Genomic DNA, 53,169 nt, shown 5'->3' on the forward strand with positions numbered 1-53,169 from the left:
CGCCTACGACTTCGCGGACGCGTTCGTGCTCGACACCGACGACGGCACCGACCTCGCGCGCCCCGTGGTGCGGACGGACACGCGGATGGACGACGACGCGGACGCTCGACGGGTCGCGGACGCCGTCCGGGACGCGCTGGAGGTGGCGTAGTGTTCGAGCCACGGGTCGCGCTCGCGAGCCTGAGCGGCGACGCGGACGCCGCGTGGGCGCGCGACGCGAGCGAGTACGCGGGCCTCGCGCTCCTCGGCGGCCTCGCGCTGGACGACGCGACCCGCGCGGCCGCCCGCGAGATGGTTGCCGACCGCGACAGAACCGAGTTCCTCCCCGACGACCCCATCGACTTCCTCGCGAGCGAACTCGACCGCGTCGCGGACGCTCCCATCCGACCCGGGTTCAACGTCCGGACGACGACGCTCGCCCCGCTCCGCGCCGCCGCCCGCGAGTGCGCCGCGCGCGACGCCGTCCTCGAAGTGAACGCGCACTGCCGCCAGTCCGAGATGTGCGCCGCCGGTGCGGGCGAAACCCTCCTCCGGGACGCCGACCGCCTCGCCGCGCAGGTGGCGGCCGCGAGCGACGCGGGCGCGACCGTCTCGGTGAAGGTTCGCGCCGAGGTCGAGGGCGTCGATCTGCCCGCGCTCTCCCGGGAACTCGACGCGGCGGGCGCGGACTGCCTGCACGTGGACGCGATGGACTCAGAGTCCGTGATTCGGGACGTACGCGAGTGCTTCGACGGATTCCTGGTGGCGAACAACGGCGTGCGCGGCCGCGAGACCGCCCGCGAGTACCTCGACTACGGCGCGGACGCGGTGTCGGTGGGGCGGCCGAGCGACAACCCGCGCGTCCTCGCGCGCGTCCGCGACGCCATAGGGGAGTGGTTCGATGCGTAGCCACGCCGCGAACGCCGAACTCGCGCTCCTGCTCGAAGTCGCGGGCACGCCGAAACCCGGGAACGTCGACCGCCACCGCGACTTCCCGGACTTGCGGTTCGAGCACTTCCTCGCGGGCGCGGTCGGCGCGCGCCCCGGCCTCGACGACGCCGAATCCGGCGCGCCCGTGGGTGAGGCGTTCGAGCGCGCGGTCGCGGGGATGAGCGAGCAGTCGGGCGGGAACACCCAGTTCGGCTGTCTGCTCCTCCTCGTCCCGCTCGTCCGCGCCGCGGCCGAGCGCGGCCTCACCCCCGAGTCCGTCACGCACGTCGTCGAGGACACCACGGTCGCGGACGCCGCCGGGTTCTACCGCGCGTTCGACCACGTCGCGGTGGCCGTCCCCGACCTCCCCGACGACGCGGACGCGCTCGACGTGCGCCGGGGGAGCGACGCCGTCCCCGAACTCGAAGCCCGCGGCCTCACACTCTACGACGTCATGGCGGAGAGCGCGCCCGCGGACGGGAACGCGGTCGAGTGGGTCGGGGGGTTCGAGCGGACGTTCGCCGCCGCCGACCGCATCGAGGCCGGCGCGGGGTCGATACTCGACCGCGCCGCCGACGCCTTCCTCTATCTGCTCGCGGACGAACCGGACTCGCTCGTCGCCGGCCAGCACGGCCGCGAGGTCGCGCGCGAGGTGTCGAGTCGGGCGAGCGAACTGCTCGACGCGCCGGACGCGGACGTCGCCGCGTTCGCGGACGACCTCGTGGCGCGCGACATCAACCCCGGAACGACCGCCGACGTCACGAGCGCCGCGCTGTTCGTCGCGCTCGAACGCGGGGTGGCGGTGTGAGCGACTGGCCCGCCGACCTCCGCGGCGTCACCGAGACCGTCGTGACGACGCTCGGTCCGAACGAGCGGTGGAACGCCGCCGCCCTGGGCGTGCACGCGCCGCGGAGCGACGCGGACAGCGACGCTCCCGCGACGGCGACGACATGGGGGCGGACGCGGACGCGCGGGAACTTCGAACGCCGCGGGGCGGGCTACGTGCAGTTCACGACCGACCCCGTGGTGTTCGTGGAGGCGGCGCTCTCGATTCAGGAGACCGACGACCCCGTGCTGGACGCGGCGGACGCCTGGGCGCGCGTCACGGTCGAGCGCCTGGAGTCGGGGAACTCGGGGGGGACGGAGTGGGTGGAGTGGGCGTTGCGGCCGGTCGAAACGGGCGTGGTTCGGGAGTCGGTGGCGACGACGAACCGCGGGTACTACGCGGTCGTGGAGGCGACGGTGGCGGCGTCCCGGCTGGACGTGCCGGCCTACGACGCGGCGGTGCTCCGGGAGCGCCTCGACTACTTCGCGGACGTGGTCGAACGCTGTGGCGGCGAGCGCGAGCGCGAGGCGATGGCGCTCGTCGCCGAGTACAGCGCGTACGAGAACGAATCCTTTTAACGCTCGGCGGAACAAACCCCCGGTATGGCCATCAAGCCCGACTACGTCAAGAAGACGGGGAACATCCTCATGGAGCGATACCCCGACGCGTTCAGCCGCGAGGACTTCGAGCACAACAAGGACGCCGTCGTGGAACTGACGAACATCGAGTCGAAGGAAGTCCGCAACCGCATCGCGGGCTACATCACGCACAAGCGACAGTAGTTTTCCCCGCAACCGAAGCGCTTTGAACGGCCTCCCGACTAAGGGAGGGTATGGTAAACGTAGGCGTACTCGGAGCGACTGGTGCCGTCGGACAGCGATTCATCCAGTTGCTCTCCGAGCACGACGAGTTCGAGCTGACGACCGTCACCGCGAGCCCCGAGTCCGCGGGCGACACGTACCGGGAGGCGGCGAAGTGGCGGGTGGACACGCCGATTCCCGAGGACGTGGCGACCCTCGAAGTCCGGGAGACCGACCCGGACGCGATTCCGGACGACGTCGACCTCCTCTTCTCCTCGCTCCCGTCGTCGGTCGCGGAACGCGTCGAACACGGCTTCTGTGAGGCGGGCTACGTGGTGTCCTCGAACTCCTCGAACGAGCGCACCGCGGACGACGTGCCGCTCGTCATCCCCGAAGTGAACGCCGACCACCTCGACCTCATCGAGGTGCAGCGCGACGAGCGCGGCTGGGACGGCGCGCTCGTGAAGAACCCGAACTGCTCCACCATCACGATGGTGCCGACGCTCGCGGCGCTGGACGCGTTCGGCCTCGACACGGTGCACGTCGCCACCCTCCAGGCGGTGTCCGGCGCGGGCTACTCGGGCGTCACGTCGATGGAAATCCTCGACAACGTCCTCCCCCACATCGGCGGCGAGGAGTCGAAGATGGAGTCCGAGTCCCGGAAGCTCCTCGGCGAGTTCACGGGCGCGGAAGTGGACTGGCACGACGTGGACGTCTCCGCGTCCTGCAACCGCGTCCCCACGCTCGACGGCCACCTGGAGAACGTCTGGGCGGAACTCGACGACGACCCGACCGTCGAAGCGGTCGTGGACGCCTTCGAGGACGCGGCCTCCCAGGACTTGCCGAGCGCGCCCGACCCCCTGATTCACGTGTTCGAGGAGCCCGACCGGCCGCAGCCGCGTCTCGACCGGATGCTCGGCGGCGGGATGGCGGTCGCGGCGGGCGGCGTCCAGCAGACGGAGAGCGGGATTCAGTACAACACGCTCGCGCACAACACCATCCGCGGCGCGGCGGGTGCGAGCGTGCTGAACGGCGAACTGCTCGCGCGCGACGGCTGGCTCTAGTCCACGCGGTTCTTCAGTTCTTCACCGGCGTCGAGACGCCGGACGTTCTCCGCGAGGATGTCCGCGAGCCGCGTCCAGTGCTGTGGCGTGTGGCCGGCGTTGTGCGGCGTGACGAGGCAGTTGTCGAGCGTCCAGAGCACGTGGTCGGGCGGGAGCGGTTCGGGGTCGGTCACGTCGAGCGCCGCCCCGCGAATGCTCTCGCCGCGGAGCGCGTCCACGAGCGCGTCCGTCTCCACGACGCCGCCGCGCGCGACGTTCACCAGGACGGCGTCGGGTTCGAGCGTCTCGAACGCCGCCGCGTCCACGAGGCCCGCCGTGGTCTCGGTGAGCGGGCACGCGAGCACGACGTAGTCGCTTCGCGCGAACGCGTCGTGCACGTCCGCGGGGTCGAACCCGACGACTTCGTCCGTCGGCCCGCCCTTCTCGGGCGTGTACCGGACGCCGATTGTGTGCGCGCCGAACCCGCGGAGGCGCTGTTCGACCTCGGTGCCGATAGCGCCCAGTCCGACGATGGTGACGGTCGCGTCCGTGAGTTCGCCGTGGGCCTTGTAGTGCCGCCACTCGCCGCGCTCGGACTGCCGGAAGCCCTGCTGGAGATTCCGCGCGAACGTCAACAGATAGCCCAGGACTTGCTCGGCGATGCCGGGCGCGTGGATGCCCGCGCCGTTCGTCACCGCGACGCCGCGCTCGCGCAGGGCGTCCATCGGAAGGTGGTTGTAGCCCGCGTACGCGCACGCGAACAACTCGATGTCGCGGGCGGCGTCAAGCAGGTCGGTGTCGATGCCGGTTCCGGTCACTATCTCGGCGTCCGCGACCGCCTCGCGTTCCGCCCGCGGGGTCGCCGCGTACCGGATCTCGTGGTCGGGGAGTCGCGCTTCGAGGGCGTCCGCGTACTTGCGCGACGACAGGCCGTGGGTGTCCGCGCGCAACACCGCTATCGTGGGTTCGGTCACGTCTCAGTCTCCACCCGCGACCGCCTAATCCGTTTCCGTCGCGGCGTCGCGTCCGCGTTCGCCGGTTTGCCAAGGGTTTTTGGCGGGCATCGGCAATCTCGGGGTATGAGCGACGATGCGAGCCTGTCCTGTCACGCGAAACTCGCCCGCGTGGTGCTCGCGAACCGCGGCCCCCTCTCCCCGAGCGAGATTGCGGACGAAGCCCGCATCTCCGAGGCGGACGCCGCCACCGCGATGGACGAACTCGTCGAGGCCGGGCGCGCCGAGTGCGTCTGCGGCGTCTGCGAGACCCGCGAACAGGTGTACGCGCTCCTCGAAGAAGCGAAGGCGTAGCCCTCTTAGCCACGCCCGCCCTATCCCGGGTGCGCGCCGTTTGTCCCCACCCGAGCCAGCCTACCAGGGTGCGATGACGACTGGAGAACCCCGGCGTGCAAAACACCTGTCGCGCAAGCGACCGCGGAACGGTTTCGGGGCCGGCGAGTACGGCTCCGGGGTAGCGTCCATCGCTCGCCCGCCACGAGGGTTTCCCGGCCGACGCGGCACGCCGCCTCGGGATGACGCCGGTCGTTAGTGTTGCGGGCGACATTCTACGCGAGAGCGACGGGCTTCTCAGTCGGCCGTCGCGTTTTTGATACCCGTCACCAGTCGATACGTGACGTTCTGTTGCGTCCCGGAGACGCCGGCGAACCCGAACGTGTAGTCGCCGCGGGCCGGGTCGTCGTGGAGCGAGAAGGACGTCCCGTTCTCGGTCGCGGTCACGTAGACTGCGTCGCCGGGTTCGAGGCGGGCGTTCGTGGTGACGGTGCCCGCCACGTCACCGGCGCGCGCCGAGGGATTAGAGCCCCAGACGGGGTCGGTGGACGCGCCGACGCGGAGCGTCGTGTTCGCCGGGAGCGCACCGCCGCCGGTGTTCCGGAGTTCGACCGCGTGGCCGTCCGCGACTATCGACAGCGAGAGGTGCGGAACGTCCCCGACCCAGGACGGCGGCCCGCTCCACTCCGCGTCGGCGTCGAGCGCTATCGAGTGCTCGGTGCGCACCGTCTCGCCGTCGGAGTTCACGGTCGTCGCGGCGTCGATGTCGTGGACGACGCCGTCGGGGGTGACGAGCACCGTTCCCTCGTAGGCGTCGTACAGTCCGTTAGCGGGCGACGGCTCGTCGGCGGTGAACTGGACGAACGTCCGGCCGCCGCGTTCGACGGTTCCGTTGACGCTGTAGTTCCCGCCGGCGAGGAGCAGATGGAGCGCGGACCGTGGTTCGAACACGTCGTCGTTCGTCCACGCGCGAGTATTGGTGAATGAGTCCTGCACGACGCTGTAGAACGTCTCTTCGTCCGCGGTGACCCGCACGTACTCGCGCGCGTCCGTCCCGTAGAACGCCTCGGTGACGCGCTCGCCGTCGGCGGTGCGCTCGAACGTGCTGTAGTACGGCGTCCGGTTCGCGCCGCGCGCGTAGCTCCGAACGACGGTCTCGTCCGCGTTCGTCCACCGCTGCGTGAGCACCGTCGGTTCGTTTGCCGTCGCGGCGGCGTGCGCGTCGAGGAGGACGGAGACGTTCACGAGCGTCCCGTTCGCCGCGACCCCCGGCGGGTACTGCTCCGCGCTGACGTTCCCTGTCGTTCCGGTCGTCGCGGCGCTGGTCGTCGGTGCGGTCGTCTCGGTGACGCTGGTGGGCGTCCCGCCGCTACAGCCGGCGGTGACGAGGAGGAGGGCGACGCAGCCGACGAGGGCCGCGCGTCGTATCGGAGACCTCATATTATTGACCTGGTTCGCGCTGCTCTAAAAGTCTCGTGGGTAGCGCGCGTCGGAACGGCTACGGGGCCGTCCGTCGAACGCCCTGTATGAACGGGTGGCGGACGCGGTGAGCGCGGGCGTTGAGCGGCCGCTGGGTCGGGTGTACGACGCGGCGTACGCGGGCGTGCCGAACTGGGACATCGGGCGGCCGCAGCGGCCGTTCGTTCGACTGGTGGAGTCTGGCGTCCTCGACTCCGCGATGTTCCACGTGCTCGGCGACCGCGAGCGCGACGCGTTCGTCCGGGAACTCGACGCCGTCTTCGAATCTGATGGTCTCTACTGCGTGCTCGGCGACCGCCGGCAGGACGACCGCGACGTGTACGGCGTGAGCGTCCCGGAACTCCGCGAGCGCTTCCCCGCCGAACGCTGGGAGTTCGTCCACGCGGAGGAGGCCGCGTTCGAGCGGCGGTGGGGCGCGACGCCCGCCGTGTTCGCGGTGCTGCGGCGGCGGTGAGGCGAACGGTTTTCACGTCTCGCGGCCCTCGATTCAGGTATGACTCTCGACCCGGAGCGCGTCGCCGAGCTCGGCCCCGAGCGACGCCGCGCGCTCTTCGAACGCGACGCGGGCGTGGAGGCGGTTCGCGGGGACGTTCGCGATATCCTCTCGCGGGTTCGCGCGGAGGGCGACGCGGCGCTCCGCGAGTTCGCGCGCGAGTTCGACGACACCGACGTGGGGAACCTCGACGTGACCGACGCGGCCGAGCGCGCGTACGACGACCTCGACGACGACACCCGGCAGGCCATCGACGACGCCGTCGAGAACGTCCGCGAGTTCCACGAGGCCCAGGTTCCCGATGACTGGCGCGAGGCGTTCGACGGCCGCGAACTCGGCCGGCGGTTCCGCCCCATCGAGCGCGCTGGCGTCTACGTCCCCGGCGGCGCGGCGGCCTACCCGTCGTCGGCCATCATGGGCGTCGTGCCGGCGAAGGTGGCGGGCGTGGAGCAGGTGGCGGTGGCGACGCCGCCCGCGGACGAGATGAACCCGGTGACGCTCGCGGCGATTCACGCGGCGGGCGCGGACACCGTGTACGCGGTCGGGGGCGCGCAGGCCGTCGGCGCGCTCGCGTACGGCACGGAGACCGTCAACTCCGTCCAGCTCGTCGTCGGTCCCGGAAATAAGTGGGTGACCGCGGCGAAGGCCGAGGTTCGGGGCGAGGTCGAAATCGACTTCCTCGCCGGACCGAGCGAGGTTCTGGTGCTCGCGGACGACACCGCCGACCCGGCGCTGGTCGCGGCGGACGCGCTCGCGCAGGCCGAACACGACCCGAACGCGTCCGTCGTCGTCGTCACGGACGACGAAGCAACCGCGGACGCCGTCTGCGGGGAAATCGACGCCCGCCTCGGCGAGCGCGAGCGCGCGGACATCATCGAGGAGTGCTTGCAGGGCGATGCGAGCGGCGTGTTCGTCGCGCGCTCGCAGAGCGAGGCCGTGCTGTTCGCGGAGGAGTACGCGGCCGAACACCTCTCGATTCAGGCCGCCGACGACGAGGACATCCTCGACCGCATCACGAACGCGGGAAGCGTCTTCCTCGGGCCGTACACGCCCGTCGCGGCCGGCGACTACGCCACCGGCACGAACCACGTCCTCCCGACGAACGGTCGGGCGAAGGTCACCGGCGGCCTCAGCGTGGACACGTTCCTCCGCGCGACCACCGTCCAGCGCCTCGACCGCGACTCCCTCGGCGACATCCGGGACACCGTGACGACGCTCGCGAACGCCGAAGGCCTCGAAGGCCACGCCGCCAGCGTGGACGCCCGGTTCCGCGACGAGTAGTCGGGTTCGACGGCGAACTTATATTTCCGAACCTACTCTCGCTAGCTATGTTCGTCGGCCACGAGATGCTCGCGTTCGCCCTCGTCGCCCTCGCGGCCCTCCGACTCGGCCGCTCGCGACCGGAGGCGCTCGCGCTCGGCGTCGCCGCGGGCGCGTTCGCCGCCGTCCCCGACGTGGACATGGTGTACGCGCCCGCCGGCCTGCTCGGCCTCGACTCCGCGGGCGCGTTCGCCGCCGCGAACGCCTTCTGGGGCGCGTCCACCGTCGTCCATCGCGCGATGACGCACTCGCTCGTCCTCGCCGTCCCCGCCGCCCTCGGGTTCGCGCTCGCCGCCCACGACGCTCGAAACAGGTGGCTCGCCGCGCCCGTCCTGCTCGCGCTCGTCGGCGTCGCCGCCGTCGCGAGCGGGCTGCTCGGCGCGTTCGTCATGACCGTGTACGTCGCCGCGGGCGCGCTCGTCGCCGTGTTCGCCGCGCGCCGTCTCGCCCTCGGCCCGCGGGAGGTCGCGGCGGTCGCGCTCGCCGGCCTCGTCACGCATCCGTTCGGCGACCTGTTCACGGGCGACGCCCCGGCGTTCTTCTACCCGTTCTCGAACCTCGTGTTCGACGGCCGGGTCGCGCTCGCCGCCGACCCCACCCTCCACCTGCTCGGCGCGTTCGGCGTCGAACTCGCCGCCATCTGGCTCGGCGTCCTCACTTACCTCCATCTCACCGAGCGCTCGCCGTGGCGACACCTGAACGTCCGCGCGGCGGGCGGCGCGGCGTACGCGCTCGCCGCGTTCGTCATCGCGCCGCCGACCCTCGACACTTCCTACCAGTTCGTGTTCAGCGTGCTCGCCGTCGGGTTCGTCGGCGTCGTCCCCGACTGGAAGCGCCGCCTTCCCTCGCCGCCGACCGCCGCCGTCACGGGCTTGGCCGCGGTCACCGTGGCGGGACTCGCGTACGCCGTCGCGTACGTCGCCGCCTGACCCCCAAAGTTTGGTAACCGGGGGACTCCAAGCACGCGTGATGAGTCAGTCGGGACAACTGGAGTCGTTCCTCGAAGACCGAGAGCTGAACGCCGCGCTCGCCTGGATACTGGTCGGGTTCGTCGCGCTCGTCGCCGTGGAGAGCGCGCTCGACCGCGACTGGGTGTGGGTCGGCGTCACGCTCGTCATCACCGCGCTCGCCGTCGTCCCGCCCCTCGCCTACCGAAACCCCCGCGTGATGTTGCCGTGGGAGGTGCTCGCGCTCGCCGTCGTCCCCGACCTCGCGCGCGCCCTCCTCTACACGCCGTTCGTCGTCGACCTCGCGACCTACCTCTCCGTCGCGGCGCTCGCGCTCGTCGTCGCCGTCGAACTCGACGTGTTCACCGCCGTCCGGATGACCGAGTGGTTCGCCGTGCTGTTCGTCGTGCTCTCCACGCTCGCCACCGCGGGCGTGCTCGCCGTCGGCCAGTGGCTCTCGGACGTGTTCTTCGGCACGCACTTCCTCTACACCGAATCCCCCGAGATTCCCGCGCAGGTCGCGAACGGCGGCGCGGCTGACACCCTGCTCTGGCTGTCGGACGTGTTCGTCGGCACCACCTTCACCGGGCCGACCGCGCTCTCCGTCCCGCCCGCCGTCGAACAGGCCGCGCTGGACGCCCTGATGTGGGACTTCGTCGCCGCCACCGTCGTCGGCATCCTCGCCGGCGTCGTGTTCGAGCGGTACTTCCGGCGGCGCGCGAACGCCCACCTCCGCCTCCCCGAGGGCGTCGAAGAAACGCTCGACATCGAGGAGGCGGGCGAATGAAACTCCGGGACGCCCTCGGCGTGAGCGAGACGACCCAGCGCCGAATCACGCGCGCGATGCAGCTCTCCCTCGTCGGCATCGTCTTCGTCGGCGTCGACCGCGGGAACCCCGGGATCGTCGTGAACGGCGCGGTCGCGCTCGGCGTGACGTACGTCCCCGCGCTCCTGGAGCGAGACTACAACCTCCCGATGGACTCCGGGCTCGTCCTCTGGATGACGCTCGCCGCGTTCCTGCACGCGGTCGGCACGCTCGGCCCCTACCGGAACGTCGCGTGGTGGGATCACGTCACGCACGCGCTCTCCTCGTCGCTCGTCGCCGGCGCGGGCTACGCGTTCACGCGCGCCGTGGACGAACACAGCGACGACATCGAGTTCCCGCCCCGTTTCTCGTTCGCGCTCATCCTCCTCGTCGTCCTCGCGTTCGGCGTGCTCTGGGAAGTCCTGGAGTTCGCGCTCAGTCAGGCGGGGAACGCGCTCGGACAGGGCGGTTCCGTCCTCACCCAGTACGGCCTCGAAGACACCATCAAAGACCTCGTGTACAACACGCTCGGCGGCGTCATCGTCGCCATCTGGGGAACCGCGTACCTCGCGGACGTGGCGAGCGCGGTTCGCGAACGCTACCTCAGCGGCGGATAGTTTTTTCCGGCTCTCCCGCCCACCTCCGCGTATGGTGTACAAGAAAATCACCCTCATCGGGCGGAGCGAGGAGAGTTTCGAAGCCGCAGTGGACAACGCAATCGACCGCGCCGAGGAGACCCTCGACAACGTCTCCTGGGTGGAGGTCGTCGAGCAGGGCGTCGAAGTCGGGAGCGTCGAGAATCGAGAGTACCAGGCGGAAGTCGAAGTCGCGTTCGCGCTCGACTAAGTTCGGAAGGACTCGCCGCAGCCGCATTCGGCTTCGACGTTCGGGTTCTCGACGTGGAAGCCCGCGGCCTGCAGGCCGTTCTCGTAGTCGAGTTCGCTTCCCTCGATGTACTTCAGGCTACTCGGATCGACGAACACGCGAAGCCCGTGGTGCTCGGTGATGGTGTCGTCGCCCTCGGGTTCGTCGTCGAACCGCATCCCGTAGGAGAGGCCCGCACAGCCGCCCTGCTGGACGAACAGGCGGAGTCCAGCGATGTCCGTGTCGAGGCCTTCGCTTTCGAGGAGGTTGATGGCCTGCGAGGCCGCTTCCTCGGTGACCGTGACCGGCGCGCCGTCGCCGCCGGACTCGGCAGTCGTACTCATACTCGTTCTTTCTTCGGCCAGCGGAATAAGGATGCCGCCCCCAGCAGTCTACTCGGTGTCGTGCTCGCTCGCGCGCTTCGTCCACTTCTTCTCGATTTCGGCGTTCGCGCGCACGACGGTGTCGCCGTCCACGCTGATTCGGGTCTTCCGGAGTTCTATCTCCTCGACGGTGCCGGTGGTGTCGCCGGCGGTGACGGTGTCGCCGGGGTTGAAGTCGGGGTCGCGGAGGAGGTAGATGCCCGCGACGGCGTCCGCTATCATTCCGGAGAGCGCGTACGACACGCCGAGCGCGAGGAAGCCGGAGGCGGTGCCGAGCGCGGCGGCGATGTCGTTCAGGCCGACGATGGCGAGGAAACCGAGGACGACGCCGAACCAGAGGAAGACGGCGATGACGGTCCAGCAGAACGTGACGTACAGCGGCTGGTCGTCGAACACCCGGCGGAGGAAGGCCTTCACGACGTATCCGACGAGCTGGACGAGAACCGCGGCGAGCACGAGGAAGACGACGCCGGACGCGACCTTCGGGAGCGCGCCGACGACGCCGTCGAGGAACTCGGAGACAGTCTGTTCGATGATGCCCATACGGGGCGTTGCGACGGCGGGCGAATAAAACGCGGCGGCCGCCACACCCCGAACCACTCGACACGATACCAAGTCGCTAAGGGGGAGGGTGGTAGAACGGCTATACAGTGGATAGTACATGAGTGACGCCGACACAGTCGTCGAACGCTTGCGTCGCGAGTTCGGTGACGCGCTCCGCTCCGTGACGCGGTACGACGCGGACGGCTACGAAGACCTCTACGTTCGCGAGGACGTGGAATCAGGGTACGCGGACGACCGGATGGAACGAATCGCGGAGGAGACGCGGATGGAGGCGTTACAGAGCACGTACCTCCGCGACCTCTTCCAGCCCGTGCACGGCGACTTCGAGTGCACCGCCCGGTTCTTCGAGGACGGCATCGAACTGAACTACACGGTCTCCGAGACCCGGGGGTTCGCGGTCGGCCTCGACCGGCACGCCGGGGACGCGGACTCGGTCGCCGACCGCGTCGAGCGCGCGCTCGACGACCCCTCGTAGCCGCCGTCGCCGGAACGTGAACGCTTTTAGACGCGCTGTCGGTACGCGGACGTATGGAAAACCCACCCGGGGTCGGCGAACTGACGCCGCCCGACCGCACCCTGCTGGGGCCGGGGCCGAGCCCCGTCCACCCGCGCGTGTTGCGGGCGATGAGCACGCCGCTCGTCGGCCACCTCGACCCCGCGTTCGTGGACATCATGGACGAGACCCAAGACCTCCTCCGGTACGCCTTTCGCACCGAGAACGAGTGGACGCTCCCCGTCTCCGGAACGGGGAGCGCCGCGATGGAGGCCGCAATCGGCAACCTCGTCGAACCCGGCGAGACGATGCTCGTCCCGACGAACGGCTACTTCGGCGGGCGGATGGCGGAGATGGCGCGGCGCGCGGGCGGCGAGGTCGTGCACGTGGACGCGCCGTGGGGCGAACCGCTCGACCCCGCGGACGTGCAGGACGCGTTCGACGCCCACCAGCCCGACGTGTTCGGGTTCGTGCACGCCGAAACCTCCACGGGCGTCCGCCAACCACAGGTGCCGGAACTCACCCGTATCGCGCACAGCCACGACGCGCTCGTCGTCGCGGACACGGTCACGTCGCTCGGCGGCGTCGAACTCCGCGTGGACGACTGGAACATCGACGCCGCGTACGCCGGCCCCCAGAAGTGCCTGTCGTGTCCGCCCGGCGCGAGCCCGCTCACGCTCAACGACGACGCGATGGACAAAGTCCTCTCCCGAGACACCCCGTCGCGCTCGTGGTACCTCGACCTCTCCCTCCTCGAAGGCTACTGGGGCGACGAACGCGCCTACCACCACACCGCGCCCGTCACGAACGTGTACGCGCTCCGCGAAGCCCTCCGCCTCGTCGCCGAGGAAGGTATCGAGGAGCGCTGGGCGCGCCACCGCCGCGTCGCCGGCGCGCTCAAATCCGGCGTCGAAGCGATGGGTCTCGAACTCGAACCCGACGACGACTACTGGCTCCCCAGCCTGAACGCCGTCCGCGTCCCCGACGGCGTCACCGACACGGGCGTCATCGACTATCTCCGCGACCACTACGACCTCGAAATCGCCGGCGGACTCGGCGACCTCGATGGCGAAATATTCAGAATCGGCTGTATGGGACACGGCGCGCGCGAAAAGAACGTCGCGTTCCTCCTCACCGCGCTCGCCGACGCCCTCGACAGCCTCGGCGCGGACGTCGACCCCGCGGGCGGCATCGACGCGGCCCGCGACTCACTCTGAGGGCGCTCGCGCGACCTCGTACTCGCCGTCCTCCTCGACGCCGATAACCGCGTAGTCGTAGTCGGGTGCGGCTCGGTCGAGCAGGTCTCCGAGGTCGGGAACGTAGTCTTTCCACGTCACGAAACAACGCATCCGGTCGCCCGACGGCGTGTCTACGTCGTCCGTGACCGCGAGCACCTCGACCTCCTTCCAATCCCGGGCCGCGGTGAACGTCGCGCCGTCGCCCGCGACGCTGTACCCGAGGTCGGCGAAGATCGACTTGGCTTCCTCAGACGGTGGGCCGATGTGTGACACCATCTACCACATCCTACAGGGGCGGGTGTGATAAGCTTTGCCGCCCCACCTTTTTGGAGACGAGGCGCGGAGCGCCTCGTCTCGAAAAACCTGGAGGGAAAAAGACCGCACCGCTACCGCGAGACGCTACCCTGCCGCCTTCTCGTGAACGAGCGAACAGGCGGCCGGAGGCCGCCGAACGGACGAGCGGCGCAGCCGTGAGTCGAACGAGGGGGAGCCAGGCGCGTGAGCGAAGTCGTGGACTTCACTCATGCGCCGCATCCCATTCGTCGGGTTTGCGGAGGTTGCCGCAGTCGTTGCACTGGATGCGGCCCATGGAGTCCATGGCGTTGTCGAGGGTTTCGCAGTTGAGGCAGTACCAGCCGTACTTCCGGGTTCTGTCACGGTCGCGGTAGACGGCGAGGAAGGGCGCTTTCTCGCCGCGTTCGCCCTCGTCCTCGGCGACGTAGAGCGTTTCGCCGTCTCCGTTCGTAATGACACGCTCGGTCATACTGTGTTTTCAGTCAGCGGAGGCTTCATCCTTCTGCTTACCTCCTATATCTATACACGAAGCTAATGAAAAGATATGTGTAGTATAATCAATTAAATTGGGAACATGAATCGGAGAAACCTGATTCAGAAGGTCGGAGCCGGTGCGATCACTCTTGCAGCATCAACACAGTAGCTCGCCATGGAACGGAACGTAATGCTGATCGCCACAGTCCTCACCGCCCTCGTTGTCGGGGGTGTCGTTGGTGCGTTTGTGGCTCCGCAGCCTGCTCCGTCCGCGGACAGCGTGTCGCCGCCGTCGGACGGATTGGTCGTAAGCTCTACTGGACAGTATTGTCTCGGTAACACGTCGGAATACGATGGGTGGCTGTACACTACCGCGGACGAACGCGGATACGATGTCTCATTCAACGTAACTGTCGTGCATGGGACGGAAACGTCCTTGAACTGGAGCGTCGATTCGATGCCGAACGACGAGTACGTAATCAACCTCCGCACGCAGTCGGCATCCCCCGAGACATCTGGTAGTGCCGAACCGGATTGCACTGTCGGAACAACTGTGGTCGGAACGACGAAGATCCCCGCAAACTACACGACTGTTCGCGTAGCAGTTGACGGGAGAACCATTGCAACGGTTGATAGAGACGGGACACTCCCGGAACTGCAAGAGATCGAGACTGCTGTTTCGACAGCAAGCGAGACGAACACCTCTTCGACTTACAAGCCGCCGTGAGAGCTTTCGGCCGGACTCCGCGGGTTCGTCACGTATTTGATGTACAGCACTCCTGACGACAGGCCTATATTTGTCTCCCCGTTCGACTTACGTAATGAGTCTTCGTTTCCTCCATTACTCGGACGTGGAGAACGCCCACGACGACCCCGAGCGAATCGGGCGGCTCGCGGGCGCGCTCCGCGAACTCGCCGGCGACGACACCGTGGTCGCGGGGACGGGCGACAACACGTCGCCGGGCGTGCTGCCGCTCGTGACCGAGGGAATGCAGGCCGTGGATTTCTTCGAGGCGGCGGGGACGGACGTGGAGACGTTCGGGAACCACGACTTCGACTACGGCGTCGAGGCGACGCGTCGAGTGGTCGCGGCGTCCCCGCAGACGTGGGTGAGCGCGAACGTCCGCGAGGACGGCGAGCGGTTCGCGGCGGACGAGGGCGTCGTGCCGTGGCTCACCATCGACCGCGCCGGCACTACCGTCGGCGTGACGGGCGTCACCGACCCGAAGACGCCCTCCATCAACCCGAACGCGGGCGCGGTGACGTTCGAAGACCCGATTGCGGCGGTTCGTGAGGCCGAGGCGGAACTCCGTGCCGCGGGCGCGGAGCACGTCGTCGTCCTCAGCCACCTCGGGAACGGCGACCAGGAACTCGCGGTCGAGACGGACGTGGACGTGGTGCTCGGCGGGCACGTCCACACGGAACTCCAGGAGCGCATCGAGGGCACGCTCCTCACGCGCCCGGGCGTGAACGGCGAGGTCGTCTACGAGGTCGAACTCGGCCGCGACCCCGCGGTCACCCGGCACCGCGTCGCGGACTTCGGCGTGAACGAGTCGGTCGCGGGCGCGCTCCGCGAGCGCGAGTCGGACGCCGCGCTGGACGAGGTCGTCGCGCACGTCGCCGACCCCATCGAGCGCTCCGAGGCGACGACGTTCCGCGGGGAGAGCCGCATCGGGAACTTCGTCGCGGACGCCTATCGGTGGGCCGGCGACGCGGACGTGGGCCTCCAGAACAGCGGCGGCATCCGCTCCGGGCCGGCGCTCGACGGCGACGTAACCGTTGCCGACCTCGTCTCCGTCGTTCCCTTCGACGAACCCGTCGCGGTCGCGGAACTCACCGGCGAGGAACTCCGCACCGTCCTCCGCCAATCCCACGGCGCGACCGTCGGGTTCGGGGAGGCCGACTGGTGGCACTCCCACGTCAGCGGCGTCGAACTCGTCTGGGACACGACCCGCGAGGAACTCGCGGAGGTCACGGTCGGCGGCGACCCGCTCGACCCCGACGCCTCGTACACGGTGGCGACGAACGACTACATCTTCCACACCGACCACGAGTTCCCGCTGCTCGACCACGACCACCGGACGGGAACGCTCGACACCCAGTACGAGGTGCTCGCGGCGTACGCCCGCGCGTTCGGTATCGACCCCGACGTGGAGGGGCGGGTGCGGCGGCGTCCGACGAAGGAGGCTTAGGCCCCCCGAGTGTACGCGTCCGTATGGCACTCGTCGTGGTTCCGGTTCGCTACCCGCTCACGGAACACTCGAAAGGAACCCTGGAGGCGGCTATCGAGGAGGCGCGCGAGCGCGACGCAGACCTCACCGTCCTCCACGTGAACCTCTATCAGGACGACCGGCGGGTCACGCGAACCGCCCTCAAGCACGCGGTCGAGCGCGCGTTCGGCCCGCTCGACTTCGCGCGGTACGTCGTCCGCCGGAGCTTCCTCGTCGAACAGGCCATCCTCGACGAGGTCGCGGGCGAGGACGCGGACGTGGTCGTCATCGGCCACAAGCAGATGCCGCGGTGGCGGCGCACCCTCCGGCGGCTGTTCGGCACGCCCGACATCGAGTCCTTCCTCCGGGGCGAACTCGACTGCGAACTCATCAGCGTTCCCGGTCGCTGACGGCCGCGTCAACCCCCTCGCGCGCGTCGTCGAACACGAGGTGGCGGTGCGGGTACGCGATTGTCACGGAGTCCGTCTCCTGGAGTTTCTCCCAGACCTTCTCCTGGACTGCGGAGCGAACGGAGAGGAGTTTGTAGGGTTCGCGCGCCCAGTACCGGAGCGTGAGGTTCACCGAACTGTCGCCGTACTCGTCGATGTAACACGTCGGCTTCGCGGGGTAGCGCGCGCTCCCGATGCGGACGCCGGGGCCGCCCGAGATGACTTCGTCCACCTCGGCGGCGGCCGTCTCGATGAGTCGGCGGGCTTCGTCCAGGTCGCCCTCGTACGTCACGCCGACCGTGAGCGAGAGTCGCGTGCGCTCGTCCTCGGCGGAGTAGTTGATGATGTCGCGCTCGCGCATCGTCCCGTTCGGCACCACGAGGAACGTGTTGTCGAGCGTGAACACCTTCGTGTAGCGGAGCGTGATGTCCTCCACGAACCCGCGCTCGCCCGTGTCCGTGATTTCCACGAGGTCGCCGATTTCGTACGGTTGGTCGGCGAGCACGAACACGCCGTTGATGACGCTCCCGACAATGGGCGCGAGCACGAGACCGAGCACCGCGGAGAACACCGTGACGGAGAGCACGAGGTCGCCGAGTTCCAGTCCGAGGAAGCCCATCGCGGCGAACACGCCGACGAGGAGCGACCCGACGCGGAGCGACCGCAGGATGGTGCGGGTGACGCTCGGGCGCTGGAACCGCCGCGCCACCCGCCGCCCGAGCACGCGCACGAGGAGTTTCCCCGCGTACCAGCCGGCGACGATGACGACGATCGCGGACAGGAGGTTCCACTCTTCGCGTCCCCACCAGTCGAGCGACACCACGCCCTCCAAGACCATACGGGACGCACGACGCCGGCCCCCTAAACCGTTGCCCACCGAGACAATCTCTAAGCCCCTCCCCGAAGTAGACTCAGACATGACGGACGCGAACCGCTTCGCCGCCGACCCCCTCACGCACGACGAACCCGACTTCTCAATCACGCACGAGACCGACCCGAGCGGCGTCCTCGTCGCCGGTTTCTCCAGTTTCGGGCTCGCCGGCCTCACCGCCGTCGATTACCTCGTCGACCGCCTCGACCTCCACGAGACCGGCCACATCACCGTCGATTCCCTCCCGTCCATCACGCCCTTCGAGAACGGCCACCCCCGACACCACACCCGCTTTTTCTCCCGGGACGACCTCGACATCACCGTCCTCACGGGCGAACTCTACGTCCCCCAGCTCGCCGCGGACGCCCTCACCACCGCCATCACGGACTGGACCGCCGAGAACGGCGTGCAGGAAATCGCCGTCCCCGCGGGCATCCCGCTCGCGCACGGCCCCGACGACCACCGCACCTTCTACATCGCCACCCCCGACTACCACGAGAAACGCCTCACCGACCGCGACATCCCGCCGATGGGCTCCGGCTTCCTCGACGGCGTCAACGCCGGCATCCTCGAACACGCCATCGACACAGACCTCGCCGCCGCCACCTACGTCACGCCCGTCCACGCCGAAGTCCCGGACGTGGAAGCCAGCCTCCGCCTCCTCGACGCCCTCGACGCCGTCTACGACCTCGACCTCGACACCGAACCCCTCCAGCAGTTCGCGAAACAAGTCCGCGACTACTACGCCGAACTCAACGCCCGCGTCGAAGACATCGACGACTCCCAGCGCCCCGACGACCGCATGTACATGTAGACGGACGGTTTTCCAGTTCGGGGTCGCTATCGCGACCCACTCACTGCAAAAACCCTCCACGAAAAAAGCCGCGAACGCGGAGCGTTCGCGGTGAACCGCCTCGCTACCGGGTTCTTCGACCCGCTCGCTCGACGGATGCTTCTGCTGCTGTTCTCGTTCCGACCTATTTGATGGCGTCGGGCACGTCCGCGGGAGCGTGTCGCGCTAGTCGCTCTCGCGGGTTTCGAGTTCGATGCGACCGGTGGCGACCGTAGTCAGGGGAACGGGTGGTAGGACTTCTCCAGGTCGGGACTGAACCCGAGAGATTCGGGGACGGATTCGGCGCGCTCGCCGAAGTAGGCGTCGGCGACGAACAGCGGCTGGGCGTCGGGGACGAGGACGCGCGCGGCCTCGAAGCCGAGCGCGTCTACGTCGCGGGTGGTGAGGCGGGCGGCGTAGGCGTCGAGGTCGGCGTCCGCCAGCCGAGCCACGACGGCGTCGAGTTCGTCCCCGGGAACCCTATCGGGGCCGACGGAGTCCGTCGGAACGACCGTTTCGGGAGTGACGAAGTCGCGAACGCGACCGGGGTAGTCGGCGTACGCGCCGATAGCGCCCTCCTGCTGGGCGGCGGTCTCCCGACCCATCGCTCGGAGTTCCATCCAGTTCTGGACGGCCTCTTCGAGCGCGCCCCGGGCGGCCGCGTCCGGGTCGAGGCTGGCGCTCGACCCGAGCGCGAACCGCGGCCACTCCTCGCGGGTGACGGCGACGCCGACGACGGGCACGTCCACGTCCTGCGTCAGCAAGAACGCGGTCGCGTCGAGGCCCTCGCTCCGCGCGCGCTTCGCGAGTTCGTCGTACGCGTCGTCCTCGACGGCGAGGCCGAGCGGGTCGTACGTCGAGTACCACGCGAGCATCGCCGCGTCCCGCTCCACGACCTCGTACAGGCCGGAGAGCACGGCTTCCTCGGCGGTGTTCCCGAGTCCGAGGCCGGTCGTAATCGAGTCGCGATACCGTTCCTCGTGCGGCGGGAACTGCACGAACTCCGCGGGGAGCAGGGCGTCCTCGTCAGCGTCGAGGCGTTCGCCGCGCACCCACTGGAGGGCGTCGTCCGGGTCGGGCGTCGGCGCGCCGTCCGGGAGCACGAACTCGCTCGGCGGTACGGCGTCGGGATGCGTCGGCATCGCCGTCTCGAACGCCGACGACCGGTAGACGCCCGCGGCGTACCGCTCCAGCGCCTCCCCGACGGCCTTCACGTACGCCTCGTTCCAGTCGGTGGCGACGCCAGCGGCCTGCCGTGCGGCGGTCGCGTCGCTGAACGCGCTCGTGTCGCTCACCTGCGCGAGGTAGTACGGCGCGGGGTACGACTCGCGCTCGCCGACCGCCGCCACCGCGCCCACGCGGTCGTCCACCGCGCGCGCCGCCGCGTCCGCCGCCGCCTCCACGCTCCGCGACTCGCCACCCCAGTCGAACTCGTGCGTGCGTTCGCCGCCGCAGACGGGACACGTCGGCACCGGGAGGAACGACCGCCGGGTGTGCGGAGCCTCGACGACGTGCCCGCCGAACGACTCGCCGGCGAGCGCGCGAACCGCGAGTCGGCCCGCGAGCGCGCCCGCGAACCTTGCCGTGCTCCGGTCGGCGCTCGGCGCGTCCGCGACCTCGGGGTCGTTCGCCGCGACCCGCGAGCGCAGGCACGCGAAACAGCCGTCGTCCGGCCAGAACCCCGAGACAGCGGCGTCCACGTCCGCGAGCGCGTACCCGCCGAGACCGCCGACCTCGACCGCCAGCCACGGCCCCTCGATGGTTCGGTTCGCGGCCGCGAACCCCTCGCTTCCGGCGAGACCGACGACGACGGCGAGGTCGGCGTCCGCGCCCCCCGATACGTCCGCGTCCTCCACGGCGGCGTCCGCGTCCGCGAGCGCGGATCGGACGGCGTCCGCGGCCGACCCGCTCCCGACGACCGCGACGATGTCACTCATGGCTACGCGAACAGAGAGCGAGAAGAAAGACGTGGCGGATTACGCGAGGATGGTCTGCGCGACGGACGCGAGTTCGCTCGGCTTCGCGTCCTGCAGGCGCTCGTCCGCGAACTTCAAGCGGAGACGCGGACGCCCCACGTCGATGGGAACCTTCTCCGTGTCGATGAGCCCGAGGTCTTCGAGCTTCGTCTTCGTGCGGCTGAACGTCGCCTTCGACGCGATACCCACGTCCTCGCCCCACTTCGAGATGTCGTAGAGGAGCACGCGGTTCTTCGCCGCGACGAGCAGGCTGAGCGTGACCTCGTCGATGCTGTCGTCGTCGCCGCGCGCGGTCTCCATCGCGGCGAGCGCGGACTCGAAGTCCTGTTCGACCTCGCTCCCGATTTCCTCGGTGAGCGTGCGCTCGACGCGACTGATGCCGGGCGTGCGGAGGGAGAACTCGTCCGCGGACTCCCAGTCGGCCTCGGCGGCGTCGAGCACGTCCGCGACGAACGAGTCGTCGTCCGTCGTCAGCCCGCCGGTCTCGCTCCCCGCGTCAACGAGGGAGACGACGCGGTCGTTCGTGACGAACGTCGAACTCCGCGGCGGTTCCTCGGTCGTGCGGAGCGAGAGTACGTCCGCCTCGACGAGGTCGGCGGTGTTGCTCGCGACGATGAAGTCGTCCATCGTGTCCTTGAGGAGGCGTTCCGCGGCGACGAGGCGTACCGACGGGAGGTCGGCGTCCGTCTCGGTCGCCGCGTCGACGAAGGCCTCGATGACGTCCGCGGACGGGTTTCGGACGTAGAGCTCCGAGGGTTCCTCGTCGAGAATCGCGACGACGACCTCCGAGACGGTCGCGCCGAGTAGGTTCTGGGCTGCCATGCCCTCAGGTAAGGGTCGCCATCATATATAATTTACTCGATACTGGTCGCGAGTAAAGTAATTTAGAGCCGTGAGACGGCCGCATTCGACCAGACGAACTCGCCGTCGAACACCACCGGCGCGTCGGCGTCAGCGAGCACCTCGCGGAGTTCCGACGCGGTCAGGGTCTCGGTCTCCCGGCGGCCGGACGGGCCGGCGCGCGCGGACGGAAACGGCGACGGTTCGTAGTCGCCGTGCGTCCGGACGCCGCCGCCCTCGTACGCGACCTCGTACGCGTCCCCGCCGTCGGTCGATTCGACCGTGAACACGCCCGGCGACCGGACGCCCGCGTGCGGGAGCGACCACGTGCCGTCCCCGACGACCGCGTAGTCCTTCCCCATCACGATGCGACGGCGGGCGACCGAGAGCGCGCGCTCGATGTCGAACCCGGCGACGAGCAGGCGCGCAAACGCCGTCCCCACCTGCGCCGCGTGCTCGTCCAGGACTTTCCGGAACGTCACCGCGCCGGCGGCGCTCCCGCGCTCGACCAGGCGGACGCCCTCGTGGTACGACCCGCAGGCGTTCAGGAAGAACGTCCGCGCGCCCACGTCGTCGAGCGAGGCCGCGGAGAGCCGGCCGTCCGCGCACAGCAGGCCGTCCTCGTCGCAGTGCCCGATGTAGTGCACGAAATCCGTGTCGGACTCGAAGACGCCGGCGAGTTCCGCCGTGGTGAGGTCGGCGTGCAACGTCACGTCGATAGGGCAGTCGGTCGCGCGGTCGCGGTACACGTCGGCGACGCGGTCGCGCTCGCGCGCCATCCCCGGGTCGTTCAGCACCACGTCCACGGAGAGGTCGCCGTCCACGGGGTCGCCGGGGCGCTCGTAGCTCTCCGGCACCGCCTTGAACACGTCGATGGGCGTGCCGTCCGCGAGCCAGCCGTGCTGGCGGCCCGACCGGAGCCGCGGGTTCTCCATCTCCACCGCCGCCACCGGCCCGGGCGTCGTCCGGTAGAAGTCGTCGAGGGTGCGCGACACGAGCTCCCGGCCGTCGAGCGGCGTCGTCTCCGCCGGGTGGACGTGCGCGAGCCGATGGAGGAGCCCGGGGAGCGCGCGCAGGGCGTCGGGCGTCGGGTCGACGTACATCGCGAGCGGCCACTCCGGGAGCGACACCCCGTCGAACGGCGCGTCCAGCGCGACCGCGAGGCGCTCCGTGGGCGGCGCGTCGGCCACGCCGGGGTCGATGTCGAGCGCGTCGAGGCGGTCGCGGTCGCCGTACCACGCGAGCGCGTCCAGCCAGAACGCGCGCTCCAGAACCCGGGCCGCCCGCCCGTCTTCGAGCGGTTCGTCCACGTTCGTCGCGGGCGCGCGGAGGCGGGCGGGCGCGTCCGCGACCGTGACGGTCGCGCCGAGGTAGTGTGCGAGCGGCGCGACGCGGAGCACGTCCCCTACCGCGTCCGGGACGCTGACGCGAATCCCCGTGTCCGGCGTGTCGTCGCGCGCGGGCGCGTCGGCGTCCGGGTCGAACTCGATGCGGGGCGGGTGGCGGCGCATCGTCGGGCGCGCCCGCGCCGGACTCGTCGTCCGGAGCGCGCCCCCGCTCGCGGTGACGGCGGCCGCCAGCCCCCGCGGGGTCGGTGGCGCGCTGACGCGGCCGATGGGGTCGGTGGCGCGCCCGAGGAACCCGAACTCGACCCGGGTCGGGGCGTCGAACGCGACGCGCACGCGCTCGCCGTCCCGGGAGACAGTGGCGGGGCCGTCGAAGCGCGCGCGGACTTCGAGCGACCCGAGGAGCGCGAGCGCGTGCGGGCCGCCGCCGAGCTCCGACGCCCCGTCCTCGGCGAGGCGGCGGGCCGGCTCGGACTCGTGGAGGACGGTTCGCGCGCGAACGTCGAACGCCGTCGTGCGGCCCGCGGCCGCGGCGTCCACGGGCACGTCGAACTCGCCGGGTCGTGTGCGGGAGAACTCGGCGGCGTTCACACTGCAGGCGTAGCCATCCCGGTCGGCGACGCGAACGCCGGTCGCCGTGACTTCCCGCGATAACACGGCGTCGGATACAGTCCACGCGCTTATATTTCTGTCGAGCACGCGATTGGATTATCTCGACGCTTGCCGGAGGTGGGTACACTTATGCCGTCGCGAGCGCGGGATTCACGCATGCGCTACGACAAGGTTCGGGAGGTCGACGACGCCGTCGCGGACGCGCTCGAAGGCGAGGACGAGCGCCAGGAGGACACGCTCGCGATGATAGCGAGCGAGAACCACGCGAGCGAGGCTGTGCTCCAGGCGCAGGGGAGCGCGCTCACGAACAAGTACGCGGAAGGCTATCCGGGGAGCCGGTACTACGCGGGCTGTGAGTACGCGGACGACGTGGAGGAACTCGCCATCGAGCGCGCGAAGGAACTCTGGGGCGCAGACCACGTGAACGTCCAGCCGCACTCGGGGTCGTCGGCGAACATGGGCGTCTACTTCGCCGTCCTCGAACCCGGCGACAAGATTCTCAGCCTCGACCTGACGCACGGCGGCCACCTCAGCCACGGCCACGCCGCGAACTTCGCGGGGAAGCTCTACGAGGTCGAACACTACGAAATCGACCCCGAGACGGGCCGCATCGACTACGACGACCTCCAGGAGACCGCGGCGGAGTTCGACCCCGACATGGTCGTCTCCGGGTTCTCCGCGTACCCGCGCGCGGTGGACTGGGAGGCCGTGCAGGCGGCCGCGGACGCCGCAGACGCCTACCACATGGCGGACATCGCGCACATCACGGGCCTGGTCGCGGCGGGCGAACACCCCTCGCCCGTGGGTATCGCTGACTTCGTCACCGGCAGCACTCACAAGACGATTCGCGCGGGCCGCGGCGGCATCATCATGTGCGACGAGGAGTACGCGGACGCCGTGGACTCCGCGGTGTTCCCGGGCGCGCAGGGCGGCCCCCTGATGCACAACGTCGCCGGGAAGGCCGTCGGGTTCGGCGAGGCGCTCCAGCCCGAGTTCGCGGAGTACGCCGCGCAGGTCGTGCAGAACGCGAAAGCCCTGGGTGCTCGCCTCCAGGAACACGGCTTCTCCCTCGTCTCCGGCGGCACCGACACCCACCTCGTGCTCGCCGACCTCCGCGAGTCCCACCCCGACGTGTCCGGCGGCGACGCCGAGGAGGCGCTCGACGAGGTCGGCATCGTCCTGAACGCGAACACCGTCCCCGGCGAGACGCGCTCCGCGTTCGACCCCTCGGGCATCCGCGCCGGCACGCCCGCGCTCACCACGCGCGGGTTCGACACCGACGACATGGAGACCGTCGCGGACTGCATCGCGCGCGTCGTGGACAACATCGGCGACGCCGAGGTGTACGCCGAGGTCGCCGCGGACGTCCAGGAGCTCTGCGACGACCACCCCGTCTACGACTAGCCACGAACGCGCACAACTCTCGACTATTCTCTCTCGGTCTATACACGAACCAGCAATTTGAAGGGTGGCGCGCGCCCACCGTCTGCCATGACCACCGTCATCGACGGGAACGCCGTCGCCGCCGACGTGCGCGAGGACGTCTCCGCCGTCGTGGACACCCTGACCGACGCCGGCGTGACGCCGCGACTCGCCACCGTCCTGATGAACGACAAGCAGGCGAGCGAGACCTACGTCTCGATGAAACAGCGCGACTGCGAGGAGGTCGGTATCGCCGCCGAGGACGTCCGTCTCGACCCGGACGCGCCCGCCGAGGAACTGTTCGACACCGTCAGCGACCTGAACGACCGCGACGACGTGCACGGCATCCTCGTCCAAGACCCCACGCCCGACCACGTGCCGGACGAGCGCGTGCTCTCCGCCGTCTCGCCCGCGAAGGACGTAGACGGCTTCCACCCCGAGAACGTCGGTCGATTGGTCGCCGGCAATCCCCGATTCAAGCCATGTACGCCCCACGGCGTCCAGAAGCTCCTCGAATCCGAGGGCATCGACCCTGCCGGGAAGGAAGTCGTCGTCGTCGGTCGGTCGAAGATCGTCGGGAAGCCGCTCGCGAACCTCCTCCTCCAGAAGGGCGAAGGCGGGAACGCCACCGTTACCGTCTGTCACTCCCGGACGGACGACCTCGCCGCCCACACCCGGCGCGCGGACGTCGTCGTCGCCGCGGTCGGCGTCCCCGGTCTCGTGGACGGCGACATGCTCACCGAGGGAACGACCGTCATCGACGTGGGTATCAACCGCGTGGACGCGGACACCGAGAAGGGGTATCGGCTCGTCGGCGACGTGGACTTCGAGAGCGCGAAAGCCAAGGCGGACGCCATCACGCCCGTCCCCGGTGGCGTCGGCCCGATGACGCGCGCGATGCTCCTCTACAACACCGTGAAGGCCGCGAGCGAAATCGAGGACGTGCCCGTCGACCTCCCCTGACCTTTTTCCCGGCCGCGAGCGCCGCATAGGGTATGTCCGACCTCCACCCGGCGGTGCGGGAGTTCCTCGACCGACTCGACGCGATGGGCGGCCCCGAGATTCACGACCTCCCGCCGACCGAGGCCCGTGGTCTCCTCGAACGCCTGAACAGCGGCGGCGACGGCCCCGCCGTCGATTCCGTCACCGACCGCCAGATACCCGGGCCGGACGGCGACATCCCCGTCCGAATCTACGACCCGGACACCGGCGGGGACGCGCCCGTCGTCGTGTTCTTCCACGGCGGCGGGTTCGTCCTCGGGTCGCTCGACAGCCACGACCCGGCCTGCCGCGAACTCGCCGTCGAGTCCGAGTGCGTCGTCGTCTCCGTGGACTACCGGCTCGCGCCCGAACACCCGTTCCCCGCGGCCGTCGAGGACGCCTACGCCGCGACACAGTGGGTCAGCGAACACGCGACCGACCTCGACATCGACCCCGACCGACTTGCCGTCGCCGGCGACAGCGCGGGCGGGAACCTCGCCGCGGCCGTCAGCCTCCTCGCGCGCGACCAGGCCGACAACGACGCGCCCGCACCGTGGAGCGTCGCGGACACGAACCCGCCCGCAATCGCGCGCCAGGTGCTCGTCTACCCGACGGTGTCCCTGTTGCGCGCGTGGCCGAGCCACGAGGAGAACAGTGAGGGCTACTTCCTCAGCCGCGACGACATGGCGTACTTCGAGGGGCACTACCTGGACAGCGACCTCCACGGCATGAACCCCTACGCGGCCCCGCTGGAGGCCGCGGGCCACGGCGACCTCCCGCCCGCGGCCGTCGTCACGTGTGGGTTCGACCCGCTCCGCGACGAGGGGCGGGCGTACGCCGACCGGCTCGAAACCGCCGGCGTCCCCGTGGAGCGATACCACTACCCGGGTCTGATTCACGGCATCCTCACGATGAACGCGGGCCTCGCCGACCTCCCGCCCGCCCACGACGTGCTCGCCGACATCGCCGCCGACCTCGGAGAGACCCTATAGGTCGTCGAGCAGTGAGCGCGCCCGCGCGGCGTCCGCGTCGTCGCCGCTCCGGACGTAGTCCCCGGCGGCGCGCGCCGCTGCGACCAACCGCTCCGACGCGTCGAGCGACACGTCGCCGTCCAGCGCCTGCACGCGCTTCACGTGGTCGCCGAGCGCTTCGAGGACTCGTCCGGCTTCGTCGGGTACCTCGTCCCGCGTGTCGAGCCACGACCGGACTTCGCGGCGGTACTCGGCGACCGCGGTCGCGTACGCCAGCCCGCGCACGGCCGTGAGCGACCCCGGTACGTCCCGCTCGTCGGGCCGCTCGCCGTCGTCCGCGCCGCGCAGGAGCGTCAGGAAGTAGTACTCTTCGTCGTCCGCGACGGAGAGCGCGCGTTCGAGTTCGGACGCGACGTACCCGAGTTCGCGCGCCGCCAGATAGGCGTCGTCGAGGTCGCGGAGGTCGCCGCCCGAGACGAACCCGCGCTCGCGGGCGTACCCGTTCGCCGCGCTCGCCGCCGCCTCGGCGGCCTCCGCGACGGTCGCGTTCGCGGCGAGCCGCCGCGCCTCGTCGAGGTCGAGTGCGGACGCCACGTCCGTGTGGTAGGTGCGATCGTCGGTGCCGACGCTCCGGATGCTCCCGCAGTCGGGGCACGTCACGCTCCCGGTCTCGTAGTACGACCAGCGCGTCCCGCACTCCGTGCACTCGCGCTCCCCGCGAATCTCCATGCGCGTACTGGGGACTGCGCGCTCAAAGAATGCGTGGTGTGCACGCGGCGATAGCGCTGGAACGGGCGTCCGCCGCGGGTTGCTCCCGCCCGTCCCCCTTCGGTCACGTCACGCCGTCCGCTGGCCGCGCCACCCTTCATGAACTCTGGGTCTGCACGACCCCTACACTTATCCGTGGGCGTGCGATACAGTCACGTGATGTCTCAACACACGGTTTCCGTGTCCGAGGATAGAGTAAGCCGCCGTGAGGCGGCTGGTCGAGAAATTCTCGTCCAGTAAGCCTTCTCCCACCGCGACCGCCGACGGCGCGACGGTTCACGTCGAAGTCGACGGCCACGTCCACGGCCTCAGCCGCGAGCAGGCCGACGCGTTGCGCGACGAACTCGAAGACGCGCTCACCGCCCGCCAGGAGTTCCTGAACACCGCCTGCGAGCGACGCCTCGACGGGGCGTTCGTCGTCGAGCGCCGGGGCGCGGACTCCGCCGGCCACCGGAAGGTGTTCGAGTCGTTCGACGAGGTCGCTCGCCTCTTCGACCGGCTTCCGGCGGAGTTCACGGCCGAGGACTTGTCCGCGACCGGGCTCACCGGCGGGCGTCGCCACATGGTACTGTGGTTCTTCGTCGAACACCCCGACTTCGCGTGTTCGCTCGCGAGCCGACAGCCGCTGACCGCGGCCAAGGACGGGGGTGAGTCGTAGGTTCCTTGGGCGTCCCGTCGAACCGTCGTGTGTGATTTTCAGTATCGTCGCGCGCGACCCGGGGACGGGCGCGGTCGGTGTCGCGGTCTGGCACGGCCTGAGCCGGCTCGACCGAAAGTAGCCGGGACTTTTCCGAACGCGCGCCATACTCCCGGGTATGCGCGACGAAGACGAGATTCGAGAGCAGTACGAGTTCCTCGTCGAACAGCTCGAATCGGAGGAGATGAACCACAAGGGCGTTCGCGAGATGTTCACGTACTACAAACGTGCACTCGGATGGGTGTTGGAGGAAGAATACATTTAGCGGCAGACGTTCCAGACGCCGATACCTTTATCCTTGTAGGGGCGTTTGATTCGGGTGACGCTTCGCTTGGAGGGCCGAAGCGTCAGCGGGGACCAATTCAGGGCGGCAGCGACCCCGGGTTTTCCGGGGTCATGCCTTTCCCCTTCTGAACTACACTACGTAGCGTCCGCTCCGCGGTTTTCTCGCCTCAGAAAACTAGGGAGCGGTGCGTCCGGCCTACCAGAGGATGGCGGGCCAGACGAAGTAGAAGAGCGCGGTGATGAGCGCCGTCAGGACGAGCGTCATCAGGACGTTGAGGACGACGCCGGCGCGCATCATGTGTTTCTGCCGGATGTAGCCGCTGCCGAAGACGATGGCGTTCGGCGGGGTGGCGACGGGGAGCGCGAACGCGAAGCTCGCGGCGACCGCGCCGGAGACGGCGAGGAAGACGGCGGCGGCTTCGGGGACGACGCCGAGCGTGCCGGCGAGCACGCTCCCGAGGCTGACGAGCACGGGCACGACGATGGTCGCGGTCGCGGTGTTCGAGGTCATCTCCGTGAGGAAGATGATGAGCAGGACGACCGCGAACACGATGGCGAGCACGGGCGCGTCCGTGAGGTTCGTGAAGATGCCGGACGCGATCCAGCGCGTCGCGCCGGTCGCGGCGAACGCGTCGGCGAGCGCGATACCGCCGCCGAACAGGAGGATGGTTCCCCAGTCGATGTCTTCGAGGTCGTCCCACTCGACGGTGTCCGCGAGGACGAGCGCGGGGATGGCGTAGAGGCCGACCATCACGTAGTAGAGGAGGCCTTGGTGGCCTTCGACGCCGAGCAGGGTTTCGCCGGACCCGCCGTAGAGCGTCGTCCAGAACGCGCTGGAGAGGTCGAGACCGAGGACGGTTTCGAGGAGCCAGTGGAGCGGGCCGCTGAGGCCGCCGAGAACCCAGAGGCCCGCGGTCGCGGCGAAGATGTAGGCGACGCGGCGGGCGCGCGGCCCGAGGTCGCCCTCCTCCGCGAGGTACTCGCGGGCCTGTTCGCGGGCGTCGCTCACGTCACTGATTTCGGGCGGGAACAGCCGGAACGTGAGGACGTACCAGACGATGGGGAGCGTGATGACGACGATGGGGAGGCCGATGATGAGCCACTCCGCGAAGCTGATGGAGTAGCCGAGTTGTTGTTCGAGGACGGCGGCGACGACGGCGTTCGGCGGCGTGCCGATGAGGGTGCCGACGCCACCCACTGAGGCGGCGTACGCGGTGCCGAGCAGGGTCGAAATCTGGATGTTCGAGAAGGACGCGGCGTCGTCGCTCTGCTCCTGGACTTCGTCGCGGCCGACGACCTGCGCGAGCACGCCGAGCGCGATGGGCGTCATCATCGCCGTGGTCGCGGTGTTGGACACCCACATCGAGAGGAGAGCGGTCGCGATCATTATCGCGCCGATGAGCCGCCGGGGCGTCGAGCCCATGCGCGCCATGATGTAGAGCGCGATGCGGCGGTCGATGTCGTACTTCTGGAGCGCGTTCGCGAGCATGAACCCCGCGATGAAGAGGAAGATGAGGTGGTCGGCGAACCCGGTGAGCGCGGCGTCGATGTCCGGGTAGACGCCGAACGCGGTGAGCAGGACGGGTATCGAGAGCGCGGTGACGGCGAGCGGTATCGCGCCGGTCACCCAGAGCACGGCGGCGAAGACGAGGGTGGCGAGCGCGTACTGTCCCTTCAGTGAGAGGCCGGTGAGGTCGGGGCCGAACCCGACGACGACGGCGAGTAATGCAGCCACGAGGAACGTGGCGAGTCGGCCGCGAGGACTCCGAATATCCATCTGTATCATTGATACAGCGTCCGGTAACCACCCCTATACGTAATGATTTTCGATACGGGTTAGAAGTGCCGTACCAGCACCCGCACCTGCTCGTCGCTGAGCTCCGCCGCGTACAGCTCGAAGAGCCGCCGCCGCCGGTCGCCCGACAGCCCGCGACTCCCGGATTCGAGCATCGAGACGTGCGCCTGCAGGATGCCGTCCATCTCGCGCTCGACGCCGCGCTGCTCGTAGCCGGCGGCCACCCGGAGCAGTCGCCACGCGAGCGGCGACACCGCCGAGAGGTCTACCTCGTCGTCCATCCGTGTCGAGCGTCGCACACGGCCGCTAAAGTAGTGTCGTCCTGCACCCTCCCGCGGTCACGCGACTTCGAACCCGCCGCCGGACGCCCCGCTCGCGTCCTCCGCCCACTCCAGTTCGAGTTCGAGGCTCGTCTCCGCGCCCTCGCGCTCGACCTTCACCTCGAACTCCACCGTCTCCGGCGGATTCACCGTGAGTTCCTCGTCGCCCGACCGGAGCGTCACCGCGCCGTCGTCGAGTCGGTCGGCGACCGACCGCAGGTAGTCCGCGACCGCCGCGCGCGATTCCTCCGTCTCGCTCTCGAACAGCACTTCTTCCATACCCGAGTGCACGCGCCCCGGCCGCATAACCGTGGTGACGACACGCTTACCCCGCGCAGACCCGTGCGCTCGCGTGATGGGCTCGCGCACGCGCACCGCGCTCGTCAGCCTCGCCGCCAGCCTCGCCGTCAGCGCCGCCGTCTACCACTACACCGGCTGGTTCGTCTTCTTCATCGCGCTCCCCTTCGTCCCCCTCCTCTTTCGCGAGGACGAGACCGAGCCGCCCGTCCGCGAGTGCCCCGAGTGCGGCTTCTCCACGCGGGACGCCGACTACGACTTCTGCCCCCGGGACGGCGCTCGACTCGTCGAACGCTGACTACTCGTCGGACTCCTCGCCCGCTCCCGTTTCGCCGTCCGCCGACGCCGTCCGCTCGGCGTCCCCGTCCGTCTCGGCGTCCGCGTCGGCGGTCGGTTCGGTGTCGTCGCCCGCCACGTCGTCCGCGGGTTCCTGGTCGGTGTCGTCGGCGAGGAGGCCGCCGATTGCTTCGGACTCTATCGGGCGGCCGGCGATGAGTTCGGGGAGGACGAGTTTCACGAAGTGCACGAGGAGCACGAGGAGCATCGGGCCGAGGAAGATGCCGTACCAGCCCCAGAGGAGCGGGCCGAAGATGTACGCGAGCATCACCATCCCGAGGTGGAGGCCGCGCCCGGAGACGTACGGGCGGAGGACGAGGTCGGGGATGACGTCCACGATGAGGAAGGAGACGACGAAGAAGAGCAGGGGGAACCAGAGGAGGGCGGTGCTGGTGGAGACGGCGATGCCGGCGAGGTAGGCGAGCAGGGGGATGTAGACGAGTTTGATGCCGACGACGGGGATGAGGCTGGCGACGCCGGTGAGCACGCCGAGCAGGACGGGGTAGGGGATGCCGAGGCCGGTGGGCGCGACGTAGTCGAGCGCGCTGTACGAGATGCCGCCGATGATGCCCGTGAAGACGGCGTTGAGGATGTTCCCGAAGAAGATGTTCGAGAAGTCGTGGTCGACGCGCGCGAAGTACGCCTCGACGACGCCGTCCGCGTCGGAGAACCGGCGGCGGAACCACCGGGCGAGCCGGTGGTCGTCGCGCAGGAGGTAGAACGCCATCGTTATCATCACGAACAGGTGGAGCGCGGCGTTCCCGATGAATCCGAGGTAGCCGGACGCGTTCGAGACGAACACCTGCGCGGCCTCCACGAAGTTCGGGTCGTCGAGCAGCGACTGGGGGTCTTGGACGATGCCGGAGACGTCGAAGTAGGGCTGGAGGATGGCCTCCAACTGGGTGAGTTCGATGTCGCGCGCGGCGAGGAACTTATCGAACTCCTGGAGGCCGACGGCGAGCGTGTACGCGAGCAGGAGGAGCGCGGGGAGCGCGAGCGCGAGCAGGCTGATGGCGGCGGCGAGACTCGGCGGCCGGACGCGCTTCTTCAGCCGGCGGTAGACGGGCCGGGTGGCGTAGTAGAGGAAGACGCCGAAGACGAATGTTCCGAGGAAGCGGTAGACGACGAACGCGAGCGCGAGCGCGAGGAGGGAGCCGGCGGCCCACCAGCCGGCGCGCGCCCGGTCGTAGTCGAACTCCATACGTTCGGGTGGCCGGGTGGAACCAAAAACCTTCCACCCTGCCGCATCGCTTATCACCCCGGGTCGGTAAGTCGCGTGAGTGCCGCTCGGAGTCGAGTCCATCGTTGCGTCGCCGCCCCTCGACACCAGCGTCGCCCGTATCGCCATCGCGGTCGCGCTCGGGTTGTTCCTCGGGCTCGAACGCGAGTGGTCGCAGAAGGCCGCGGGCATCCGGACGTTCGCCCTCATCAGCGTGCTCGGCGCTATCTTCGCGCTCCACGATTCGGCGCGGTGTGCGGGCGACGGCGTCTGCGTGCCCGTGCTCGTCCCCGTCGGCGGCCTGTTCGTGACGGTGCTCGCGGGCGTCCTGATGTACAACGGGATGGCGTCCGACGAGGGCCTCCACCTGACGACATCGGTGAGTCTCGTCGTCGCGTACGGCGTCGGCGTGCTCGCGGCGCTCGGCGAACTCCTGCCGGCGACGGTGGTCGCGGTGACGAGCAGTCTCCTCCTCGTCCTGAAGCGCGAACTCCACGGGTTCGCGTGGGGGCTCAACCGCGAGGAGATGCGGTCGGTGACGGAGTTCGCCATCCTCTCCTTCGTCGTCTACCCGCTCCTCCCCGCGGGCACCGTTCCGGTCGCGCTCGGCCCCGCGACGGTCGAAATCGAACCCCGGGTCGTCTGGCTGATGGTCGTGTTCGTCGCGGGCATCGGCATCGCGAACTACGTCGTCGTGAAGACGTACGGCTCGAAGGGCATCGCCGTCACGGGCTTCTTCGGCGGCCTTGCGTCCTCCACGGCGGTCGTCGGGACGATGCTCGACCACGTCGGGGAGCGCGCGGAGGCCGCGGCGTACGCCGTCGCGGGCGTCCTTCTCGCGAACGCGGCGATGGCGCTCCGCAACCTCCTCATCGTGCTCGTGTTCACGCTCGGCGGCCGGCCGCTCTGGCCGGTCGTCCCGCCGCTCGCCGTCGTCGTCCTCGGGAGCGTCGCGGTCGCCGCGCTCACCGCCGACTGGGGCGAGAGCGTGCCGATGGACCTCGACAGCCCGTTCTCGACGCGGAACGCGCTCTCGTTCGGCGCGATGTTCGCCGTCGTGCTCGCGGCGGGCGGACTGGCGGAGGCGGAGTTCGGCGCGCTCGGGTTCTACGCGACCGCGGTCTTCTCGGGACTGGTGTCGAGCGCGGGCGCGACCACGTCCGCCGTCGTCCTCTACCGCACCGGCGGCCTCGACTCGCACACCGCGGTCGTCGCGGTGTTCCTCGCGACCGCGTCCAGCATCGGCGTGAAGGTCGCGCTCGCGGCGACGAGCACGAACCGCGCGTTCGCCCGCCGTGTCGCCGCGTGGAGCGTCGTCCTCCTCGTCGCCGGCGGCCTCGTCGCGGCCGTCTCCACGATGTAATACTTGCCGCGGACGAAACGGACACCTTTTACCTCGGGGGCGTGCCTCCTACCAGCATGGACCGGGAGACAGCAGCGCCGAGCGTCACCGAGATGCCCGGCGAACGCGCGAAGCAGTGGGCCGACCACCACGGCCAGCACGCCGCCCCGAGCACGTACGTCTACGACTTCGTCTGGGACACCTCCGAGTGGGCGGAGGGCCCCTTCTGCACCGACGTGGACGGGAACGTCCTCCTCGACTTCACGAGCCACGTCGCGTCCGCCCCGCTCGGGTACAACAACCCGAAAATCATGGACGAACTGGAGGACTTCGGCCTCGTCGACCCCCTGAAAATCGCCGGCCAGGACTTCTACGTCTCGAACGGCGGCACGCCCGACGACCCCGAGATTCCGGGGCCGACACAGCTCCTCGACCGCCTCACGGAGGCGACGAGTCACTACGACCTCGACACCGCCTTCCTCTCGAACTCGGGCGCTGAAGCGGTCGAGAACGCCATCAAGATCTGTTACGCCGACGGCGGCCACCGCGCGATAACGACCGAGGGCGCGTTCCACGGCCGCACCCTCGGCGCGCTCAGCCTCAACCGCTCGAAGTCCGTCCAGCGCCGCGGCTACCCCGAGATTCCGGGCGTCCTCAGCGTCCCCTACTGCTCCTGCGAGGGCGAATGCACCTGTGGCTGGAAGACCGACGGCCCCGGCGGGAACGCCCTCGCCGACCGCCTCCACCCGACCCGCGGCAACATCCCCGCCGAGGAGGTCTCCTTCCTCATCATCGAACCCCAGCAGGGAGAGGGCGGCTACCGCGTCCCCAGCGACGAGTTCGCGCGGGACATCGCCGACCTCAAAGCACAACACGGGTTCAAGATAATCTCCGACGAGATTCAGGCCGGCCTCGGCCGCACGGGCGAGATGTGGGGTATCGACCACCTCCCCTTCGACCCCGACGTCATCACGTCCGCGAAGGGGCTCCGCGTCGGCGCGACCGTCGCCAACGAAGACTTGTTCCCCGAGGAGAAGGGCCGGCTGTCCTCGACGTGGGGCGCGGGCGACATCCTCGCGTCCGCCCAGGGCGTCGCCACCCTCGACGCGATTCAGGAGCACGACCTCGTCCGGAACGCCCGCGAGCGCGGCCGCCAGCTCACCGAACTCGTCACCGACTACGACTCCGAGTACGTCGTGGACGTGCGCGGCCGCGGCCTGATGTTCGCCATCGAACTCGACACCAAAGACCGCCGCGAAGCCCTCGTGAAAGCCGCGCTGGAGCGCGGCCTCCTCACGCTCGGCTGCGGGTACAAGGCGCTCCGCCTCCTCCCGCCGCTCGACGTGACCGCGCGCGAAATCGAACTCGGCACGAGCATCCTCTTCGACGCGCTCGAAAGCCCGCGCGTGAAACAGGCGAGCCCGAGCCTCGAACACTCCGAGGACGCGGCCTAACCGCGAAACGACCGTAGAACGTTTCTGACGCCTAATTACGCGGCAGTGGAGAGGTAGGCGGTGATGTCCGTCGTGGATATCATGCCGATGACGCCCGCGGTGTCGTCCACGACGGGGATGTGGTGGATGCCGTGGTCGATGAGGGTTTCCGCGACGTCCACGATGGGTTCGTCCGCGGTGACGGTGACGAGGTCGGTGCTCATGTACTTCGAGACGGGGTCGTCGCGCGTAATCGCGCCGTCGGCGGCGATGGCGACGAAGTCCGTGGCCGTGAGGATGCCGACGAGTCCGTTCTCCTCGTCCACGACGACGACGGAACTGATCTCGTTGTCCCGCATCACGGACGCGGCCTCCTCGACGGGCGTGTCGGGCGTGACGGTCTGAATCGGCGCGGACATCAATCGACCGACGAAAATGTCTTCCATACCCGCTGGTTGTACCACCACCCACAAAGGGGCTTTCGCTTAGTACTGGTAGCGCCGACCGTCCTCCTCCGTCTGCGGGAACTCCCGGCCGCCCGTCATCTCCTCGAAACTCATCCCCGAGAGGTACTCGTCGTACGTCGCGTCGTACTCGCTCCGCAGGTGGAAGTCGAGTTTCCCCGACTGGACGAGCGTGTCGAAGAACTGGTGGACCGCACGCCCCACGAGGTCGTCCACGTCCTCGGGGTCGAGCGCCGCCGACAGCATCGCCAACTCCGTCCGGGTCTCGCGGTCGAGCGACACCGCGTGGTCTGCGAGTTCCGCGTTCTGTTCCTCCACGGCGTCCTGCAGGTCGTCCAGACTCATACCCCCGCGTTCTCGCGGACGCGGAAAACGCCTTTCGCCTCCCCGCGAACCGGTCGCTCCCCGCGTGCCGTTCGACGGCCCGCCGGGAACCACAACCGAGTTACCCGGCGCGACCCACGGTTCGCGTGATGAGTGAGGCCGAGGCCGCGGACTGCCTGCCCGAGGACGTGGACGCCGTCCGGAACGCCCTCGTCACCTGGTACGAGGACGACCACCGCGACTTCCCGTGGCGGAACACGGACGACGCCTACGAGATTCTGGTGTCTGAGGTGATGAGCCAGCAGACCCAGCTCGAACGCGTCCGCGAGGCCTTCAACGAATTCCTGAACAAGTGGCCGACCGTCCACGACCTCGCCGCCGCGAGCCGGGGGGACGTGGTGGCGTTCTGGACGGGGCACTCGCTCGGGTACAACAACCGCGCGCGCTACCTCCACGAGGCCGCCGAGCAGGTCGTCGCGGACTACGACGGCCGGTTCCCGGAGTCGCCCGCGGAACTCCAGGAGCTGATGGGGGTCGGGCCGTACACGGCGAACGCGGTCGCGTCGTTCGCGTTCAACAACGGGAACGCCGTCGTGGACACGAACGTCAAGCGCGTGCTCTACCGCGCCTTTTCGGTGCCGGACGACGACGCGGCGTTCGAGGACGCGGCGGGCTTCCTGATGCCCGACGGGGAGTCCCGCGTCTGGAACAACGCCATCATGGAACTCGGGGGCGTGGCGTGCGAGAAAGTCCCGTCCTGCGACGAGGCCGGGTGTCCGTGGCGCGAGCACTGCGACGCCTACGAGTCGGGCGATTTCACCGCGCCCGACGTGCCGACCCAGCCGAGCTTCGAGGGGAGTCGCCGGCAGAAGCGCGGCCGCGTCGTCGCCGCGCTCTCCGAGTACGACGAATTATCGCTCTCCCAGCTGGGGCCGAAGGTTCGCGTGGACTACGGCGGCGACACCGGCGCGGAGTGGCTGCGCGGCCTGCTCGCCGACCTCGAAGACGACGGCCTCGTCGCGGTGGAGGAGCGGGGCGGCGAGACGGTCGCCAGGCTCCGGGACTAAACGGTCTCGTCGAGCGCGTCGAACACGGCGTCGAGCGACGCGTCCCGGGTGACCGCGACGAACACGCCCTCGCCGTCCGCGAGGTAGCGGACGACGTGGCTGTTCGTCATCGTCGCGGTGAACGCGTCGGTGTCGTTGGAGAGCGGGAAGAGGTCGGCGAAGAACTCGCGGTTGTAGAAGTCGTGTTCGACGTGGTCGTGCACGGTCGCCGCGAACGCCTGGAGGCCGTCGAGACCGTCGAACAGGTCGAGGACGGTGCTCGTGGCGTAGAGGACGTGCACGTCCTCGCGGTCGTACTCTGCGACCGCGCGAACGTCGCCGCCGACGGCGTCGTGGAGCGCGGCCACGGTCGCGTCGGCGTCGAAGGAGACGACGTGCGCGTCCTCGGCGTGCGGCATCGATTCGTTCCTCTGCGCCCGGTCGCATAAACGTTCGTTCAGCCTGCGTGACTGGTTCGGCGCGGAGAACGCAACCGTTTTTCTCCTCGCCCGCCCCGGCTTCTCGCATGCACGCCATCACGAACAGCGGGTGGGTGGAGGTCATCACCGGCTGTATGTTCTCGGGGAAGACGGAGGAACTCCTCCGGCGACTCCGGCGCGCGGAAATCGCGGGCCAGGAGGTCGCGGCGTTCACCCCGGCCATCGACGACCGGTACGGCGAGGAGTCCCTCGGGTCGCACGCGGGCAACGAGTGGACGGCCACCGTGGTCGAGAACGACCCCGAGAGCGTCCTCGAAATCCCCGGGAAGCTGAACGGCGAGCAGGTCGTCGCCATCGACGAGGCGAACTTCTTCCCCGCGGAACTCCGCGACGTCTGCGAGAAGTTGGCGGCGGACGGCCGCCGGGTCGTGGTGTCCGGCACCGACCAGACGTTCCGCGGCGACCCCTTCCACCCGCTCCCCGCGCTGATGGCGACGGCGGAGTACGTGGAGAAACTCCAGGCCATCTGCACGGTGTGTGGGGAGCCGGCGACCCGGAACCAGCGCCTCATCGACGGCGAGCCCGCGCACGCCGACGACCCGACCATCATGGTCGGCGCGGAGGAGTCCTACGAGGCGCGGTGTCGGAACTGCCACGAACTCCGCGAGGACTAAGGACGCGCCCGCCGAGCACTCGGTATGCTCGCGCTCCAGCTGGACGACTTCATGGTGGAACTGAAGGACGGCGCGCTGAAGAACGTCGGGCCGTCGAACAAGTCGGGGTCGGCGAAACTGTTCGACACCGAGGAAATCGAGGCGCGCGAGTTCGGGGATAAGCGCGTGAAGGTCGTCGCGGAGGACGACGAAGGCAACGAGGTGCAGGTCGCGTTGTTCCCCGAGCAGGTGCGGGCGCTGGCGGACGACATCGCCGAACTGGAAGCGGAGAGCCGCGTTCTCGAATAGGCTTTCGACAATCGTTTAGGGGAGGGATTACTTCAACTCACTAAATGGGTACGTGTATTATCTGCGGCTCGTCTGTCGACGGTCGTATCTGTCAGACCCACGAAGAGGACGTCGTCTTCGAGTTCCGCGGCGACGACGCGAACCAGCTCATCCCCGGCCGGTACTACGAGGGTACCGTCGACGGCTTCGCCGAGTTCGGCGTGTTCGTCGACGTCGCCCCCTCGGTCACGGGCCTCCTGCACCGGAGCGAGATTCCCGGTCGCATCGAGTCCCTCGACTGGGAGGACGGCGAGACCGTCTACGTCCAGGTGGACGAGGTGCACGGGAACGGTAACGTCGACCTCTCGTGGTCGATCCGGCAGAGCGAACGCGACTTCCGCGGGAAGCTCATCCAGGATCCGGACGCCGAGACGACCGCCGAACTCCCCGAGGACGAGGACGCCGCGCCCGCCGGCGCGGTCGAACAGGTCGAAACCGAACAGGAAGCCGAACCGGAGCCGGAATCGGAGCCTGAACAGGAGGCCGAGTCCGAACCCGAACCGGAATCCGAACCCGAGCCTGAGCCTGAGCCGGAGTCCGACTCGGAGCCTGAACCCGAGTCCGAGGAGTCCGCGGAGCCGGTGCACGTGTCCGCGGGCGAGCTGGAGGAGTTCGTCGGCGAGCTCGTGTCGCTTGAGGGCGAACTCACGTCCACCCGGCAGACGAGCGGGCCGACCGTCTTCGAACTGACGGACGAGACGGGTGTCGTGGAGTGCGCGGCGTTCGTGGAAGCGGGCGTTCGCGCGTACCCCGAAATCGAGACGGGTGACGTAGTTCGGCTCGTCGGCGAGGTCGAGCGCCACCACGGCGAACTCCAGGTGGAGACGGAGGAACTGGACGAACTCACCGGGGACGCCCGGGAGACGGTGCTCGCGCGGCTGAACGACGCGCTGGACGAACGCGCGCGGCCCGACGACACGAGCCTGCTCGTCGAGGACGACGACATCGCGGTCGTCCAGGACGGCCTCGTGAACGCCGCGACCGCGGTTCGCCGCGCCGTCGCGGAGGGCCGCCCGGTCATCGTGCGACACACGGCGGACGTGGACGGCTACGTCGCCGGGGCCGCCATCGAGCGCGCCGTCCTCCCGCTCGTGCGCGAGGAACACGCGGTCAGCAACGCCGAGTACCACTACATCGACCGCCGGCCGCTCGACGGCGACTTCTACGGCATGGAGGCCGCGACGAACGACGTGACCTCGATGCTCGAAGCCGAGCAGCGCCACGACGAGAAACACCCGCTGTTCGTGCTCGTCGGCACCGGGAGCACCCGCGAATCGCTCGACGGACTCGGCCTGCTCGACGCGTACGACGCGCGGAGCGTCGCCATCGACGGCGGGTACGCGGACGGCGAGGCCGCCGACGCCGCGACCGTGCTCGTCAGCCCGACCCAGGAAGGCGGTGACGCCGTCCGGACGGGCGTGCTCGGCGCGCACCTCGCGGCGCTCGTGAACGCGGACGCCCGCGACGACATCGCCCACCTCCCCGCCGCCGCGTTCTGGGAGGACACCCCGGACGCCTACGCGGACGCCGCGAGCGACGCCGGCTACGAGACCGAGGAACTCGCGGACATCCGGGACGCCATCGCGCTCGAAGCGTTCTATCAGTCCTACGAGGACAAGCGCGAACTCATCGCCGACCTCCTCTGGGAGGAGAACGACTCGCTCGCCGCGCACGTCGCCGGCCAGTTCCGCTCGAAGCTCGACACCGAACTGGAGACCGCGCGCCGCCACCTCTCCGCGCGCGGTGAGGGTGGCGTGACGTTCGACGTGCTCGACGTGGGCGCGTTCACCCACAAGTACGACTTCCCGCCCGAAGACCTCCTGCTCGACGCGCTCTTCCGCGACCGGAAGGACGAGGTTGACGTGCTCGTCGGCGCGAACGAGGACGAGATTCGCCTCCGAAGCACCGAGCACGTGGACACGCGCGCGGTCGGCGAAGCCGTCGCCGAGGAACTCCCCGACGCGGGCGTGACGCCGCGCGGCGCTGACGACGGCCACATCGAGTTCCTGCGCGGCGAACGCGACGCCGTCATCGACGCCGTCGTGGACGCCGTCGCCGCCCAACTCGACTAACGACATCCTTTTCCTCGCGTGTCCGCTTTCGTTTCCTAATGAGTTCAGGGTCGGAGAGCGCGTTCGAGGCCGCCTGCGACGAGCTCGTCGACCGACTCCTCGCGGGCGACATCGAGCAGGACGACATCGAGCAGGCGAAGATGGACGTCTGCGGCGAGTACTCCGCGCCGAAGGTGCCGACGCACGCCGAACTGCTCGACTACGCGCCCCAGAGCCGCCGCGAGGAACTCGAAGACCTCCTCCAGCGAAAGCCCGTGCGCACCGCGTCGGGCGTCACGCCGGTCGCGGTGATGACGAGCCCGCACATGTGTCCGCACGGGAAGTGTCTCTACTGTCCCGGCGGCCCCGCCTCGGAGTTCGACTCCAGTCAGTCGTACACGGGCCACGAGCCCGCGGCGGCCCGGGGCGAGCAGAACAACTACGACCCGTACGGGCAGGTGACGCTCCGCCTGCACCAGCTCCGAGAAATCGGGCATCCCGTCGATAAGGTGGAGCTCATCATCATGGGCGGGACGATGACCGCGCGCAGTCACGACTACCAGGAGTGGTTCGTGAAGCGCGCGCTCGAAGCCCTGAACGACTTCGACCCCGAGCAGGAGCCGAAGCCGGCGGAGGGCGTGTCGTTCGCGCAAGACCCCGAGGAGTACGACTTCCGGTACTTGGAGGACGTGAAGACCGAGAACGAGTTCGGGAACGTTCGAAACATCGGGACGACGTTCGAGACGAAGCCGGACTGGTGTGACCCCGAGCAAATCGATAGGATGCTCGATTTGGGCGGGACGAAGGTCGAGGTCGGGGTGCAGACGACGTACGAGCGCATCAACCGCGAGATGCATCGCGGGCACGGGATGCAGGCGTCGATGGACGCGAACCGCCGGCTCCGGGACGCCGCGTTCAAGGTCGGGTTCCACATGATGCCGGGCCAGCCCGGGATGACGGAGGAGATGATTCTGGAGGACTTCCGGCGGCTGTTCGAGGAGCCGGAGTGGCGGCCGGACTACCTCAAGATCTATCCGACGCTCGTCGTGCGCGGCACCCGCATCTACGACCAGTGGCGGCGCGACGAGTTCGAACCGCTCGGGAACGAGCAGGCCGCCGAACTGGTCGCGCGCGTCATGAAGGACATCCCGCGGTACGTGCGGTTGCAGCGCGTGCAGCGCGACATCCCCGCGGACTTCATCGACGCGGGCGTCTGGAAGTCGAACCTCCGTCAGCTCGCGTGGGAGAAACTGGACGAACACGGCTGGACGTGTAACTGCATCCGGTGTCGGGAGGTCGGGATGAACGACGACGACCCCGAGAACGTCGAACTCGACGTGCTGACGTACGAGGCGGGCGGCGGCACGGAGCACTTCATCAGCTTCGAGGACTTCGAGAAAGACCTCCTCGTCGGGTTCGCCCGATTGCGCTTCCCGAACGACCCGGTGCGGCGCGAACTCGACAACGCCGCCCTCCTGCGGGAACTCCACGTCTACGGCGGCGAGACGGGAATCGGCGAGGAGAGCCGGGACGACCAGCACCAGCACCGGGGCTACGGCCGCCGCCTCATGGAACGCGCCGAGGACATGGCCGCCGACGCCGGCTACGACAAACTCTCCGTCATCTCGGGCATCGGCGCGCGCCAGTACTACAAGCAGAAACTCGGCTACGTGCAGGACGGCCCGTACGTGAGTAAGGGCCTGTAGCGTACAGTTATCCCGATTGGTCGCGTGGTGTCGGTATGGATATTCGTGGTGAGCCGCGGGTGCCGTACGTCGAGTCGCGCGAGGAACTCCCGGAGTCGCAGCGCGATGTCTACGACCGGGTAACCGCGGGTCGAGGCAAGGTAATCGGGCCGTTCGGTGTGCTCCTCCACAGTCCGGTGCTGGCGGGTCGTGTGGCGGATTTGGGGAGCTATCTGCGGTTCGAGAGCGCGCTCCCGGAGGGCTTGCGGGAGTTGGCCATCGTGGTGTCGGGCCGGGAGTTCGACGCGGCGTTCGAGTGGGCGGTGCACGCGCCGCTCGCGCGCGAGGCGGGCGTGAGCGAGGCCGCGCTGGACGCCGTACTGGACGACGCGCCGGTGGACGACCTCCCCGCGACGGAGGGGCTGGTGATTCGATACGGTCGCGAACTCTGGCGCGACCACGAAGTCGCGGACGAGACGTATCGCGCGGCGGAAGACGCGTTCGGCGTGCAGGGCGTCGTGGATCTCACCGCACTGCTGGGATACTACGGGCTCGTCGCGTGCGTGCTGAACGCGTTCGAGGTGTTGCCGGCGGCGGAGACGCCGCTATAGTTCGACGAGTCCGCCGGCGGTCGCGCCGGGCGCGACGTCGTGGGGGGCGGTGAGGGGGCTGACGCTGATTTCGTCGTCCACGACGGCGCGGCGGTCGGTGCCCTCGGGGTCGGGCACGTCGCGCTCGAACAGTTCGTTCCAGAACTTGTCGTTGACGTTCACGCCCTGTTCGGTGAACTCGGCTTCGAGTTCGTACTCCTGGGTGGGGCGGGTGACGCGGTAGACGTTGTTCTCGGTCTGTCCCGTCGCGGGGGCGTTGACGGTGAGGTAGTCCGCGGTCGGGAGGAACTCGTCCTCGACGAACCCGGGGAGGAGGTCGTGGACTGCGTCGGCCGCGGTCTCGAACGTCTCGTACTGGGGGTCGTAGCGGCTGCCGGGCGTGTACTCCCAGTCGTACATGGAGACGGCGATGGCGGGGTAGTTGAGGAAGGAGGCTTCCATCGCCGCGCCGATGGTGCCGGAGCGCGCGAGGATGTGCGCGCCGATGTTCGGGCCGTCGTTACAGCCGGAGACGACCACGTCGGGGTCGATGTCGAGCGCGGCGACGCCGATGGCGACGCAGTCCGCAGGCGTGCCCTTTACCGCGTAGCCGTGGTGGCGTTCGTCGTACTCGACTTCGCCCCAGCTCCGGGTCTGGCCGGTGCCGGACTGGTTCTCCTCGGGCGCGACGACGGTCACGTCGTGGGTCTCGGAGAGACGGTCGTAGACGGCTTCGAGGCCGGGAGCGTCGATGCCGTCGTCGTTCGTGAGCAGGACGGAGAGGGACTCGCTCATTGCGAGAGGGTAGCGAGCCACCCCGGTAAGGGGTTGCGGTTACGCGGCGAGCGCCACGTCGAGGTAGAGCATGAGGACGACGCCGAGCATCGTGCCGAGCGTCGCGATGCGCTCGTGGCCGCGCGCGTGTGTCTCGGGGACGATTTCGTCCGAGATGACGAACAGCATCCCGCCGGCGGCGAACCCCATGGCGTACGGGAGGATGCCGGTGGAGAGCTGGATGGCGTACGCGCCGAGGACGGCGATGGGGATTTCGACGACGCCGGCGCGGATGCCGGTGAGCGCGGCATACGTCGAGCGGTCGAACCCGGCGTTGATGGCGGCGACGGAGACGGCGAGGCCCTCGGGGATGTTCTGGAGGCCGATGGCGAGCATCAATGCGAGCGCTTCGCCGACGTTCCCGGAGCCGAACCCGACGCCGACGGCGAGCCCCTCGGGCATGTTGTGGATGGTGATGGCGACGATGAACAGGACGACGGACGCGTACCGGGCGTTCTGCGTCGCCTGGTCGGCGCGCTTGCGGCCGGTGATGAGGACGTGGACGTGGGGCACCCAGCGGTCGGCCTGGTCGAGCACGAGCACGCCGAGGAGGATGCCGGCGACGACCTGGAGCGCGCCCGTGCTCCCGCCGCCGGCGGCGTCGATACCGGGGAGGATGAGGCTGGTGAAGCTCGCGGACAGCATCACGCCCGCGGCGAACCCGAGGAGGCCGTCGAGCGAGCGCTCGCTGGGGTTGCGCCAGACGAGCACGAGCGTCGCGCCCAGCATGTTCATCCCCGCGATGACGATGCCGCCGAGGAGCGCCTGCATCACGGGGTCGCTTCCCGCGATGTCGAGGAAGACGTCTTCGAGCACTACTCCGGCCTCCTGTCGCGTGTCATTGCTCGGGTGGTGGAGTGGCTGGTAGTTAAGCGTTCACGACCCTGGGTCGTTACGTCTTTCCTGTCGCCCCCGCTAGGCGGGGTATGAGCGAGAAACGCGAGATGACGAGCGTCGACCTCGTCGCCCTCACCGCGGAACTCAACACGTACGCGGGGGCGAAAGTCGACAAGGTCTATCTCTACGGGGACGACCTCGTCCGACTGAAGATGCGGGACTTCGACCGCGGGCGCGTCGAACTCCTCGTGGAGACGGGGGAGACGAAGCGCGCGCACGTCTCCGCGCCCGAGCACGTCCCGGACGCGCCGGGGCGGCCGCCGGACTTCGCGAAGATGCTCCGCAACCGCCTCTCGGGCGCTGACTTCCACGCGGTCCGCCAGCACGGCTTCGACCGCATCCTGGAGTTCGAGTTCCGGCGGGAGGACGCGGACACGAAGATCGTCGCGGAGCTGTTCGGCGACGGGAACGTCGCGGTGCTGGACGAGAACGGCGAGGTCGTTGACTGCCTCGAAACCGTCCGCTTGTCCTCGCGAACCGTCGCGCCGGGCGCGCAGTACGGCTTTCCGTCCCAGCGCGTGAACCCCCTCGACCTCGACTACGAGGCGTTCGCGGCGCAGATGCGGGACTCCGACACCGACCTCGTGCGCACGGTCGCCACCCAGCTCAACTTCGGCGGGCTCTACGGCGAGGAACTCTGCACGCGCGCGGGCGTCGAGAAGACGATGGACATCGCGGACGCCGGCGAGGACGAGTACCGCGCGCTCTACGACGCGATGACGCGGCTGTTCGACCCGATTCAGTCCGGCGACCTCGACCCCCGAGTCTACTACGACGAAGACGACGGTGACTCCCGGGTGGACGTGACGCCGGTGCCGCTGGAGGAGTACGCGGGCCGCGAGTCGGAGGCGTTCGACTCCTTCAACGGGGCGCTCGACGACTACTTCACGAACCTCGGCGGCACCGAGGAGGAGGAGGGCGGCGAGGGCCCGACGAAGCCGGACTTCCAGTCCGAAATCGAGAAACAGGAGCGCATCATCGCCCAGCAGGAGTCCGCCATCGAGGACTTCGAGCGGGAGGCCGAACAGGAGCGCGAGAAGGCCGAGTTGCTCTACGGGAACTACGACCTCGTGGACGACATCCTCTCCACGGTTCGCGACGCTCGCGCGGCCGGCCACTCCTGGAGCGACATCGATGAGCGGTTCGCGGAGGGCGAGGAGCGCGGCATCGAGGCCGCAGAACACGTTCAGGGCGTGAACGAACAGCAGGGGACGGTGCGGGTGCGACTGGACGGTCACACCATCAGTCTCGACCCCGAGGAGGGCGTGGAGAAGAACGCGGACGACCTCTACACGGAGGCCAAACGCATCCAGGAGAAGAAGGAGGGCGCGCTCGAAGCCATCGAGAACACCCGGGAGGAACTCGAAGCCGTCCGCGAGCGCAAGGAGAACTGGGAGGCCCCCGAGGAACCCGAGGAACCGGAGGAGGTCGATTGGCTCGCCCGGAGTTCGATTCCCGTCCGGAAGCCCGAGACGTGGTACGACCGATTCCGGTGGTTCCGCACGAGCGACGGCTTCCTCGTGCTCGGCGGGCGGAACGCCGACCAGAACGAGGAACTCGTCTCCAAGTACATGGACGGCTACGACCGCTTTTTCCACACGCAGGCCCACGGCGGTCCCGTCACGATTCTGAAGACGACGGAGCCGAGCGAGCCATCGAAGGACATCGACGTGCCCGACCAATCGCTGGAGGAGGCGGCGCGGTTCGCGGTGACGTACTCGTCGGTCTGGAAGGACGGCCGGGGCGCGGGCGACGCCTACATGGTGATGCCCGACCAGGTGTCGAAGACCGCGGAGTCCGGCGAGTACCTCTCGAAGGGCGGGTTCGCCATCCGGGGCGACCGCACGTACTTCCGGGACATCGCGGTCGGGTGCGTGGTCGGCATCCAGTGCGAGGGCGAGACGCGCGTCGTCGGCGGGCCGCCGTCCGCCATCGAACCACGAGCGGAGACCGTGGTGGAGCTCGAACCCGGCGAGTTCGCGCAGGGCGACGCCGCGAAACGCATCTACCGCGAGTTCCGCGAGCGGTTCGCGGACACGTCGTTCGTGCGGAAGGTCGCGAGCCCGGACGAGATTCAGAAGTTCATGCCGCCGGGCGGGAGCCGACTCGTCGAGTAGTCGTCCCGGCGTCCGGTCTCGCCGTTCGGATAACAGGACACTTACCCCGAGGACTGGTAGGCCGGGGTATGCAAGTGAAGGAGTGGACGTCGGTCGAGGGTGGCCGCGAGCGGGTCACGCTCGTCCCGGAGTCCCTCGACGACCTCTGGCATCTCACGTACGTCGTCGAACCCGGAGACCTCGTCGGCGGTGACACGCACCGCCGCATCCAGCGCAAGGACGACGACATGCGGGACACGGGCGGGGAGCGCGAGCACATGCACGTCACGCTCGACGTGGAGGGCGTGGAGTTCCACAAGTTCTCGAACCGCCTCCGCATCTCGGGCGTCATCGAGCGGTGTAGCCGCGAAGACCAGCTCGGGATGCACCACACCATCAACGTCGAGGAGTACGACGAACTCACGCTGGAGAAACACTGGAAGCCCGACCAGCGCGAGCGCGTGGAGGAGGCGAGTGAGGCGACCGACCAGCCCGATGTGGCTATCGCGACCATCGAGGAGGGGGAGGCGCACATCCACACGGTCGCGCAGTACGGCGTCGAGGAGCGCGGGACGTTCACGGGAACGACGGGGAAGGGCGAGTACGCCCGCGGCCGCGAGGAACTGTTCGGGGAGGTCGCGGCCGCCCTGAACCGGATGGACGCGGACGCCATCATCCTCGCCGGCCCCGGGTTCACGAAGCAAGACCTCCTGGATTTCGTGGAGGAGAACTACCCCGACCTCCCCGAGAAAATCACGACCGTGGACACCAGCGGTGTCGGCGGGCGCGGCGTCCACGAAGTCCTGAAGCGCGGCGCGGTCGAGGAGGTGCAGGCCGAGACCCGAATCGCGGAGGAATCGGAGTTGATCGACGAACTCACCGAGCAGATCGCGACGGAGGGGAAGGCCGCCTACGGTATCGAGGAGGTGGAGAAGGCCGTGGAGTTCGGCGCGGTCGAACACCTCCTCGTGCTCGACGACCGCCTGCGCCGCGAGCGCGCGGGCGAGGGCGACTGGGAGGTGGACGTGAACGACCTCATCCAGTCCGTCGAACGCCAGGGCGGGAGCGTCACCGTGTTCAGCCACGAGTACGCGCCCGGCGACCAGCTCAAGAACCTCGGCGGTATCGCCGCCGTCCTCCGCTACCGGCTCGACTAACAGCGGAGTCCGCTTCGCCCCCAGACTTTTTGTACAATCGATGACACGTTCTCGATATGTCGATTCGCGACCCGAACTCCCTCTTCGCGGTCGTCGTCCTCCCCGCGGTCTGCGCGGCGCTCGGCCTCGCGGCGTTCGGCGTGCTCGGCCTGCTGGTCGGCCTTACGCTCCCGCTGGTCGTTCTCGCCAACCTCCCCGAGCGGGACGACCGCATCGCGGAACTCGAAGCGCGCGTCGAGGAACTCGAAGACTAGAACTCGACCGTGTCGCCCTCCCGCGCCAGTTCCACGTCGCCGCCGTAGTGCTCGCGAATCGAGTCGAGCATCGCCTCCTCCCTGCCGTCGGTGTGCGGGTAGCGGTGGGTGAGGTAGACGGTGCCGTAGTCGTTCCCGGCGAGCGCTCGGCCGAGCGCGCGCGGCGTCGGATGGTTCGACACGTCCACCTCGTCGGGGAACGAGCAGTCGTGCACGAACACGTCGGTGCCGTCCGCGAACGCGGCGAGGTCGTCGAACGCCTCCGAGTCCCCGCTGTACGCGAAGTCACCGATGCGATAGGCGAAACACCGCATGGAGTGCCGGGTCTCCATCGAATCCACGTCGAACCCGGCGACGGAGAACTCGCCCTCGATGTCGCGGAGCGTGAGGTCGACCCTGTCCCGGAGGTAGTCGTGGACGTCCAGCAGGCCCGCCACGAGGTCGGTGGTTCCGGGCGGCCCCGCGACGGTGAGGGACTCCTCGCCCGCGAGCCACCGGGCCTTCAACAGGGGGAGGAGGTCGCTCACGTGGTCGGTGTGGTGATGGGTGAGGAGGACGGTGTCCACGCCCTCGTAGCCGGTGGGAGTGGCGGCGAGTCGGTGGAGGACGCCGCTCCCACAGTCCACGAGCAGGGTGTTCTCGTCGTCTTCGAGGAGGAGGCCGGACTGGACGCGCTTGCCGGTCGGCATCGCGCTCCCGGTGCCGAGAAACGTGACGCGCATACCCCGACTCGTGCGGGGAGGGAGAAAAGCGTCTAGAAGTCGCTCGCGAACTCGACGTGGCTGTACGTCAGGAGGTAGCCGTACGCGAGCGCCGCGAGGCCCGCGACGGCCGCGCACATCGCCACCTGGTCGGTGTTCAGGCAGTCGAGCGCGACGAACCCGAGCCAGACGGGCACGGCGTTCACGAACCCGCCCGCGAGCACGCCGCCCTCGGGGAGGAACGCGAGCGAGTAGTGGTACGCGAGCGGGTAGAGCAGGCCGAGCACGAGGAGGTAGATGGAGAACGCGGCGAGCGCCCCCGTGATGCCCGCGATGTTCACGAACGGGTCAGCTTCGTACCCGATAGCCGGTGCCACACCGTAGAGAACCAGGAAGTGCGCGATGACGCCGATGAGCCCGCCGAACACCGCGCTGGCTTCGCCTCGCATACCCGGTTCGTCTCGGGCGCGAACCAAGAACGTATCGGGTTAGAGGCTCGCCCACTCGACCATCCGCCGGTACGTGTCGTCCGTTCGGAGCGCGTCGGCGTCCCCGACGAGCACCATCGCTTTCTTCGCGCGGGAGAGCGCGACGTTCAGCCGCCGGTAGTCCTCGAAAATCGGGCTCTCCATGTCGTCGGACGCGACGAACGACACGACGATGACCTCCTTCGACGACCCCTGGAAGCGGTCGACGGTGTCCACGGCGACCCCGTCGGGGACGCGCCGCCCGATTTCGGTGACCTGCGCGCGGAACGGCGCGATGACGCCGACCTCCCCGGGTTCGACGCCGGCGTCGAGGTAGGCCTCCACGAGTTCGGTGACGCGCTCCGCCTCGCGGGCGTCCGTGTGCGCGGCGTCGGTTCCCTCGACGTGCTCGAACCGCACGCCCTCGGGGACGCCGGTCACGCCGATGTCCGCGAGTGACTGGCCCGCCACCTCGCCGGTCGCGGGCCGCAGTTGGCCGTCGTAGAACTCGGTCGAACTGAACGCCTGAATCCGCTGGCTCATCCGGTACTGCTGGTCGAGCATCACGCCCGCGTCCGGATACTGCTCGATGAGGCGCTCGAACAGGGACTCGGAGAGCCGGCCGCCCGACCGCACGACCGGCGGCAACTGTTGGTGGTCGCCGACGAGCACGAACCGCTCCGCGCGGTTCGCCGCCGCGAGCGTGTCCGGCTCGGTGAGCTGTGAGGCCTCGTCCACGAGCGCCACGTCGAACTCCTGCGAGCGCAGGATGCGCGACCCGCAGGTCGCCGTGGTCGCCGCGACCACGTCCGCGGACTCCAGTTTCTCCGCCTGCTCGCGGGGGTCGCCGGACTTCGACAACCGATACGTCTGCATGTCCTCGCGCACCCCGGACTCCGTGCCGACGCGCACGACGTCCTCGAACCCCTGGGATTCGATGGCGTCGAGGGCGTTGTCCACCGCGCGGTTCGTGAACGCCGACAGGAGCACGCGCTCGCCCCGCTCGACGAGTTCGCGGACGATGCGGGCGATGGTGTACGTCTTCCCCGTCCCGGGCGGCCCGTGCACGAGCGCGAAGTCCTCCGCGTTCAGCGCCCGATTGACGGCGGCGTTCTGCGCGTCGTTGTTGTCGATGAACGTCTCCGTCCCCGACTCGAACCGGGGGTCCTCCCGGCCGAACAGCACGTCACGGCGGCGCTCCTCTGATTTGAGGACGAAGTCGTGGAGCGCCGAGAGCATCCGACTGACGTTCAGGTCGCTCGGGTACACGTCGAGTCGCCGGAGCTCCACGGGTTCGTCCGTCGAGACCACGACCTCGTCCGCGTCGAGGCGTTCGACGCGCGCCATCTCCGCCGTCCCGTGCACGGGGTCGCCGTCGTTCGCCAGCACGCGGTCGCCCTCCCGAATCTTCGAGGTCGCCGCGGACGGTCGCTTCGCGGTGAGCCGCCACCGGCCGTCGGGGAGTTCCTCCCGCGAGTCGGGTTCGAGGCCGACGATGGCGCGGTCGTCGTCCGCCCGTTCGTCCGGGCTCTGCTTCCAGAGCTTCGCGTACTCCCGGTGGACTTCGCGGCGCTCGGCCTCGATGGCGTCGTAGAGGTCGTCGAAGTACTCGCGCTCCGCCTCGGGGAGCTTCCTCCCGATTTGGCCGGCTTTCGACTCCTGGCCGAGTCGGCCGGAGACGACCATGCAGGCGTCCTGCTCGAAGCAGTACTCGCACTTCGCGTTCGCCTCGTAGCCCGTCGGCGTCGTCTCGGACCATTCGAGCGCGGCGAGGTGGTTGCGGGTGCGGACGACGAATTCGAGGAGTCCCTTCCCGATGCTGAACTCCTTCGCGGGGCTGAGGTCGCCGCTCGCCTCGTTGCGTGCCATCGCCGCGTTCTTCGTGTAGAGCAACGTGCCGGTGTCCGCGGGGACGCCGCGTTCCGAGAGCAAGAGCGCGTAGCACGCGGCCTGAATCTTGTCGTGGAAGCGGGGGTCGCGGTTCGTGTTCTTCCCCGTCTTCAGCTCCACGGGCATCCCGCGGCGGATGGCGTCACAGCGTCCCTTGATGCCGAACGTGTCCGACACCAGCGTGTACTCCGACCGCCACTCGTCCTCCTCCGTGAGGAGTCCCTGGTTCAGCCAGCCCTCGATGGCGCTCGCGTTCTGCCGCACGTCCTCCCGCACCTCCGCGAACTCCTTGTCCAGCAATCCGAGTTCGAGGCCGGCCTCCCGGACGCGCTCGTCGATTGCGTCGTCCAGGTCGCGGCCGCGGAGCAGGTCGCCGAACACCTCGTGGACGATAGTCCCCTTCGTCACCGCGTACTTGAGCGGGAGCGCCTGCAGCTTCGAGAGGTAGTACTGGCGCGGACACTGCACGAACTCCCGGATGTCGGTGACGTTCACCAGGAACTCCGGCTCCACCACCACGTACGACTCCTTCCCCGTCGCGTACTCCGTCTCCCCCGCGTACTCGCGCTCCTCCGCGTCCGTCACCACCAACTCCATCCCCGGCGAGAGGTACTCCGCCGACTCCGTCCACTTCCCCCACAGCGACACCTCGTGGAACGAGGCGTCCTCCCGCACCGTCACGTCCAACACGTCGCGCTCCCCGTACTGCGTGCTCACCGACCGAACCTCACCGACCTCGGTGACCTCGCCCCGAACGTTCACATACGGGATAACGGCGGCGCGAGAAAAACGCTGTCGCTCCCCGGAACCGTCTTTACCTCCGCTAACTCACCCGACACCGCTACCGCGTCCGCGAAAGCCCGCTCGCCCCCGTTCGAATCCCCCTCCCGCGGTTGGTCGGCGGGGCGGACTGCGTGGAGTGGGTCGCGGTTCGGGACGCGTTGGTGGTCTGGTTCGAGCGATACGCTTACCGTGGTCACGCCGTAACGTCGGGGTGTATGCGAGTCCGTGACTGGAAGGACATCGTGGAGGACGTCGTGGACAGCGGCGCTGACCCGGACGGCTGGCGGGCCGTCGCCGGCGACCGCGCCGGCGGTGTCGGCGAAGACCTCTACCTCGGGCATCCGAGCGCGGGCGTCTACCAGCTCAAGACGTACGCGAAGAATCCCTACGAAGTGAAGGGCGCGGGCGCGCGGGTGGCGCGGCGGCTGGACGACGAACTCGACTCCTTCTTCCCGGAGAAGACCGGCGGCGGGTTCGCGGTGCAGTCCCCGCCGGAGGACGAAGACGACGCCGAGGAGAAAGCCCAGCGGCTGGAGGAAGTGGTGAAGGCGCACGCGGACGCGCCGACGACGCCGGACGCGCTGTTCGAGGACGTGATGGACGCCATCGACAGCCCCGCGTTCGGCCCGATGGAGTACGACCAGTACGGCCGGCCGGAGGAACTCGACGGTCTCTCCGACACGTTCGAGGAGGCGGAGGAACTGCTGACGGAGGAACTCGACGACCTCATCGAGTCCGACGACGTGGGACGGGGCTTCCAGTAGCCCGGCCTCCCGAACTTTCTTTTGGTCGCTCGCGTCACACACGACCGATGAGCGACAGTCACGACGCAGACCCCGAGCGCGCGGTGTCCCTCCTCCTCGTGGCAGTCGGCGTCGCCGTCGTCGCGTACGGCGTCGTCGCGTCCCGCATCCCCGCGCTCGTCGTGGGCGTGGGCGGGAGCGCGGCCGGCCTGGCGCTGTTCTCCCGGACGACCGGAACGCGGTGAGCGAGACGACGGCGGACGCCCGCACCTGGTCTCGGTGGTTCTCAGTCGCGAGAGCCGTAGATGAGCGACGTGCACTCGTCCACGAACGCGCCGAGGCCCTGCGCCACGTCGCGGTCGAGCGACACGAGCACGCCGCCGCCGCCCGACGGGTCGCGGAAGTGAATGATAGCGGCGGCGTCGTACAGTTCGACGTTCGCCTGGCTGTCGCCGAGCGGGTCGTACCAGTCCGAGTCGCTGATGGGCGTGTAGTCGCGAGCGCGCGCGATGGTGCGGCCGACGGT

The 53,169-nt window shown here is 69.1% G+C and carries 63 protein-coding genes (2 of these 63 cut by a window edge); 39 read left to right on the top strand and 24 right to left on the bottom strand.

Annotation, left to right across the window (positions count from 1 at the left end; all coding sequences use genetic code 11):
• The 6 genes in view from cofD to asd are tightly spaced (at most 50 nt apart) and all read left to right on the top strand, a layout consistent with a single transcriptional unit that may run on beyond the window.
• Positions 1-151 carry the 3' portion of a 2-phospho-L-lactate transferase gene (gene cofD, locus LI334_RS04300; RefSeq protein ID WP_227261942.1) on the top strand. The gene continues 839 nt to the left of window position 1, outside the view, so 151 of the gene's 990 nt are visible here — the last part of the coding sequence; its start codon lies beyond the left edge, outside the window; its stop codon occupies positions 149-151.
• Entirely contained in the window at positions 151-888 is a 738-nt protein-coding gene (locus tag LI334_RS04305) for a tRNA-dihydrouridine synthase (protein ID WP_227261943.1), read from the top strand. Before cofD ends, LI334_RS04305 begins: the two co-directional genes overlap by 1 nt.
• Positions 881-1,717 (top strand): triphosphoribosyl-dephospho-CoA synthase, encoded by an 837-nt coding sequence (locus LI334_RS04310; RefSeq protein WP_227261944.1) that lies wholly within the window; start codon positions 881-883, stop codon positions 1,715-1,717. The genes LI334_RS04305 and LI334_RS04310 overlap by 8 nt, the downstream gene beginning before the upstream one ends.
• Positions 1,714-2,313 carry a DUF447 domain-containing protein gene (locus LI334_RS04315; RefSeq protein ID WP_227261945.1) on the top strand — a complete coding sequence of 200 codons (600 nt, stop codon included), beginning with the start codon at positions 1,714-1,716 and terminating at the stop codon, positions 2,311-2,313. Before LI334_RS04310 ends, LI334_RS04315 begins: the two co-directional genes overlap by 4 nt.
• A 24-nt stretch (positions 2,314-2,337) precedes the next feature.
• On the top strand, positions 2,338-2,517 hold the full coding sequence (locus LI334_RS04320; protein WP_145848469.1) for a 30S ribosomal protein S17e: 180 nt from the start codon (positions 2,338-2,340) through the stop codon (positions 2,515-2,517).
• Between the two features lie 50 nt (positions 2,518-2,567).
• Positions 2,568-3,599, top strand: a complete 1,032-nt coding sequence (gene asd / locus LI334_RS04325; RefSeq protein WP_227261946.1) for an aspartate-semialdehyde dehydrogenase — start codon at positions 2,568-2,570, stop codon at positions 3,597-3,599.
• Here the strand turns inward: asd and LI334_RS04330 are convergent.
• Positions 3,596-4,552, bottom strand: coding sequence for a D-2-hydroxyacid dehydrogenase (locus LI334_RS04330; RefSeq protein WP_227261947.1), 957 nt, complete (start codon positions 4,550-4,552; stop codon positions 3,596-3,598). The two genes, asd and LI334_RS04330, sit on opposite strands and share 4 nt — an antisense overlap.
• Before the next feature lie 105 nt (positions 4,553-4,657).
• On the opposite strand from LI334_RS04330, the gene LI334_RS04335 reads away from it, so the two are divergent.
• Positions 4,658-4,885 (top strand): hypothetical protein, encoded by a 228-nt coding sequence (locus LI334_RS04335; RefSeq protein WP_227261948.1) that lies wholly within the window; start codon positions 4,658-4,660, stop codon positions 4,883-4,885.
• Positions 4,886-5,161: 276 nt separating this feature from the next.
• Here LI334_RS04335 and LI334_RS04340 read toward each other — a convergent pair whose 3' ends face one another.
• The gene (locus LI334_RS04340; protein ID WP_227261949.1) at positions 5,162-6,304 is read right to left on the bottom strand and encodes a DUF7537 family lipoprotein; all 1,143 of its coding nucleotides are present in this window, start codon (positions 6,302-6,304) and stop codon (positions 5,162-5,164) included.
• A gap of 106 nt (positions 6,305-6,410) precedes the next feature.
• On the opposite strand from LI334_RS04340, the gene LI334_RS04345 reads away from it, so the two are divergent.
• From LI334_RS04345 to LI334_RS04370, 6 genes are all read left to right on the top strand, one after another.
• On the top strand, positions 6,411-6,797 hold the full coding sequence (locus tag LI334_RS04345) for a hypothetical protein (protein WP_227261950.1): 387 nt from the start codon (positions 6,411-6,413) through the stop codon (positions 6,795-6,797).
• 39 nt (positions 6,798-6,836) lie between these two features.
• On the top strand, positions 6,837-8,117 hold the full coding sequence (gene hisD / locus LI334_RS04350) for a histidinol dehydrogenase (protein WP_227261951.1): 1,281 nt from the start codon (positions 6,837-6,839) through the stop codon (positions 8,115-8,117).
• Positions 8,118-8,164: 47 nt separating this feature from the next.
• Positions 8,165-9,085: a metal-dependent hydrolase gene (locus tag LI334_RS04355; RefSeq protein WP_227261952.1), complete on the top strand. Its 921-nt coding sequence runs from the start codon at positions 8,165-8,167 to the stop codon at positions 9,083-9,085.
• 163 nt (positions 9,086-9,248) lie between these two features.
• Positions 9,249-9,890, top strand: a complete 642-nt coding sequence (locus LI334_RS04360) for a hypothetical protein (RefSeq protein WP_406675876.1) — start codon at positions 9,249-9,251, stop codon at positions 9,888-9,890.
• Entirely contained in the window at positions 9,887-10,525 is a 639-nt protein-coding gene (locus LI334_RS04365) for a hypothetical protein (protein ID WP_227261954.1), read from the top strand. Before LI334_RS04360 ends, LI334_RS04365 begins: the two co-directional genes overlap by 4 nt.
• Before the next feature lie 31 nt (positions 10,526-10,556).
• Complete coding sequence (locus LI334_RS04370; RefSeq protein ID WP_227261955.1) at positions 10,557-10,754, top strand: dodecin; 198 nt, start codon at positions 10,557-10,559, stop codon at positions 10,752-10,754.
• Here the strand turns inward: LI334_RS04370 and LI334_RS04375 are convergent.
• Both LI334_RS04375 and LI334_RS04380 read right to left on the bottom strand, forming a co-directional pair.
• Positions 10,751-11,116: a HesB/IscA family protein gene (locus LI334_RS04375; protein WP_227261956.1), complete on the bottom strand. Its 366-nt coding sequence runs from the start codon at positions 11,114-11,116 to the stop codon at positions 10,751-10,753. The two genes, LI334_RS04370 and LI334_RS04375, sit on opposite strands and share 4 nt — an antisense overlap.
• 48 nt (positions 11,117-11,164) lie before the next feature.
• Positions 11,165-11,698, bottom strand: a complete 534-nt coding sequence (locus LI334_RS04380; protein ID WP_227261957.1) for a mechanosensitive ion channel domain-containing protein — start codon at positions 11,696-11,698, stop codon at positions 11,165-11,167.
• A gap of 118 nt (positions 11,699-11,816) precedes the next feature.
• On the opposite strand from LI334_RS04380, the gene LI334_RS04385 reads away from it, so the two are divergent.
• Entirely contained in the window at positions 11,817-12,194 is a 378-nt protein-coding gene (locus LI334_RS04385) for a DUF7522 family protein (RefSeq protein WP_227261958.1), read from the top strand.
• A 53-nt stretch (positions 12,195-12,247) separates the two neighbouring features.
• Positions 12,248-13,429 (top strand): pyridoxal-phosphate-dependent aminotransferase family protein, encoded by a 1,182-nt coding sequence (locus LI334_RS04390; RefSeq protein WP_227261959.1) that lies wholly within the window; start codon positions 12,248-12,250, stop codon positions 13,427-13,429.
• On the opposite strand, the gene LI334_RS04395 is transcribed toward LI334_RS04390, so the two are convergent.
• Together LI334_RS04395 and LI334_RS04400 are read right to left on the bottom strand one after the other, a co-directional pair.
• Positions 13,421-13,726 carry a DUF7116 family protein gene (locus tag LI334_RS04395; RefSeq protein ID WP_227261960.1) on the bottom strand — a complete coding sequence of 102 codons (306 nt, stop codon included), beginning with the start codon at positions 13,724-13,726 and terminating at the stop codon, positions 13,421-13,423. The genes LI334_RS04390 and LI334_RS04395 overlap by 9 nt on opposite strands.
• Before the next feature lie 241 nt (positions 13,727-13,967).
• Positions 13,968-14,213: a DUF5816 domain-containing protein gene (locus tag LI334_RS04400; RefSeq protein WP_227261961.1), complete on the bottom strand. Its 246-nt coding sequence runs from the start codon at positions 14,211-14,213 to the stop codon at positions 13,968-13,970.
• Positions 14,214-14,393: 180 nt separating this feature from the next.
• On the opposite strand from LI334_RS04400, the gene LI334_RS04405 reads away from it, so the two are divergent.
• The 3 genes from LI334_RS04405 to LI334_RS04415 all read left to right on the top strand — a co-directional run bounded on the left by LI334_RS04405 (position 14,394) and on the right by LI334_RS04415 (position 16,838).
• Positions 14,394-14,945 carry a hypothetical protein gene (locus LI334_RS04405; protein ID WP_227261962.1) on the top strand — a complete coding sequence of 184 codons (552 nt, stop codon included), beginning with the start codon at positions 14,394-14,396 and terminating at the stop codon, positions 14,943-14,945.
• 94 nt (positions 14,946-15,039) lie between these two features.
• Positions 15,040-16,410 (top strand): bifunctional metallophosphatase/5'-nucleotidase, encoded by a 1,371-nt coding sequence (locus LI334_RS04410; protein ID WP_227261963.1) that lies wholly within the window; start codon positions 15,040-15,042, stop codon positions 16,408-16,410.
• Between the two features lie 23 nt (positions 16,411-16,433).
• A complete protein-coding gene (locus tag LI334_RS04415; RefSeq protein ID WP_227261964.1) occupies positions 16,434-16,838 on the top strand; it encodes a universal stress protein in 405 nt (134 codons plus the stop codon).
• Here the strand turns inward: LI334_RS04415 and LI334_RS04420 are convergent.
• Positions 16,819-17,715 (bottom strand): mechanosensitive ion channel family protein, encoded by an 897-nt coding sequence (locus LI334_RS04420; protein WP_227261965.1) that lies wholly within the window; start codon positions 17,713-17,715, stop codon positions 16,819-16,821. The two genes, LI334_RS04415 and LI334_RS04420, sit on opposite strands and share 20 nt — an antisense overlap.
• A gap of 79 nt (positions 17,716-17,794) precedes the next feature.
• Here LI334_RS04420 and LI334_RS04425 point away from each other — a divergent pair, with 79 nt between their 5' ends.
• Positions 17,795-18,562, top strand: coding sequence for a proteasome assembly chaperone family protein (locus tag LI334_RS04425; protein WP_227261966.1), 768 nt, complete (start codon positions 17,795-17,797; stop codon positions 18,560-18,562).
• Positions 18,563-18,816: 254 nt separating this feature from the next.
• Here LI334_RS04425 and LI334_RS04430 read toward each other — a convergent pair whose 3' ends face one another.
• From LI334_RS04430 to LI334_RS04440, 3 genes are all read right to left on the bottom strand, one after another.
• Positions 18,817-20,517 (bottom strand): YcaO-like family protein, encoded by a 1,701-nt coding sequence (locus tag LI334_RS04430; protein ID WP_227261967.1) that lies wholly within the window; start codon positions 20,515-20,517, stop codon positions 18,817-18,819.
• Positions 20,518-20,556: 39 nt separating this feature from the next.
• Positions 20,557-21,378: a transcriptional regulator TbsP gene (tbsP, locus tag LI334_RS04435; protein WP_227261968.1), complete on the bottom strand. Its 822-nt coding sequence runs from the start codon at positions 21,376-21,378 to the stop codon at positions 20,557-20,559.
• A 62-nt stretch (positions 21,379-21,440) separates the two neighbouring features.
• Positions 21,441-23,399: a CHAT domain-containing protein gene (locus tag LI334_RS04440; protein WP_227261969.1), complete on the bottom strand. Its 1,959-nt coding sequence runs from the start codon at positions 23,397-23,399 to the stop codon at positions 21,441-21,443.
• A gap of 111 nt (positions 23,400-23,510) precedes the next feature.
• On the opposite strand from LI334_RS04440, the gene glyA reads away from it, so the two are divergent.
• The 3 genes from glyA (at position 23,511) to LI334_RS04455 (ending at position 26,749) form a co-directional block, all read left to right on the top strand.
• Positions 23,511-24,758, top strand: coding sequence for a serine hydroxymethyltransferase (gene glyA / locus LI334_RS04445; protein WP_227261970.1), 1,248 nt, complete (start codon positions 23,511-23,513; stop codon positions 24,756-24,758).
• A gap of 87 nt (positions 24,759-24,845) precedes the next feature.
• Complete coding sequence (locus tag LI334_RS04450) at positions 24,846-25,739, top strand: tetrahydrofolate dehydrogenase/cyclohydrolase catalytic domain-containing protein (RefSeq protein WP_227261971.1); 894 nt, start codon at positions 24,846-24,848, stop codon at positions 25,737-25,739.
• Between the two features lie 32 nt (positions 25,740-25,771).
• Positions 25,772-26,749 carry an alpha/beta hydrolase gene (locus tag LI334_RS04455; protein ID WP_227261972.1) on the top strand — a complete coding sequence of 326 codons (978 nt, stop codon included), beginning with the start codon at positions 25,772-25,774 and terminating at the stop codon, positions 26,747-26,749.
• On the opposite strand, the gene LI334_RS04460 is transcribed toward LI334_RS04455, so the two are convergent.
• Positions 26,744-27,457, bottom strand: a complete 714-nt coding sequence (locus LI334_RS04460) for a DUF7117 family protein (RefSeq protein ID WP_227261973.1) — start codon at positions 27,455-27,457, stop codon at positions 26,744-26,746. The two genes, LI334_RS04455 and LI334_RS04460, sit on opposite strands and share 6 nt — an antisense overlap.
• Before the next feature lie 244 nt (positions 27,458-27,701).
• Here LI334_RS04460 and LI334_RS04465 point away from each other — a divergent pair, with 244 nt between their 5' ends.
• Genes LI334_RS04465 through LI334_RS04475 form a run of 3 tightly spaced genes read left to right on the top strand, consistent with a single transcriptional unit; the run spans position 27,702 to position 28,458 of the window.
• Positions 27,702-28,154: a DUF7528 family protein gene (locus tag LI334_RS04465; protein ID WP_227261974.1), complete on the top strand. Its 453-nt coding sequence runs from the start codon at positions 27,702-27,704 to the stop codon at positions 28,152-28,154.
• 31 nt (positions 28,155-28,185) lie between these two features.
• A complete protein-coding gene (locus LI334_RS04470) occupies positions 28,186-28,275 on the top strand; it encodes a DUF1028 domain-containing protein (RefSeq protein WP_227261975.1) in 90 nt (29 codons plus the stop codon).
• A gap of 36 nt (positions 28,276-28,311) precedes the next feature.
• Positions 28,312-28,458: a hypothetical protein gene (locus LI334_RS04475; protein WP_168219989.1), complete on the top strand. Its 147-nt coding sequence runs from the start codon at positions 28,312-28,314 to the stop codon at positions 28,456-28,458.
• Positions 28,459-28,674: 216 nt separating this feature from the next.
• Here LI334_RS04475 and LI334_RS04480 read toward each other — a convergent pair whose 3' ends face one another.
• From LI334_RS04480 to LI334_RS04490, 3 genes are read right to left on the bottom strand one after another with little or no spacing between them, the layout of a single operon-like run.
• Positions 28,675-30,264 carry an SLC13 family permease gene (locus LI334_RS04480; RefSeq protein ID WP_227261976.1) on the bottom strand — a complete coding sequence of 530 codons (1,590 nt, stop codon included), beginning with the start codon at positions 30,262-30,264 and terminating at the stop codon, positions 28,675-28,677.
• Positions 30,265-30,314: 50 nt separating this feature from the next.
• Entirely contained in the window at positions 30,315-30,554 is a 240-nt protein-coding gene (locus tag LI334_RS04485) for a hypothetical protein (protein WP_227261977.1), read from the bottom strand.
• A gap of 57 nt (positions 30,555-30,611) precedes the next feature.
• Positions 30,612-30,872, bottom strand: coding sequence for an amphi-Trp domain-containing protein (locus tag LI334_RS04490; RefSeq protein ID WP_227261978.1), 261 nt, complete (start codon positions 30,870-30,872; stop codon positions 30,612-30,614).
• 76 nt (positions 30,873-30,948) lie between these two features.
• Between LI334_RS04490 and LI334_RS04495 the strand changes: the two genes are divergently transcribed.
• Positions 30,949-31,188, top strand: coding sequence for a hypothetical protein (locus LI334_RS04495; RefSeq protein ID WP_227261979.1), 240 nt, complete (start codon positions 30,949-30,951; stop codon positions 31,186-31,188).
• Here the strand turns inward: LI334_RS04495 and LI334_RS04500 are convergent, their stop codons facing one another.
• Positions 31,189-32,427 (bottom strand): AI-2E family transporter, encoded by a 1,239-nt coding sequence (locus tag LI334_RS04500; protein WP_227261980.1) that lies wholly within the window; start codon positions 32,425-32,427, stop codon positions 31,189-31,191.
• A 79-nt stretch (positions 32,428-32,506) separates the two neighbouring features.
• On the opposite strand from LI334_RS04500, the gene LI334_RS04505 reads away from it, so the two are divergent.
• Positions 32,507-33,808, top strand: a complete 1,302-nt coding sequence (locus LI334_RS04505; RefSeq protein ID WP_227261981.1) for an MgtC/SapB family protein — start codon at positions 32,507-32,509, stop codon at positions 33,806-33,808.
• Between the two features lie 56 nt (positions 33,809-33,864).
• Positions 33,865-35,241: a class-III pyridoxal-phosphate-dependent aminotransferase gene (locus tag LI334_RS04510; protein WP_227261982.1), complete on the top strand. Its 1,377-nt coding sequence runs from the start codon at positions 33,865-33,867 to the stop codon at positions 35,239-35,241.
• Between the two features lie 35 nt (positions 35,242-35,276).
• Here the strand turns inward: LI334_RS04510 and LI334_RS04515 are convergent, their stop codons facing one another.
• A complete protein-coding gene (locus LI334_RS04515) occupies positions 35,277-35,666 on the bottom strand; it encodes a CBS domain-containing protein (RefSeq protein ID WP_227261983.1) in 390 nt (129 codons plus the stop codon).
• A gap of 39 nt (positions 35,667-35,705) precedes the next feature.
• A complete protein-coding gene (locus LI334_RS04520; RefSeq protein WP_145848388.1) occupies positions 35,706-36,029 on the bottom strand; it encodes a hypothetical protein in 324 nt (107 codons plus the stop codon).
• A gap of 128 nt (positions 36,030-36,157) precedes the next feature.
• On the opposite strand from LI334_RS04520, the gene LI334_RS04525 reads away from it, so the two are divergent.
• Positions 36,158-37,075, top strand: a complete 918-nt coding sequence (locus LI334_RS04525) for an HhH-GPD family protein (protein WP_227261984.1) — start codon at positions 36,158-36,160, stop codon at positions 37,073-37,075.
• On the opposite strand, the gene LI334_RS04530 is transcribed toward LI334_RS04525, so the two are convergent.
• Complete coding sequence (locus LI334_RS04530; RefSeq protein WP_227261985.1) at positions 37,072-37,473, bottom strand: hypothetical protein; 402 nt, start codon at positions 37,471-37,473, stop codon at positions 37,072-37,074. The two genes, LI334_RS04525 and LI334_RS04530, sit on opposite strands and share 4 nt — an antisense overlap.
• A 107-nt stretch (positions 37,474-37,580) precedes the next feature.
• Between LI334_RS04530 and LI334_RS04535 the strand changes: the two genes are divergently transcribed.
• The 5 genes from LI334_RS04535 to LI334_RS04555 are packed head-to-tail and all read left to right on the top strand — an operon-like array spanning position 37,581 to position 42,842.
• A complete protein-coding gene (locus LI334_RS04535) occupies positions 37,581-38,168 on the top strand; it encodes a thymidine kinase (protein WP_227261986.1) in 588 nt (195 codons plus the stop codon).
• 24 nt (positions 38,169-38,192) lie between these two features.
• Positions 38,193-38,456: a hypothetical protein gene (locus LI334_RS04540; RefSeq protein WP_227261987.1), complete on the top strand. Its 264-nt coding sequence runs from the start codon at positions 38,193-38,195 to the stop codon at positions 38,454-38,456.
• Between the two features lie 44 nt (positions 38,457-38,500).
• Complete coding sequence (locus LI334_RS04545) at positions 38,501-40,567, top strand: OB-fold nucleic acid binding domain-containing protein (RefSeq protein WP_227261988.1); 2,067 nt, start codon at positions 38,501-38,503, stop codon at positions 40,565-40,567.
• A gap of 38 nt (positions 40,568-40,605) precedes the next feature.
• Positions 40,606-42,252 carry a tRNA uridine(34) 5-carboxymethylaminomethyl modification radical SAM/GNAT enzyme Elp3 gene (locus LI334_RS04550; protein WP_227261989.1) on the top strand — a complete coding sequence of 549 codons (1,647 nt, stop codon included), beginning with the start codon at positions 40,606-40,608 and terminating at the stop codon, positions 42,250-42,252.
• Between the two features lie 35 nt (positions 42,253-42,287).
• Positions 42,288-42,842, top strand: coding sequence for a carboxymuconolactone decarboxylase family protein (locus tag LI334_RS04555; RefSeq protein ID WP_227261990.1), 555 nt, complete (start codon positions 42,288-42,290; stop codon positions 42,840-42,842).
• Here LI334_RS04555 and surE read toward each other — a convergent pair.
• Both surE and LI334_RS04565 read right to left on the bottom strand, forming a co-directional pair.
• The gene (gene surE, locus LI334_RS04560; RefSeq protein ID WP_227261991.1) at positions 42,837-43,616 is read right to left on the bottom strand and encodes a 5'/3'-nucleotidase SurE; all 780 of its coding nucleotides are present in this window, start codon (positions 43,614-43,616) and stop codon (positions 42,837-42,839) included. The two genes, LI334_RS04555 and surE, sit on opposite strands and share 6 nt — an antisense overlap.
• Positions 43,617-43,655: 39 nt before the next feature.
• Positions 43,656-44,426 (bottom strand): ZIP family metal transporter, encoded by a 771-nt coding sequence (locus tag LI334_RS04565; RefSeq protein WP_343750105.1) that lies wholly within the window; start codon positions 44,424-44,426, stop codon positions 43,656-43,658.
• 155 nt (positions 44,427-44,581) lie between these two features.
• Between LI334_RS04565 and rqcH the strand changes: the two genes are divergently transcribed.
• The 3 genes from rqcH (at position 44,582) to LI334_RS04580 (ending at position 48,059) form a co-directional block, all read left to right on the top strand.
• Positions 44,582-46,669, top strand: coding sequence for a ribosome rescue protein RqcH (gene rqcH / locus LI334_RS04570; RefSeq protein ID WP_227261993.1), 2,088 nt, complete (start codon positions 44,582-44,584; stop codon positions 46,667-46,669).
• Positions 46,670-46,737: 68 nt separating this feature from the next.
• Complete coding sequence (locus LI334_RS04575; RefSeq protein WP_227261994.1) at positions 46,738-47,805, top strand: mRNA surveillance protein pelota; 1,068 nt, start codon at positions 46,738-46,740, stop codon at positions 47,803-47,805.
• A 56-nt stretch (positions 47,806-47,861) separates the two neighbouring features.
• Positions 47,862-48,059, top strand: coding sequence for a hypothetical protein (locus LI334_RS04580; RefSeq protein ID WP_227261995.1), 198 nt, complete (start codon positions 47,862-47,864; stop codon positions 48,057-48,059).
• Here LI334_RS04580 and LI334_RS04585 read toward each other — a convergent pair.
• Genes LI334_RS04585 through LI334_RS04595 form a run of 3 tightly spaced genes read right to left on the bottom strand, consistent with a single transcriptional unit; the run spans position 48,056 to position 51,879 of the window.
• A complete protein-coding gene (locus LI334_RS04585) occupies positions 48,056-48,781 on the bottom strand; it encodes an MBL fold metallo-hydrolase (RefSeq protein ID WP_227261996.1) in 726 nt (241 codons plus the stop codon). The two genes, LI334_RS04580 and LI334_RS04585, sit on opposite strands and share 4 nt — an antisense overlap.
• Before the next feature lie 32 nt (positions 48,782-48,813).
• A complete protein-coding gene (locus LI334_RS04590) occupies positions 48,814-49,209 on the bottom strand; it encodes a DUF6789 family protein (RefSeq protein ID WP_227261997.1) in 396 nt (131 codons plus the stop codon).
• 39 nt (positions 49,210-49,248) lie between these two features.
• A complete protein-coding gene (locus tag LI334_RS04595; RefSeq protein ID WP_227261998.1) occupies positions 49,249-51,879 on the bottom strand; it encodes an ATP-dependent helicase in 2,631 nt (876 codons plus the stop codon).
• A 236-nt stretch (positions 51,880-52,115) separates the two neighbouring features.
• Here LI334_RS04595 and LI334_RS04600 point away from each other — a divergent pair, with 236 nt between their 5' ends.
• Together LI334_RS04600 and LI334_RS04605 are read left to right on the top strand one after the other, a co-directional pair.
• Positions 52,116-52,664: a hypothetical protein gene (locus tag LI334_RS04600; protein ID WP_227261999.1), complete on the top strand. Its 549-nt coding sequence runs from the start codon at positions 52,116-52,118 to the stop codon at positions 52,662-52,664.
• Between the two features lie 47 nt (positions 52,665-52,711).
• A complete protein-coding gene (locus LI334_RS04605; protein WP_227262000.1) occupies positions 52,712-52,888 on the top strand; it encodes a hypothetical protein in 177 nt (58 codons plus the stop codon).
• Positions 52,889-52,929: 41 nt separating this feature from the next.
• Here LI334_RS04605 and LI334_RS04610 read toward each other — a convergent pair whose 3' ends face one another.
• Positions 52,930-53,169: the 3' portion of a hypothetical protein gene (locus tag LI334_RS04610; protein WP_227262001.1), read on the bottom strand. 141 nt of this gene lie beyond the right edge of the window; only the last 240 of its 381 coding nucleotides appear in the window; its start codon lies off the right edge, out of view; it ends in the stop codon at positions 52,930-52,932.

Origin of the sequence: Salarchaeum japonicum (genome assembly GCF_020614395.1) — an archaeon.
Taxonomy (GTDB): Archaea; Halobacteriota; Halobacteria; order Halobacteriales; family Halobacteriaceae; genus Salarchaeum; species Salarchaeum japonicum.

Coding starts and splice junctions, on each gene's coding strand:
- LI334_RS04420 (WP_227261965.1), bottom strand. CDS start 17,715: ATGGTCTTGGAGGGCGTGGTGTCGCTCGACTGGTGGGGACGCGAAGAG.
- LI334_RS04380 (WP_227261957.1), bottom strand. CDS start 11,698: ATGGGCATCATCGAACAGACTGTCTCCGAGTTCCTCGACGGCGTCGTC.
- LI334_RS04355 (WP_227261952.1), top strand. CDS start 8,165: ATGTTCGTCGGCCACGAGATGCTCGCGTTCGCCCTCGTCGCCCTCGCG.
- LI334_RS04455 (WP_227261972.1), top strand. CDS start 25,772: ATGTCCGACCTCCACCCGGCGGTGCGGGAGTTCCTCGACCGACTCGAC.
- LI334_RS04425 (WP_227261966.1), top strand. CDS start 17,795: ATGACGGACGCGAACCGCTTCGCCGCCGACCCCCTCACGCACGACGAA.
- LI334_RS04385 (WP_227261958.1), top strand. CDS start 11,817: ATGAGTGACGCCGACACAGTCGTCGAACGCTTGCGTCGCGAGTTCGGT.
- glyA (WP_227261970.1), top strand. CDS start 23,511: ATGCGCTACGACAAGGTTCGGGAGGTCGACGACGCCGTCGCGGACGCG.
- LI334_RS04500 (WP_227261980.1), bottom strand. CDS start 32,427: ATGGAGTTCGACTACGACCGGGCGCGCGCCGGCTGGTGGGCCGCCGGC.
- LI334_RS04390 (WP_227261959.1), top strand. CDS start 12,248: ATGGAAAACCCACCCGGGGTCGGCGAACTGACGCCGCCCGACCGCACC.
- LI334_RS04370 (WP_227261955.1), top strand. CDS start 10,557: ATGGTGTACAAGAAAATCACCCTCATCGGGCGGAGCGAGGAGAGTTTC.
- LI334_RS04340 (WP_227261949.1), bottom strand. CDS start 6,304: ATGAGGTCTCCGATACGACGCGCGGCCCTCGTCGGCTGCGTCGCCCTC.
- LI334_RS04310 (WP_227261944.1), top strand. CDS start 881: ATGCGTAGCCACGCCGCGAACGCCGAACTCGCGCTCCTGCTCGAAGTC.
- LI334_RS04580 (WP_227261995.1), top strand. CDS start 47,862: ATGTCGATTCGCGACCCGAACTCCCTCTTCGCGGTCGTCGTCCTCCCC.
- LI334_RS04460 (WP_227261973.1), bottom strand. CDS start 27,457: ATGGAGATTCGCGGGGAGCGCGAGTGCACGGAGTGCGGGACGCGCTGG.
- asd (WP_227261946.1), top strand. CDS start 2,568: ATGGTAAACGTAGGCGTACTCGGAGCGACTGGTGCCGTCGGACAGCGA.
- LI334_RS04565 (WP_343750105.1), bottom strand. CDS start 44,426: ATGCAGGCGCTCCTCGGCGGCATCGTCATCGCGGGGATGAACATGCTG.
- LI334_RS04555 (WP_227261990.1), top strand. CDS start 42,288: ATGGATATTCGTGGTGAGCCGCGGGTGCCGTACGTCGAGTCGCGCGAG.
- hisD (WP_227261951.1), top strand. CDS start 6,837: ATGACTCTCGACCCGGAGCGCGTCGCCGAGCTCGGCCCCGAGCGACGC.
- LI334_RS04585 (WP_227261996.1), bottom strand. CDS start 48,781: ATGCGCGTCACGTTTCTCGGCACCGGGAGCGCGATGCCGACCGGCAAG.
- LI334_RS04395 (WP_227261960.1), bottom strand. CDS start 13,726: ATGGTGTCACACATCGGCCCACCGTCTGAGGAAGCCAAGTCGATCTTC.
- LI334_RS04600 (WP_227261999.1), top strand. CDS start 52,116: ATGCGAGTCCGTGACTGGAAGGACATCGTGGAGGACGTCGTGGACAGC.
- surE (WP_227261991.1), bottom strand. CDS start 43,616: ATGAGCGAGTCCCTCTCCGTCCTGCTCACGAACGACGACGGCATCGAC.
- LI334_RS04605 (WP_227262000.1), top strand. CDS start 52,712: ATGAGCGACAGTCACGACGCAGACCCCGAGCGCGCGGTGTCCCTCCTC.
- LI334_RS04365 (WP_227261954.1), top strand. CDS start 9,887: ATGAAACTCCGGGACGCCCTCGGCGTGAGCGAGACGACCCAGCGCCGA.
- LI334_RS04550 (WP_227261989.1), top strand. CDS start 40,606: ATGAGTTCAGGGTCGGAGAGCGCGTTCGAGGCCGCCTGCGACGAGCTC.
- LI334_RS04485 (WP_227261977.1), bottom strand. CDS start 30,554: ATGGACGACGAGGTAGACCTCTCGGCGGTGTCGCCGCTCGCGTGGCGA.
- LI334_RS04320 (WP_145848469.1), top strand. CDS start 2,338: ATGGCCATCAAGCCCGACTACGTCAAGAAGACGGGGAACATCCTCATG.
- LI334_RS04535 (WP_227261986.1), top strand. CDS start 37,581: ATGCACGCCATCACGAACAGCGGGTGGGTGGAGGTCATCACCGGCTGT.
- LI334_RS04405 (WP_227261962.1), top strand. CDS start 14,394: ATGGAACGGAACGTAATGCTGATCGCCACAGTCCTCACCGCCCTCGTT.
- LI334_RS04480 (WP_227261976.1), bottom strand. CDS start 30,264: ATGATACAGATGGATATTCGGAGTCCTCGCGGCCGACTCGCCACGTTC.
- LI334_RS04400 (WP_227261961.1), bottom strand. CDS start 14,213: ATGACCGAGCGTGTCATTACGAACGGAGACGGCGAAACGCTCTACGTC.
- rqcH (WP_227261993.1), top strand. CDS start 44,582: ATGAGCGAGAAACGCGAGATGACGAGCGTCGACCTCGTCGCCCTCACC.
- LI334_RS04490 (WP_227261978.1), bottom strand. CDS start 30,872: ATGGAAGAAGTGCTGTTCGAGAGCGAGACGGAGGAATCGCGCGCGGCG.
- LI334_RS04525 (WP_227261984.1), top strand. CDS start 36,158: ATGAGTGAGGCCGAGGCCGCGGACTGCCTGCCCGAGGACGTGGACGCC.
- LI334_RS04335 (WP_227261948.1), top strand. CDS start 4,658: ATGAGCGACGATGCGAGCCTGTCCTGTCACGCGAAACTCGCCCGCGTG.
- LI334_RS04530 (WP_227261985.1), bottom strand. CDS start 37,473: ATGCCGCACGCCGAGGACGCGCACGTCGTCTCCTTCGACGCCGACGCG.
- LI334_RS04545 (WP_227261988.1), top strand. CDS start 38,501: ATGGGTACGTGTATTATCTGCGGCTCGTCTGTCGACGGTCGTATCTGT.
- LI334_RS04375 (WP_227261956.1), bottom strand. CDS start 11,116: ATGAGTACGACTGCCGAGTCCGGCGGCGACGGCGCGCCGGTCACGGTC.
- LI334_RS04590 (WP_227261997.1), bottom strand. CDS start 49,209: ATGCGAGGCGAAGCCAGCGCGGTGTTCGGCGGGCTCATCGGCGTCATC.
- LI334_RS04540 (WP_227261987.1), top strand. CDS start 38,193: ATGCTCGCGCTCCAGCTGGACGACTTCATGGTGGAACTGAAGGACGGC.
- LI334_RS04475 (WP_168219989.1), top strand. CDS start 28,312: ATGCGCGACGAAGACGAGATTCGAGAGCAGTACGAGTTCCTCGTCGAA.
- LI334_RS04410 (WP_227261963.1), top strand. CDS start 15,040: ATGAGTCTTCGTTTCCTCCATTACTCGGACGTGGAGAACGCCCACGAC.
- LI334_RS04520 (WP_145848388.1), bottom strand. CDS start 36,029: ATGAGTCTGGACGACCTGCAGGACGCCGTGGAGGAACAGAACGCGGAA.
- LI334_RS04430 (WP_227261967.1), bottom strand. CDS start 20,517: ATGAGTGACATCGTCGCGGTCGTCGGGAGCGGGTCGGCCGCGGACGCC.
- LI334_RS04495 (WP_227261979.1), top strand. CDS start 30,949: ATGGGCTCGCGCACGCGCACCGCGCTCGTCAGCCTCGCCGCCAGCCTC.
- LI334_RS04450 (WP_227261971.1), top strand. CDS start 24,846: ATGACCACCGTCATCGACGGGAACGCCGTCGCCGCCGACGTGCGCGAG.
- LI334_RS04515 (WP_227261983.1), bottom strand. CDS start 35,666: ATGGAAGACATTTTCGTCGGTCGATTGATGTCCGCGCCGATTCAGACC.
- LI334_RS04575 (WP_227261994.1), top strand. CDS start 46,738: ATGCAAGTGAAGGAGTGGACGTCGGTCGAGGGTGGCCGCGAGCGGGTC.
- LI334_RS04510 (WP_227261982.1), top strand. CDS start 33,865: ATGGACCGGGAGACAGCAGCGCCGAGCGTCACCGAGATGCCCGGCGAA.
- LI334_RS04415 (WP_227261964.1), top strand. CDS start 16,434: ATGGCACTCGTCGTGGTTCCGGTTCGCTACCCGCTCACGGAACACTCG.
- tbsP (WP_227261968.1), bottom strand. CDS start 21,378: ATGGCAGCCCAGAACCTACTCGGCGCGACCGTCTCGGAGGTCGTCGTC.